Annotated in this window: 47 protein-coding genes and 1 pseudogene (1 of these 48 only partly in view); 17 read left to right on the forward strand and 31 right to left on the reverse strand. The window is 55.4% G+C overall.

The window, feature by feature from the left end; genetic code table 11:
* The 3 genes in view from urtC to urtA are tightly spaced (at most 25 nt apart) and all read right to left on the reverse strand, a layout consistent with a single transcriptional unit that may run on beyond the window.
* Nucleotides 1-889, reverse strand: the 5' portion of a protein-coding gene (gene urtC / locus QWY30_RS09345) for an urea ABC transporter permease subunit UrtC (RefSeq protein WP_290240384.1). 224 nt of this gene lie to the left of the window's left edge; the window shows 889 of its 1,113 coding nt (coding positions 1-889); it begins with the start codon at nt 887-889; the stop codon falls past the left edge of the window.
* A complete protein-coding gene (gene urtB, locus QWY30_RS09350) occupies nt 886-2,511 on the reverse strand; it encodes an urea ABC transporter permease subunit UrtB (protein WP_290240386.1) in 1,626 nt (541 codons plus the stop codon). The genes urtC and urtB overlap by 4 nt, the downstream gene beginning before the upstream one ends.
* A gap of 25 nt (nt 2,512-2,536) precedes the next feature.
* Nucleotides 2,537-3,787: an urea ABC transporter substrate-binding protein gene (gene urtA, locus QWY30_RS09355; RefSeq protein WP_290240387.1), complete on the reverse strand. Its 1,251-nt coding sequence runs from the start codon at nt 3,785-3,787 to the stop codon at nt 2,537-2,539.
* 476 nt (nt 3,788-4,263) lie between these two features.
* Here urtA and QWY30_RS09360 point away from each other — a divergent pair, with 476 nt between their 5' ends.
* The gene (locus tag QWY30_RS09360; protein ID WP_290240388.1) at nt 4,264-5,010 is read left to right on the forward strand and encodes a YggS family pyridoxal phosphate-dependent enzyme; all 747 of its coding nucleotides are present in this window, start codon (nt 4,264-4,266) and stop codon (nt 5,008-5,010) included.
* A gap of 21 nt (nt 5,011-5,031) precedes the next feature.
* Here the strand turns inward: QWY30_RS09360 and azu are convergent, their stop codons facing one another.
* Together azu and dprA are read right to left on the reverse strand one after the other, a co-directional pair.
* Nucleotides 5,032-5,505, reverse strand: coding sequence for an azurin (gene azu / locus QWY30_RS09365; protein WP_290240389.1), 474 nt, complete (start codon nt 5,503-5,505; stop codon nt 5,032-5,034).
* A gap of 28 nt (nt 5,506-5,533) precedes the next feature.
* A complete protein-coding gene (dprA, locus tag QWY30_RS09370) occupies nt 5,534-6,700 on the reverse strand; it encodes a DNA-processing protein DprA (protein WP_290240390.1) in 1,167 nt (388 codons plus the stop codon).
* A gap of 163 nt (nt 6,701-6,863) precedes the next feature.
* On the opposite strand from dprA, the gene def reads away from it, so the two are divergent.
* On the forward strand, nt 6,864-7,376 hold the full coding sequence (gene def / locus QWY30_RS09375; protein ID WP_290240391.1) for a peptide deformylase: 513 nt from the start codon (nt 6,864-6,866) through the stop codon (nt 7,374-7,376).
* 9 nt (nt 7,377-7,385) lie between these two features.
* Nucleotides 7,386-7,655, forward strand: a complete 270-nt coding sequence (locus tag QWY30_RS09380; RefSeq protein ID WP_290240392.1) for a SemiSWEET transporter — start codon at nt 7,386-7,388, stop codon at nt 7,653-7,655.
* Here the strand turns inward: QWY30_RS09380 and fmt are convergent.
* The gene (gene fmt, locus QWY30_RS09385) at nt 7,624-8,589 is read right to left on the reverse strand and encodes a methionyl-tRNA formyltransferase (RefSeq protein WP_290240474.1); all 966 of its coding nucleotides are present in this window, start codon (nt 8,587-8,589) and stop codon (nt 7,624-7,626) included. The two genes, QWY30_RS09380 and fmt, sit on opposite strands and share 32 nt — an antisense overlap.
* A 4-nt stretch (nt 8,590-8,593) precedes the next feature.
* Nucleotides 8,594-9,916 (reverse strand): 30S ribosomal protein S12 methylthiotransferase RimO, encoded by a 1,323-nt coding sequence (rimO, locus tag QWY30_RS09390; protein WP_290240393.1) that lies wholly within the window; start codon nt 9,914-9,916, stop codon nt 8,594-8,596.
* 137 nt (nt 9,917-10,053) lie between these two features.
* Between rimO and rsmB the strand changes: the two genes are divergently transcribed.
* The 4 genes from rsmB to QWY30_RS09410 are packed head-to-tail and all read left to right on the forward strand — an operon-like array spanning nt 10,054 to nt 15,010.
* On the forward strand, nt 10,054-11,382 hold the full coding sequence (rsmB, locus tag QWY30_RS09395) for a 16S rRNA (cytosine(967)-C(5))-methyltransferase RsmB (protein ID WP_290240394.1): 1,329 nt from the start codon (nt 10,054-10,056) through the stop codon (nt 11,380-11,382).
* 12 nt (nt 11,383-11,394) lie between these two features.
* Nucleotides 11,395-11,994 carry a DUF4390 domain-containing protein gene (locus QWY30_RS09400; protein WP_290240396.1) on the forward strand — a complete coding sequence of 200 codons (600 nt, stop codon included), beginning with the start codon at nt 11,395-11,397 and terminating at the stop codon, nt 11,992-11,994.
* On the forward strand, nt 11,991-14,303 hold the full coding sequence (locus QWY30_RS09405) for a sensor histidine kinase (RefSeq protein ID WP_290240398.1): 2,313 nt from the start codon (nt 11,991-11,993) through the stop codon (nt 14,301-14,303). Before QWY30_RS09400 ends, QWY30_RS09405 begins: the two co-directional genes overlap by 4 nt.
* Before the next feature lie 17 nt (nt 14,304-14,320).
* On the forward strand, nt 14,321-15,010 hold the full coding sequence (locus tag QWY30_RS09410; protein ID WP_290240400.1) for a response regulator: 690 nt from the start codon (nt 14,321-14,323) through the stop codon (nt 15,008-15,010).
* Nucleotides 15,011-15,018: 8 nt separating this feature from the next.
* Here the strand turns inward: QWY30_RS09410 and QWY30_RS09415 are convergent, their stop codons facing one another.
* Nucleotides 15,019-16,005 (reverse strand): XdhC family protein, encoded by a 987-nt coding sequence (locus QWY30_RS09415; RefSeq protein WP_290240402.1) that lies wholly within the window; start codon nt 16,003-16,005, stop codon nt 15,019-15,021.
* Nucleotides 16,006-16,101: 96 nt separating this feature from the next.
* Between QWY30_RS09415 and QWY30_RS09420 the strand changes: the two genes are divergently transcribed.
* Entirely contained in the window at nt 16,102-16,920 is an 819-nt protein-coding gene (locus QWY30_RS09420; protein ID WP_290240404.1) for a sulfite exporter TauE/SafE family protein, read from the forward strand.
* On the opposite strand, the gene QWY30_RS09425 is transcribed toward QWY30_RS09420, so the two are convergent.
* On the reverse strand, nt 16,906-17,838 hold the full coding sequence (locus QWY30_RS09425) for a methyltransferase domain-containing protein (RefSeq protein WP_290240406.1): 933 nt from the start codon (nt 17,836-17,838) through the stop codon (nt 16,906-16,908). The two genes, QWY30_RS09420 and QWY30_RS09425, sit on opposite strands and share 15 nt — an antisense overlap.
* 117 nt (nt 17,839-17,955) lie before the next feature.
* Here QWY30_RS09425 and QWY30_RS09430 point away from each other — a divergent pair, with 117 nt between their 5' ends.
* On the forward strand, nt 17,956-18,663 hold the full coding sequence (locus tag QWY30_RS09430) for a ComF family protein (protein ID WP_290240408.1): 708 nt from the start codon (nt 17,956-17,958) through the stop codon (nt 18,661-18,663).
* Nucleotides 18,664-18,668: 5 nt separating this feature from the next.
* Nucleotides 18,669-19,139: a tRNA (cytidine(34)-2'-O)-methyltransferase gene (locus QWY30_RS09435; RefSeq protein WP_290240410.1), complete on the forward strand. Its 471-nt coding sequence runs from the start codon at nt 18,669-18,671 to the stop codon at nt 19,137-19,139.
* A 17-nt stretch (nt 19,140-19,156) separates the two neighbouring features.
* On the opposite strand, the gene QWY30_RS09440 is transcribed toward QWY30_RS09435, so the two are convergent.
* From QWY30_RS09440 to QWY30_RS09460, 5 genes are all read right to left on the reverse strand, one after another.
* Complete coding sequence (locus QWY30_RS09440; protein WP_435433382.1) at nt 19,157-20,191, reverse strand: Bug family tripartite tricarboxylate transporter substrate binding protein; 1,035 nt, start codon at nt 20,189-20,191, stop codon at nt 19,157-19,159.
* A 21-nt stretch (nt 20,192-20,212) separates the two neighbouring features.
* On the reverse strand, nt 20,213-21,292 hold the full coding sequence (locus QWY30_RS09445; RefSeq protein WP_290240412.1) for an NAD(P)H-dependent glycerol-3-phosphate dehydrogenase: 1,080 nt from the start codon (nt 21,290-21,292) through the stop codon (nt 20,213-20,215).
* 39 nt (nt 21,293-21,331) lie between these two features.
* Complete coding sequence (secB, locus tag QWY30_RS09450) at nt 21,332-21,841, reverse strand: protein-export chaperone SecB (protein ID WP_290240414.1); 510 nt, start codon at nt 21,839-21,841, stop codon at nt 21,332-21,334.
* Between the two features lie 99 nt (nt 21,842-21,940).
* Entirely contained in the window at nt 21,941-22,198 is a 258-nt protein-coding gene (gene grxC, locus QWY30_RS09455) for a glutaredoxin 3 (RefSeq protein WP_290240415.1), read from the reverse strand.
* A gap of 21 nt (nt 22,199-22,219) precedes the next feature.
* The gene (locus QWY30_RS09460) at nt 22,220-22,630 is read right to left on the reverse strand and encodes a rhodanese-like domain-containing protein (RefSeq protein WP_290240417.1); all 411 of its coding nucleotides are present in this window, start codon (nt 22,628-22,630) and stop codon (nt 22,220-22,222) included.
* Nucleotides 22,631-22,736: 106 nt separating this feature from the next.
* Between QWY30_RS09460 and gpmA the strand changes: the two genes are divergently transcribed.
* From gpmA to QWY30_RS09480, 4 genes are all read left to right on the forward strand, one after another.
* The gene (gene gpmA, locus QWY30_RS09465; protein ID WP_290240419.1) at nt 22,737-23,489 is read left to right on the forward strand and encodes a 2,3-diphosphoglycerate-dependent phosphoglycerate mutase; all 753 of its coding nucleotides are present in this window, start codon (nt 22,737-22,739) and stop codon (nt 23,487-23,489) included.
* Between the two features lie 4 nt (nt 23,490-23,493).
* On the forward strand, nt 23,494-24,930 hold the full coding sequence (locus QWY30_RS09470; protein WP_290240421.1) for a murein hydrolase activator EnvC family protein: 1,437 nt from the start codon (nt 23,494-23,496) through the stop codon (nt 24,928-24,930).
* Between the two features lie 95 nt (nt 24,931-25,025).
* Nucleotides 25,026-26,441: a S41 family peptidase gene (locus tag QWY30_RS09475; RefSeq protein WP_290240423.1), complete on the forward strand. Its 1,416-nt coding sequence runs from the start codon at nt 25,026-25,028 to the stop codon at nt 26,439-26,441.
* Nucleotides 26,438-27,190, forward strand: a complete 753-nt coding sequence (locus QWY30_RS09480) for a HesA/MoeB/ThiF family protein (RefSeq protein WP_290240425.1) — start codon at nt 26,438-26,440, stop codon at nt 27,188-27,190. Before QWY30_RS09475 ends, QWY30_RS09480 begins: the two co-directional genes overlap by 4 nt.
* On the opposite strand, the gene slmA is transcribed toward QWY30_RS09480, so the two are convergent.
* The 7 genes from slmA to QWY30_RS09515 all read right to left on the reverse strand — a co-directional run bounded on the left by slmA (nt 27,187) and on the right by QWY30_RS09515 (nt 32,108).
* Entirely contained in the window at nt 27,187-27,771 is a 585-nt protein-coding gene (gene slmA / locus QWY30_RS09485) for a nucleoid occlusion factor SlmA (protein WP_290240428.1), read from the reverse strand. The two genes, QWY30_RS09480 and slmA, sit on opposite strands and share 4 nt — an antisense overlap.
* Before the next feature lie 56 nt (nt 27,772-27,827).
* Nucleotides 27,828-28,544 carry a pyrimidine 5'-nucleotidase gene (locus tag QWY30_RS09490; protein WP_290240430.1) on the reverse strand — a complete coding sequence of 239 codons (717 nt, stop codon included), beginning with the start codon at nt 28,542-28,544 and terminating at the stop codon, nt 27,828-27,830.
* Nucleotides 28,545-28,594: 50 nt separating this feature from the next.
* Nucleotides 28,595-29,494 (reverse strand): acetylglutamate kinase, encoded by a 900-nt coding sequence (gene argB / locus QWY30_RS09495; RefSeq protein ID WP_290240431.1) that lies wholly within the window; start codon nt 29,492-29,494, stop codon nt 28,595-28,597.
* 70 nt (nt 29,495-29,564) lie between these two features.
* The gene (locus QWY30_RS09500; protein WP_290240433.1) at nt 29,565-30,056 is read right to left on the reverse strand and encodes a peroxiredoxin family protein; all 492 of its coding nucleotides are present in this window, start codon (nt 30,054-30,056) and stop codon (nt 29,565-29,567) included.
* The gene (locus QWY30_RS09505) at nt 30,053-30,805 is read right to left on the reverse strand and encodes a BON domain-containing protein (RefSeq protein ID WP_290240435.1); all 753 of its coding nucleotides are present in this window, start codon (nt 30,803-30,805) and stop codon (nt 30,053-30,055) included. Before QWY30_RS09505 ends, QWY30_RS09500 begins: the two co-directional genes overlap by 4 nt.
* A complete protein-coding gene (locus QWY30_RS09510) occupies nt 30,802-31,395 on the reverse strand; it encodes a phosphoheptose isomerase (RefSeq protein WP_290240437.1) in 594 nt (197 codons plus the stop codon). Before QWY30_RS09510 ends, QWY30_RS09505 begins: the two co-directional genes overlap by 4 nt.
* A gap of 32 nt (nt 31,396-31,427) precedes the next feature.
* Nucleotides 31,428-32,108 carry a YraN family protein gene (locus tag QWY30_RS09515; protein WP_290240439.1) on the reverse strand — a complete coding sequence of 227 codons (681 nt, stop codon included), beginning with the start codon at nt 32,106-32,108 and terminating at the stop codon, nt 31,428-31,430.
* Between QWY30_RS09515 and rsmI the strand changes: the two genes are divergently transcribed.
* Nucleotides 32,022-32,972 (forward strand): 16S rRNA (cytidine(1402)-2'-O)-methyltransferase, encoded by a 951-nt coding sequence (gene rsmI, locus QWY30_RS09520; RefSeq protein ID WP_290240478.1) that lies wholly within the window; start codon nt 32,022-32,024, stop codon nt 32,970-32,972. The genes QWY30_RS09515 and rsmI overlap by 87 nt on opposite strands.
* Before the next feature lie 78 nt (nt 32,973-33,050).
* Here rsmI and QWY30_RS09525 read toward each other — a convergent pair whose 3' ends face one another.
* The 10 genes from QWY30_RS09525 to QWY30_RS09570 all read right to left on the reverse strand — a co-directional run bounded on the left by QWY30_RS09525 (nt 33,051) and on the right by QWY30_RS09570 (nt 40,632).
* Nucleotides 33,051-33,944, reverse strand: coding sequence for a septal ring lytic transglycosylase RlpA family protein (locus QWY30_RS09525; protein ID WP_290240441.1), 894 nt, complete (start codon nt 33,942-33,944; stop codon nt 33,051-33,053).
* 2 nt (nt 33,945-33,946) lie between these two features.
* Nucleotides 33,947-34,822, reverse strand: a complete 876-nt coding sequence (gene rapZ / locus QWY30_RS09530) for an RNase adapter RapZ (RefSeq protein ID WP_290240443.1) — start codon at nt 34,820-34,822, stop codon at nt 33,947-33,949.
* Between the two features lies 1 nt (nt 34,823).
* Nucleotides 34,824-35,750 (reverse strand): HPr(Ser) kinase/phosphatase, encoded by a 927-nt coding sequence (gene hprK / locus QWY30_RS09535; protein ID WP_290240445.1) that lies wholly within the window; start codon nt 35,748-35,750, stop codon nt 34,824-34,826.
* Nucleotides 35,751-35,792: 42 nt separating this feature from the next.
* Entirely contained in the window at nt 35,793-36,248 is a 456-nt protein-coding gene (locus tag QWY30_RS09540) for a PTS sugar transporter subunit IIA (RefSeq protein WP_290240447.1), read from the reverse strand.
* 123 nt (nt 36,249-36,371) lie between these two features.
* Nucleotides 36,372-36,698, reverse strand: coding sequence for a ribosome hibernation-promoting factor, HPF/YfiA family (gene hpf / locus QWY30_RS09545; RefSeq protein WP_290240449.1), 327 nt, complete (start codon nt 36,696-36,698; stop codon nt 36,372-36,374).
* A gap of 215 nt (nt 36,699-36,913) precedes the next feature.
* Nucleotides 36,914-37,705, reverse strand: a complete 792-nt coding sequence (gene lptB, locus QWY30_RS09550) for an LPS export ABC transporter ATP-binding protein (RefSeq protein WP_290240451.1) — start codon at nt 37,703-37,705, stop codon at nt 36,914-36,916.
* A gap of 16 nt (nt 37,706-37,721) precedes the next feature.
* Nucleotides 37,722-38,387 (reverse strand): lipopolysaccharide transport periplasmic protein LptA, encoded by a 666-nt coding sequence (gene lptA, locus QWY30_RS09555; RefSeq protein WP_290240453.1) that lies wholly within the window; start codon nt 38,385-38,387, stop codon nt 37,722-37,724.
* Entirely contained in the window at nt 38,384-39,001 is a 618-nt protein-coding gene (gene lptC, locus QWY30_RS09560) for an LPS export ABC transporter periplasmic protein LptC (protein WP_290240455.1), read from the reverse strand. Before lptC ends, lptA begins: the two co-directional genes overlap by 4 nt.
* Before the next feature lie 10 nt (nt 39,002-39,011).
* Nucleotides 39,012-39,611 (reverse strand): KdsC family phosphatase, encoded by a 600-nt coding sequence (locus QWY30_RS09565; protein WP_290240457.1) that lies wholly within the window; start codon nt 39,609-39,611, stop codon nt 39,012-39,014.
* A gap of 10 nt (nt 39,612-39,621) precedes the next feature.
* Nucleotides 39,622-40,632: a KpsF/GutQ family sugar-phosphate isomerase gene (locus QWY30_RS09570; RefSeq protein ID WP_290240459.1), complete on the reverse strand. Its 1,011-nt coding sequence runs from the start codon at nt 40,630-40,632 to the stop codon at nt 39,622-39,624.
* A 145-nt stretch (nt 40,633-40,777) separates the two neighbouring features.
* On the opposite strand from QWY30_RS09570, the gene purT reads away from it, so the two are divergent.
* Together purT and QWY30_RS09580 are read left to right on the forward strand one after the other, a co-directional pair.
* On the forward strand, nt 40,778-42,022 hold the full coding sequence (gene purT / locus QWY30_RS09575) for a formate-dependent phosphoribosylglycinamide formyltransferase (protein WP_290240480.1): 1,245 nt from the start codon (nt 40,778-40,780) through the stop codon (nt 42,020-42,022).
* Nucleotides 42,023-42,104: 82 nt separating this feature from the next.
* A pseudogene (locus tag QWY30_RS09580) lies at nt 42,105-42,273 on the forward strand (adenine phosphoribosyltransferase); the annotation flags it as partial.

Below are 42,273 nucleotides of genomic sequence, written 5' to 3' on the forward strand. Positions count from 1 at the left end.
TAGAGTTTTCGGTCGACATTTCGCTCGGATTGATAATGCCGACTTGAGGGACGTATAAAGCGCCCGCGATCGAGCAGAGGATCGCGGATACAGTCCAGATGAAGAGCTTAAAACCCAGCGGTTCATAGCCTAAAAATCGCAGCCGATTTTCGGAGTCACGAATCGCGGTCAGCACTCTGCCTAGTTTGGATTGCGTGATCGCCCGCGCGAGAATGAGTGCACCTAAAAGAGTTGCAAGACTGACCCAGTACAACACCGCACGTGTATCCGCGGAGGTAATGTCAAAGCCAAGGATTTTTTTGAAATCTGTGAAGCCGTTGTTACCACCAAATCCTGTTTCATTTCGGAAAAATAACAACATCGCCGCAAAAGTCAGCGCCTGAGTAATGATTGAAAAATAGACACCCTTGATGCGCGAACGAAAGGCGAAGTATCCAAATAGAAATGCCAGGAGGCCGGGCACCAGGACTACCAGTAACATGGCATACCAAAAGTGTTCTGTGAACGACCAGAACCATGGAAAAGCTTTCCAGCTTAAAAAGCCCATGAAATCAGGCAGGATCTCTGGAGAGGGTTTTGCTGCACGCATCAGATACATGCCGTGTGCATAGCCACCCAATGCAAAAAACAAACCATGACCGAGCGACAAAATTCCGGTGTAACCCCAAACGAGATCAAGCGCGAGAGCGGCGAGGGCGTAACATAAAAACTTGCCGATCAACGAGATCGCAAAAGAAGAAATATGCAAAGCATGACCTGCCGGGAACAGCAAGTTCAATGCTGGCAAGCTTGCAAGAAGGATCGTCACAAAGGCGATGCCCACCCATGCGTTGGGTGAGTACAGGCCGACAGTTTGAGACAGTGAAGGGTTCATAGTTGATGCGTTCATTCAGCGCTCCTGCCTTTCGGAGCAAAGAGCCCTTGCGGACGCTTTTGTACAAACAAAACGATGAAAAGGAGAATGGCGATTTTGGCGATCACGGCACCCCAGAAGGGCTCAATGATCTTATTGAGAACGCCCAAACCCAAGGCGGCGACGACCGTGCCGGCCAGTTGACCCACACCACCCAGCACAACCACCATAAAAGAGTCAACGATGTAGCCGCGTCCGAGATCGGGGCCTACGTTGCTGAGCTGTGACAGCGCAACGCCCGCTAACCCGGCGATACCCGAACCCAGGCCAAAGGCCAGCATGTCGATGCGGCCGGTGGGCACGCCGACACAGTCCGCCATGCGACGATTCTGTGTAATCGCACGCACGAATAGGCCCAGACGTGTGAAGTTCAATACAAGCCATACGGCGATCACGATACAGAGCGCAAATCCAATGATGACAAGCCGGTTGTAGCTTAAGGTCAGATCACCCAAAATACGGATGCCACTACTCATCCAGCTGGGGTTGGCGACTTCGACGTTTTGAGCGCCAAAGATGCTGCGTACTGCTTGCATCAATATCAGGCTGATCCCCCACGTGGCAAGCAAGGTTTCCAGCGGGCGGCCATAGAGCCACCGAATGACGGTGCGCTCAAGAGCCATGCCTACGATTGCGGTGATTAAAAAAGCGACAGGTAAAGCGGCCAGGACATACCAGTCGAGCCATTCAGGGAACCATTGTTTAAATACCCCCTGCACGATATAGGTGGCATATGCACCGATCATGAGCAGTTCGCCATGCGCCATATTGATCACGCCCATCAAGCCAAATGTGATGGCCAGGCCGAGTGCTGCGAGCAGCAAAACACTCCCCAGGCTGATCCCAAAGAAAATATTGCCAATCCAGCTCACGAGTGTTTGGTGTTGTTCGATTTTTGACAGAGCGGCTTTTGCTGCTGTGCGAACAGTTTCATCGGGTTCGATATATTGACCAGTACCATCGGCCGTGATTAAACCAAGCAGTGCCGGTTTGAACGCGGAATTTTTGCTTTCTCCCAAAGCAATGACAGCTTGGCGTCTCACTGAGGCATCAGGGCTTTTCAACGCAGCGCTGGCCATCGCGACTTCAAGCGCGCGACGAATGGACGGATCTTTTTCTGCGCTGAGCGCGCGCTCGATGATGGGAACCCGAGCAGGATCCGCTTCTTTTTGGAGTCTTTGCGCGGCAGCAAGGCGGACACTGGGCTGGGAGGAGAACAGCTCCGAACTGGCGAGCGCGGATTGCAACGCGCGACGCAAACGATTGTTGAGCGTTAAAGATTGGGCATCACCAGGGATGCTGACGATTTGACCCGTGACGGGGTCGAGTGCTTGCTCGCGAGTGCGAGCAAGCAACACTGTCGCATTAGAGGTAATCAGAACGTTGCCGTCCCCCAGAGCAGCCAACACTTCGGCTGCGCCAGGAGTCGAGAGAAGTCCCAGTGCTGTGATGGCTTTGGCCCGCTCTTCGTTGCTGTCCCCAGCCAGACCGCTCAGTACGTTGCGATCGACCAAGTCGGCGGCAACACTGAATTGCAGCGGTAAAGCGAGCAAAACAGCCAGCAACCATCTTTTCCAAGAGGGATAAGTCAAAGACATAGTGAGACATTCTCATGTTGTGAAATTAAAGGCCTTGTTTGCCTTCATTGCCTGCGATGTAAGGGCTCCAAGGTTGAGCACGGATCGGCCCTTTGCTTTTCCATACGACGTTGAACTGACCATTTGCCTGGATTTCGCCGATGTAGACAGGCTTATGCAGGTGATGATTGGTTTTGTCCATTTCGATTGTGTAGCCATCAGGAGCGGCGAACTTTTGCCCCGCCATGGCTGCGATCACCTTGTCTGTATCGACAGATTTCGCTTGTTCGACCGCTTGCTTCCACATGTGGATGCCAATATAGGTGGCCTCCATGGGGTCGTTGGTCACAGCAGTCGCATTGTTTGGCAGATTCTTGGCTTTTGCATAAGCCTTCCACTTGGCAACAAAATCTGCATTGACTGGATTTTTGAGCGACTCAAAATAATTCCAGGCAGCAAGGTGTCCGACAAGAGGCTTGGTATCTACGCCACGAAGTTCTTCTTCACCGACAGAAAACGCAACAACAGGCACATCGGTTGCTTTCAGTCCTGCATTACCCAGCTCTTTGTAGAACGGAACGTTAGAGTCACCATTGATTGTGGAGACAACCGCAGTCTTTCCGCCGGCAGAAAACTTTTTGATGTTGGCGACGATCGTTTGATAATCAGAGTGACCGAAGGGCGTGTAAATTTCCTCGATGTCGCTGTCTTTGACGCCTTTGGACTTGAGGAAAGCACGCAAAATTTTGTTGGTCGTGCGTGGATACACATAATCCGTTCCAAGCAAAACAAAACGCTTGGCACCACCACCATCTTCGCTCATCAGATATTCGACAGCGGGAATCGCCTGCTGGTTGGGTGCAGCACCTGTGTAAAACACATTTTTCTCAAGTTCTTCGCCTTCGTACTGAACGGGATAAAACAAGAGGCTATTGAGCTCTTTGAAGACAGGCAGTACAGATTTACGTGACACCGATGTCCAGCAGCCAAAGACGACAGATACTTTGTTCTGAGCAATCAACTCCCTTGCCTTTTCCGCAAACAGTGGCCAGTTTGATGCAGGGTCGACGATGACGGGCTCGAGTTTTTTGCCCATGACGCCGCCTTTTGCATTGATTTCATCGATCGTCATCAATGCGACATCTTTAAGCGATGTTTCCGAAATCGCCATCGTTCCGGACAAGGAATGCAAAATTCCGACTTTGATCGTGTCTTGTGCAAAAGCGGTCGGCATCCAACCGGTCATGGCCAAGAGGCTGGCGGCGGTAAGCTGTTTAAGTGCGAGTCTGCGTTGCATCTTTAACTCCTGGTTCTGTTCATGCTGGGATCGCCAGCGAAATGGAAAGACCGCATATCAACCGAAGAGGCAGGCAGCTATGCTTAAACCTATCAAAGCAAGACTCGTGCCAAGCGTGAATCATTGTGTATAAATTGGCTATCTGCTTGGGCGGGAGTGCCCGTGGGTAGGGGCTCAGGACGAGCCGAATAAAACACAGTGCGCGCGCAAATCGGCTCCGTCTGTCTGAGACCCGCGAGGGTCGAGTTCGGAGCCGGTGCACACGCACTGTGTTTTATGAGGGAAGTGGGCAAAGCCCACCCGTCCTCAAGCTCCTACCCACGGGCACTCCCGCCCAAGCAGACCCCCATTCAACATCCACGCAAGAAAATGAGGCATCCATGCCCCCCTTTGGCGCATAGGCACACACCACAAGCCACCAATTCGATGGCGTAACATAAGAACTTGATGATTCATCACCTAGATAGCCCAAAAGCATGAACACAGAACTCACACAAACACCAAACTTGAACGATGCGGTGACAATCGCCATGTCTGAGCGTATCGTTCGCATCAAAGATCGGATGGCCCAAGCTTGCGCACGCGTTGGACGTGATCCGAGTGAAGTCACGCTGCTACCTGTCAGTAAAACCTTTGATGACCAGGCAATCAGACGCGCGGTGAGCCTGGGTTACAAGCGCTTTGGAGAAAACCGCACACAGGAAATCGCTCAAAAAACACCTCTCTTGGCAGATTGCGATATCCAGTGGGTTGTCATCGGTCAGCTTCAAACCAATAAAGCGAAAGATGTCGCCCGGTTGGCCCATGAGCTCCAGTCACTGGATCGACTGGAGCTTGCCGAGGCGCTCGACCGCAGATTGCAGCTTGAAGGCCGCGCAATTGACGTTTTGGTTCAGGTTAAAACCTCACCCGAGGAAACCAAAGCAGGCCTTGAACCGACAGGGCTCATTCCGTTTTTGAAACAGATCAGTGGTTTTCAGACCTTGCGTGTAAAAGGTCTGATGACGATGGCGATTTTGTCTGAGGATGAAAGTGCAGTGCGCCGTTGTTTTGCACAATTGCGCCAGTTACGCGATCAGGCCAGACAAGAAGCGATATCCGGCATTGAACTCGATCGTTTGTCGATGGGTATGAGCGGCGATTTTGAGCTAGCGATCGAAGAGGGTTCGACAGAAATTCGTGTGGGCTCGGCGATTTTTGGCGCGAGAGACTATTCGGCCTGAGATGTTCATCGCGGACTTTGTTTACTTTAAGACAATCGTGCCGCGCATGATGGGCGAATGACCTGCGAAGGTGCAGACAAAGCCGTAGCGTTCGCCCGGCACAAGTTTGTTCACATCAAACGTCACCGAAGTCGACTCTGCGCCACCCACAACGCCAGTATGCGCGAGCACGCGGGTATCCTTGGGATCGACATATTGATGATCTGCCCCCGCGAGCATGCCGGTACGCGCGACACCGTCCAGATCGCTCAGCTTGGCCAATACCCAGTTGTGTCCCATGGCGAGTTTAGGCAGCCTTCCCGAATGCTTCAGCGTCACGGTATAGGACTGGCACGCGAGAGGGATCTCGATTTTGTCGGGCACATAACGTAATGCGTCGTCACTTTCAATGGTGGTTGCACAATGTTGAGCAAAAGCCACTTGATGCATCACGCTCAAAGCACTCGCGATCAGGAGAGTCCGACACGCTTTGATTAGACAGGGTAAGGTTTGCATAAGGTGAATCGTTTATTCAAAGTCGTTTTTAAGTGCGTTTCCGCGCGCGAACAATCGAACCGTTGGGCCGACGTTCGATATCGCCGTTTAGCTCAAGCGTCAAAAGTTCGCACTGCAGAATCGCGGGCAACATATTCGTGCGTTGCTGCAGGGTGTCTTCACTAATCGGATCGTAGCCGATTGCGTTCCAGATCGGTGAATGAGGTTCAGATCTGGACGCCGCATTTGATGCCGATGCACACACGGTGGCAGACTTCTCCGATATATAGGGGATTGTTGAATCAGGAAAGTTGAACATGCTGAGTTCGTTAAGAATGTCTTCGGCTGTCTCGACCAGTTTTGCGCCATCCTGAATCAGCGCGTGTGGGCCGCGCGACAGCGGAGAATGAATCGAGCCCGGGATGGCGAATACTTCCCTGTCCATCTCGACCGCGAGTCTGGCGGTCAGCAGTGAACCGCTTTTGAGCGCGGCCTCCACCACCAGAACGCCATGGGAAAGCCCGGTCACAATGCGATTGCGGCGAGGAAAGTGTTGCGGTCGTGCCGGTGTGCCCAGATTGAACTCAGAGATGATCAAGCCTCCCGAGTCCAGAATGTTTCGAGAAAGATCAGTGTGATTACGTGGATAGATGACGTCTGCACCCGTACCCAGTACTGCGATGGTGCCTGCGCCATGCTCGCCTGCACGAAGGGCGCCGCGGTGTGCGGCAGCGTCAATGCCTTGTGCCAGCCCGCTTACGACGCACCAGCCTCGTCTGGCAAGCGCGCAGGCAAAGTCCTTGGCATTTTCAAGTCCGTCAGGCGTGGCGTTGCGTGCGCCAACGATGGCCAGCGCGGGCTGTGCGAGCCGACTGAGATTGCCTTTGGCGTACAGGACCATCGGCGCATCGGCTGTCTGTCGCAACAGTCCCGGATAAAGCGGATGTTCGGGTGTCAGGATGGTCTGATCGGGACCTTCTGCCCATTTCAATGCGAGCGCGATTTGTCGGTTGACGCTTTCCCCTCGTGCGAACAATAGACCCTCGAACAGCGCTTTGGGCACGAGCGCACGGAGCTGCTCGGGTGCGGATCGCTCTGCCGCTAGGGCATTTGGAAAGTGGCTTAGTAGGCGTTGGCTCAGAATGGGGCCGAGTCCAGGGGTCATGCTCAGGCGCAGCCAGGCAGTGAGTACTTCATTCGAAAGGGTATGAGGCATGAACTAGTCTGCCATATGTTGTGAGCGGAAACGGGACAAAACTGTCCTGAAAATCCCTCCTAAATCATGCGGAATGCATCGAATTTCGGATGTTATTAATTTAAAATTGGTTTGAATTCGTACAAATACTCAGTTTTCGCTCGGTTCAGACCCATTTTTTGTTATGTCTTTGCTCAAAATTTTGCATTACCCCGACAAGCGCTTGCACACAGTTGCGAAACCTGTGCGGGTGGTGGACGATCGCATCCGCCAACTTGTCGCCGATATGACTGAAACCATGTACGACGCGCCGGGTGTTGGTTTGGCCGCTACTCAAGTCGATGTTCATGAGCGCGTTGTCGTGATTGATGTCAGTGAAGACAAAAGCGATTTGCGGGTGTTGATTAACCCAGAAATTTTGCACTACAGCGACGATAAGAAGACCTACGAAGAGGGTTGTTTGTCTGTGCCAGGCGTGTATGACGAGGTGGATCGTCCCGCGAGTATTCGCGTCCGCGCACTGAACTTGCAGGGTGAACCTTACGAGTTTGATGCCGACGGGCTTTTGGCTGTTTGCGTGCAGCATGAGCTGGATCATTTGAACGGCAAAGTGTTTGTCCAGCACCTCTCGATGCTCAAGCAAACGCGTCTCAAGGCTAAGTTACGCAAAGAACAGCGTGAATTGGAGCGGGTTTGACCCTTCCACATGCATATTGAAACTTTAGGTTACATCGCCGCTTTTTTGACCACTGCGGCCTTTTTCCCGCAAACGATCAAAACCATCAAATCACGCGATACCGCGTCGATTTCTTTGGCGATGTATGTGATGTTTACAACGGGTATCGCTTTTTGGCTTGGTTATGCCTTTTTGATCGAGTCCATGCCAATGATTATCGCCAACATCATTACTTTTGTTTTGTCGGCCACCATTTTGGTCCTCAAGCTCAGCGAGAAAAAGTCGACCACCCGGCAATAAATGCCGAAGCAGGTTGACGCTTACCGCCTGGACGTTGCAACTCTAGCAAGCGTAATACCCCTTTACCGGTCGCCACATCAATTCCATCAGGGCTGGCGTTTATCACGTGAGCCACGTCCTCGGTTTGTCCGATCTTCACCGACGTGTCATCAGAGATTGCAACGGCGTTCCATATTTTGACTGGTTCGGGAATGCCGGGCAGTCTGATGGTTGCACCGGGTACGGGATTAAAGGCGCGAATGCGACGTGCTAGAAGCTCCGCGGGCGCGTGTAGCTGTAAAGCCGCTTCGGCTTTATCGAGTTTGGCGGCGTAGGTGGCGCCTGTTTCAGGTTGTGGTGTCGCAATAAGCGAGCCTGAAGGGAGCGCCTGCAAGGCCTGGACAATCAGGCGCGCGCCTTGTTCAGCGAGTTTGTCATGCAAGCTTGATGCGTTGTCATCCGGTTCGATATTGAGAGGCTCGACCATCAGCATCGGACCCGTATCCAGACCCTCGTCCATTTGCATGATGGTCACGCCAGTTTGCGTGTCACCCGCTTCGATCGCGCGCTGGATGGGGGCAGCGCCGCGCCAGCGGGGCAATAAACTGGCATGGATATTCAGACAGCCATGACGAGGCGTTTGCAGGACCCAAGCGGGCAAGATCAGACCGTAAGCCGCGACCACCAACACATCAAGCTGTGCTTGTTGGAGTGAAAGTTGCGCAGCGAGCGCGTCCTCCGGGTATTTGCCGTCGAGTCGTAAACTGCGCGGCTGGATGACTGGTAACGCGTGCTCGAGCGCGAGTTGTTTGACTGCGCTGGGCGTCAGCTTGAGACCTCGACCCGAGGGGCGGTCTGGTTGCGTCAGCACTAATGGGACCTCAAATCCCGCCCGCAGGATGGCTTGTAATGCGAGTTTGGAAAACTCTGGTGTGCCGGCAAACCCTACGCGCATCACATCAGGACCCAATCTTTTCAGCCCAGAGGTCGTATTCGTCTGACTCTGTCACGCGAGCACGGATGAGATCGCCGGGTTTGAGAGGCGTATCGCTATCCACATACACGCAGCCGTCGATTTCAGGTGCATCGGCGCTGGAGCGGCCAATGGCACCGTCCTCGTCAACCTCGTCGATCAGGACATCGATTTCGCGCCCGACACGTTTAGCCAGTCTCGCGGTCGAGATGGCTTGCTGATGCGCCATGAAGCGATCCCAGCGTTCTTGTTTGACCTCGTCGGGGACTGCACCCTCGAGTGCGTTGGCAGGCGCCCCTTCGACGGGCGAGTACTGAAAACAGCCCACGCGGTCGAGTTGAGCCTCTGACATCCAGTCCAGCAGATATTGAAAATCGCTTTCTGTTTCGCCGGGGAAGCCCACAATAAAGGTCGAACGCAAGGTGATGTCGGGGCACTGTTCACGCCAGCGATGAATACGCGCCATGGTTTTGTCCTCGAACGCGGGGCGCTTCATGGCCTTGAGGATACGCGGACTGGCATGCTGAAATGGAATGTCCAGATAAGGCAGGATTTTGCCCTCGGCCATCAGGGGGATCACTTCGTCCACGTGCGGGTAGGGATAAACATAATGCAGACGTACCCAGATCCCGAGCTCGGACAACGCGGAGCATAGTTCGGTCATGCGCGTCTTGACGGGACGACCATTCCAGAAACCGCTGCGATATTTGACATCGACGCCATAGGCGCTAGTGTCCTGTGAAATCACGAGCAGTTCTTTGACGCCAGCTTTGGCCAGGCGCTGGGCCTCGTCCAGCACATCACCGATCGGCCGGCTGACCAGGTCGCCGCGCATCGAGGGGATGATACAAAAGCTGCAACGGTGGTTACAGCCTTCGGAGATTTTCAAATATGCGTAATGGCGCGGTGTGAGCTTGATGCCTTGGGGGGGCACGAGATCCAGAAAGGGATCGTGGGAGGCATTGGGCGGCGCGGCTTCGTGCACCGCGCGCACGACTTGTTCGTATTGCTGAGGTCCTGTGACGGCAAGAACGCTTGGGTGAACAGCCCGAATCACAGATTCTTCGACACCCATGCAACCCGTCACAATGACCCGACCGTTTTCCGCAATGGCCTCGCCAATCGCATCGAGAGATTCGGCTTTTGCGCTGTCTATGAAGCCACAGGTATTGACCACGACAACATCGGCATTGTCATAATCGGGGACGATCTGATAGCCCTCGGTACGTAATTGTGTAAGGATGCGTTCGGAGTCCACAAGCGCTTTGGGACAACCGAGACTGACGAAACCGACTTTTGGCGAAGACATGATGAGTGACCTGGCGGATCGCAATCCGCATTAAACAGGGTGTGATTTTACCTTGCAAGAAGGATAAAACCGACTTTGCACGATATTGTTGGGGCACCCCTGCGGGACTGGCCCGCCAAAGCCCCTACAATTGAGGCATGAATCCAGTCACACCTGCCTTATCCCATTCTTTGCTGGCCGCTGCCAGTTCCGTGGCCGCGGTCGAGTCCGGCCAGTCTCTGACCGAGGCACTTGCCGATGTTCATCCTGATGTGCGACCTGCCGCGCAAGCGCTTGCTTTCTATGCCATGCGACATTGGGGATGGGCTAAAGCCGTTCGTCGCACACTCGTCGAGCGCGAGCCAGCCAGCGCAACGATGTATGCCCTGATCGGTTTAAGTCTGTTGTTGCTCGACGCATCGATACGCGCCCGGGAAGAGTCACCTGCCGCAGGTACCCCGGTTTACAGTGCGCACACACTGGTTGACCAGGCAGTGCAAGCGACCCAGTGGCATCGTTCGACTGCGTCGTTCAAAGGGTTGGTCAACGCAGTGCTCAGGCGGTTTCAGCGCGAACGTGCCGTCATACTGTCTCGGATCGAAAATGATCTTGAAGCAACGTGGAACCACCCGCGCTGGTGGATCGAGAGTCTGCAAAAAAACTATCCTCAGAATTGGCAGGCGCTTTTAGCCGCTGCGAACGCGCACCCACCGCTCACTTTACGCGTGAATATTCGCGCCACGACACGTGAAACAGTTGAGCGCGCTTTTGCCGAGCAAGGCATCGAGACTACGCCATTTGGCGTGGCTGGACTGGTGTTGCGGGTGCCCCGCCCCATCACGTCCTTACCAGGTTATGCGCAGGGCTGGTGGTCGGTGCAGGACGCTGGCGCTCAACTTGCCGCACCGATGCTGGATGTCAAGGATGGCATGCAAGTGCTGGACGCGTGTGCGGCACCTGGAGGCAAAACCGCCCATCTGCTCGAGTTGGCGAAGGTCGATTTAACGGCGCTTGATGTCGACGCCACCCGTCTTGAGCGTGTGCATCAAAACCTCAAGCGCCTGGGATTGATGCGACGTGGTGTCCGTCTGGTCGCAGAAAGTGCGATCAAGACCCACATCTGGTGGGATGGCAAACCATTTGACGCTGTATTGGCAGACTTGCCCTGTACCGCGTCGGGTATCGTCAGCCGCCATCCCGATATCCGATGGTTGCGTCGCGCACAGGACGTGCAGCAGACGGCCAAACTGGCCAGGGAAATTTTGGATTCCCTCTGGAGTGTGGTCGCGCCTGGTGGCAAACTACTCATGGTGACCTGTTCAATTTTTCCGGAGGAGGGCGAACAACAGGCTCAGGCCTTTGCCGCCCAGCACGCCCAAGCTGAAAGACTTAGCGCGCCCGGGCAGTTATTGCCTCATCTGCCGGATGCTGAGCATCCCGCTGGCTATGATGGATTCTTTTACGCATTGTTTACTCGCAGGACCTAAGTGCTGAATTGGATGATCGCTGAGCTGAGAGGCTGGACTTTTCTGAGGTGCGCGCTTGCAGCGTTCGCCTTGGTGGGTTGCGCGCTTTTTCAACATGCCAGCGCAGCCACGGAGGCCCAGATCAAACAGATTGAGCCTTTGATCGGTGAAGGTCATCTCACGATGGATCTAGATGTTGCGCTCAAACTCAGTCCGATTGTGATCGAGGCGGCGGAGCGCGGAGTACCTCTTTATTTCACGCTGGATGTCAAAATCACCGCGCCGCGCTGGTGGTGGTGGGACAAAACGATTGTTGAAACATCGCTGACACGGCGGATGTCCTACAACACGTTGACGCAGCAGTGGCGCGTAGCATCTGGGGATTTGTTTTTGCCAGTCTCGTCTTTGCAGGAAGCGTTGTCGGTATTGGAAAAGGTCCGTGGTTGGCCCGTGGCGCCGCTTGACCGTTTTGAACCGAATGTGCGCTATGACGGCCTGGTGCGCATACGACTGGATACCTCGCATCTGGCGAGACCTTTGCAACTCGATGCCCGTAATCGCGGAGCGTGGTCACTGACAAGCCCCTGGACGCCTTTTGATTTTTCAGTTCGTAAAGGCGAAGACTCAAAATGAATCCGCTCATGCGCCTCGTCACAGCGATCGGCATCGTGAGCGCCGCCGTTTTGTTCCTTTTGCTGGCGTGGTCGACGGGTAATGCTTCTCTGTTGGCGCAGTACCAGACCTTGTTGCTCTGGCTCAATGGAGGATTGGCGCTGACTTTGTGCGTGTGGGTGGTGTGGCTCACGTATCGCCTGGCCAGGCAGTTTTTGGTGGGACAGTTTGGTGCGCGGCTGACCGCTCGTTTTGCTCTGGCCTTCGCGTTGATTGGCGTGTTGCCCGGAGCCCTCATCTACACAGTGTCGTTGCAGTTCATGTCCAGGTCGATTGAGTCATGGTTTAACGTGCGCGTCGATACAGCGCTGGAGTCAGGTTTGGCGCTTGGCCGCGCCGCACTTGATTCTCAACTTGCGCAGCTCGATGCCCGTGCGCGTTCGATGACGCCTGATTTGAGCAATACACCCGATCCGGAAATCGCCAGTGCGTTGACCCGTTTGCGAGAGTCGAGTGGCGCGATCGATGCGATGGTGTTTACAACGAGTGGTCGCCTGATTGCTTTTTCCACGGATAATCTCGGTACGCTCTTGCCACCCTTGCCGCCTGCTGCCGTGCTGAATCAATTGAGAACGGCGCGCGGGTATTCGGCGGCAGACTCGGACGATCCTACCGCGAATTTGGGTGATGCCGGACTGCAGCTGCGTGTGATTGTGCCCTTAGGTTCGCCCGAGCGTTCGGATACCGCGCTGGGTGTGACATCTGAGTCGCGTTGGTTGCAGTTGACGCAGCCTGTCTCGGACAAAATTGCTCAAAATGCCGGAGAGGTTCAAAAGGGCTATCTTGATTATCAGGAGCTGGCGCTGTCGAGGCAAAGTCTGCGCAATTTGTTTGCGGTGACGCTGACTCTTGCACTATTGCTGGCGGTATTTGCCGCGATCGCCGTGGCGCTTTATCTGTCTAAAAAATTGGTGCGGCCTTTGCTGACCCTCGCAGCGGGAACACAGGCTGTCAGTATCGGCGACTTTCGACCGCTTCCCGAACCGCCTACCAGGGACGAAGTCGGTCAGCTCACCAGATCGTTTAACGACATGACGCGTCAGCTCGAAGAGGCGCGCCGGATGGTTGAGACCAATCGCGCGCAGTTAGAGCGCTCCAATGTCTATCTCGAAAGCGTATTGTCGAACCTGTCGGCTGGCGTACTTGTTTTTGACCAACAGTTTCGCTTGACGACCTTTAATCATGGCGCGCAAGCGATTCTGAGCGTGGATTTACGCGCCGCTCCCGGACGACCCCTGGAGACGATTGACGGCATGATTGATTTTGCCGGAATGATTCGGCAAGCCTTTTCTCAGCATGCGGCTGTAGGATCCGAACGTACGCACTGGCAGGAGCAGTTTGAGCTCAAACTGCCTGATTTGAGTGACGACAAGAAGTTTTATACGCTGACACTCCTGGCGCGTGGTACGCAATTACTCGTGGATGGGCGCGATAATGGCTATATGGTTGTGTTTGATGATATTACCGAAGTGATGTCCGCGAACCGAAGCGTGGCTTGGGGGGAAGTTGCCCGCAGACTGGCGCACGAGATTAAAAACCCGCTGACGCCGATTCAGTTGTCAGCTGAACGTTTGGCGATGAAACTCGCCCACAAGCTCGAGCCTGCCGATGCGGCGCTTCTTGAAAGGGCGACCAATACTATCGTCAATCAAGTCAGTTCTCTCAAGCATATGGTGGACGATTTTAAGGAATATGCGCGTAAGCCCGCAGTCACCATGGTGCCTGTTGACTTCAATGCCTTGGTCGATGAGGTCCTCGGACTTTATGGTTGGGATCCATTAGATGGTATGGTGAGAGATGAGCGGCATGCATGGCACCTCGAGGTTTCACTTGACCCGGCGTTGCCGCCTGTATTGGGCGATCCCACTCAGTTGCGCCAGGTGATTCATAATCTCCTCGCGAATGCGCGTGACGCGCTGGTCGAAATGCCTGAGGGGGGTGTGATTGAAGTCACAACCAAGCTGATTCAGGCAGGCAGCCGGGAAAATACGGAAAGTCCCGATCGGCCCGCCTTGAGGTTTACGGTCTCGGACAATGGTCCCGGATTTGGTACGCAGGTGTTGCAACGTGCTTTTGAGCCTTACATTACAACTAAAGCTCAAGGCACGGGTCTCGGTTTGGCGATTGTTCGCAAGATTATTGATGAGCATCAGGGGCGTATTGATCTGTCCAACCGGCGCGAAGGTGGTGCCAAAGTTTCAATTTTGTTGACGCAGCTGGCGGGACCGCTGGACGCGTCGCCGCAAGGCAACGATAATGCTCATGTGTAAGGGGTGGTGAAAGATATATGGCCAGAATTTTGGTTGTCGACGATGAAGTCGGGATTCGCGAGTTGCTCTCCGAAATCCTATATGACGAGGGACATACGATCGAGCTTGCTGAAAACGCTGCTCAGGCGCGTGCGGCACGTTTGCGTGGACGTCCCGATCTTGTCTTGCTCGATATCTGGATGCCCGATACCGATGGTGTGACGCTGCTCAAAGAGTGGGGCTCCCAAGGCCTGCTGGATATGCCGGTGATCATGATGAGCGGCCACGCCACCATTGATACTGCTGTCGAGGCCACCCGTATTGGTGCGATTGATTTTTTGGAAAAACCGATCACCTTGCAGCGTTTGCTCAAGACGATTTCAGCCGGACTGGCGCGCGGTCGCTTACCTGTGGCCAAGTCCGCTAACGGCACGTTTGTTCCCGTGCCCCCTCCTAGTAGCGCGGCTCCCCAGATTGCGGAACCCGTTGTGCAGGTCCAAACCCAAGTGCCTCCAGAGCCTGTCGATCACAGCTTGTTGGGTGACATTACGCTGGATCAGCCTTTGCGTGAGGCGCGCGACGCATTTGAGCGTGTGTATTTCGAGTACCACCTTGCCCGCGAAAACAACAGTATGACCAGGGTCTCGGAAAAGACCGGCCTCGAGCGCACGCATCTTTACCGCAAGCTCAAGCAGCTCGGTATCGAATCCCGCAAACGAGGCGGCTGAGCGGAGGTTTAAACTTTTGACGCGGGCGGCTGTGTCAGTCCACCCACGCGCTCATCCTCAAGCGCTCGCCTGACCTGGACGAGCTCAGCACCGACTGCGACAGCAATCTCTGCGGGGGTGCGACTACCGATTTGTAAACCAACGGGGCCATGTAGCCGATCGACCTCTTCTTCGCTTAAATCAAAACTTAGCAGGCGTTCGCGACGCTTACTTTGATTGCGTACCGAACCTAACGCGCCGACGTAAAAGGCTTTGGATTTCAAGGCCTCAAGCAAGGCCATATCGTCAAGTTTTGGATCATGGGTGATCGCGACGATCGCAGTACGTGAATCCGTCTGAATGGCGAGTACCGCGTCGTCAGGCATGCCTGGCTGCAATGTCACGCCCGGCATATCCCAATCGGCTGTGAATTCCTCGCGGGGATCGCAGATGATGACTTGAAATTCAAGCATCGTGGCGATTTGCGCCAAGGCGCGGGCAGTTTGGTTCGCCCCGATGATCAATAGTCGCCAGTGCGGTCCATAGACAAAATGGCAGCCATCCTCTTTGACCTCGGTCAGCTGGCCAGGACGCGCATTGGTGAGCGTCGAGATACCGGTCGACATATCGAGCCAGCGACCAATAAGCTGCTGCGCCTCTGTTGAGGCGACCACTTGTTCAAGCCAGTCGCTTTTGGCGAGAGGTTCGATCACGAGTCGTAAGGTCCCTCCGCAAGGCAGTCCAAATCGCGCTGCTTCGTCTTGTGAAACACCGTAGCGTGCCCATTCGGGCTTGTCTGGCAGACGTCCCTCTTGTGCGCGTGCGATCAGATCGTCCTCGATACAGCCCCCCGAAACTGAACCAATCACCCGACCGTCTTTGCGTACGGCCAGCATGGCACCGGCCTGTCGTGGCGCCGAACCCCAGGTTTTGACAACCGTTGCCAAGTGGACAATATGGCCGGCAAGTACCCATTCGCGGGCTTGTTTCAACACTTCGGTATCAAGAGAGTCCATGCTGCTTTTTTTCAGAAATTAAGTTGGGGCGGGCACAGTAGATGTTCAATCAGTATACTGAGCGCCTTTACCAGCGTCGAGATCGAGTTGAACCTCATGGATCCATTATTTATCCTGGCTCTTGCCATTCTAGGCTGTGTCACCGGTTTTGCAGCCGGTTTGTTGGGCATTGGCGGCGGCATGCTGTTGGTCCCGTTCCTGACATTGCTCCTGACCTGGCAAGGATTGCCCCTCGAGTTGATTGTCCATGCCGCAATCGCGACCTCGATGGCTTCGATTTTGTTTACTTCGGTCTCAAGTGTTCGGGCGCACAACAAAAAGGGGGCGGTGCGTTGGGATCTGGTTGCGGCCCTGACCCCCGGCATCGTCGTGGGTGGCCTGATCGCGGGGGGGGCGATTTTTTCTTTCCTCAAAACAGGCTGGTTGGCACTGTTTTTCGCTGTATTCGTAGGCTATTCCGCCTATCAGATGTTGCGCGACAAAAAGCCCAAGGCTTCGCGCCAGATGCCAGGCAAGGTGGGTACAGTTGGCGCGGGTGGCACGATTGGTTTTGTTTCGGGCTTGGTCGGTGCGGGTGGCGGCTTTATCTCCGTGCCTTTCATGCTGTGGTGCAATGTCCCGCTGCACCAGGCTGTGGGTACTTCAGCGGCCTTGGGATTTCCGATCGCGCTGGCTAACACGATTGGTTATGTGTGGTCCGGCTGGCACAAAGAAGGGCTGCCTTTTGAAATGGTCGGCTACATCTACTGGCCGGCTTTGATTATTTTGGCGGCTTGCAGTGTGGTGCTTGCCCCTGTGGGAGCCCGCGCGGCGCACAACCTTCCGGTCAAGACGCTCAAGCGCATCTTCGCTTATCTGCTCTTTGGCTTGTCAGCCTACATGGCTTATAAAGCCTACTATTCATTTTTCGGTTGATTTTCGCTGAATCGCGCTCACACTGATGCGCGTTTCACCTGACTGACCGCGCCGGATAGCGCTGCGCCAGGCATGGCCATAGGCAACCTCGATCGTGAGGTGGATGCGGCCATCGGGCTGACGTTGCAAAGCAAGCGCATCAAGCAAGCGTTGCCGCCATTGGCGAGTGGCGAGACCTGCGCGTCGACCGAGCGCGGGATTGCCACCAAGATTTTTCACATCCTGCAGAAGTTTTTCTGCAGAGGGATAAGTCAAGGTCAGGACCTCCTGATCCATGACTGGATCGGCAAAACCCTTTTCAATCAGCAGATCTCCAAAGTCATGCATGTCGACAAAGTTTGGCGTTGCGGTGGTGAGTCCCGCGGTCGTCAACGCCTCGCGAAGCTCCTGCATCGTGGCGGGACCAAAGCAAGAAAAAAAGACCAGTCCGTTGGGTCGGATGATGCGTCCCCATTCCTGTAAAACTTCGTGAGGAGCAGGATGCCAGTGCAGCGCGAGATTGGACCAGACTAGATCGATGGATTCGGGTTGTAGACCTGAGTGCGCCAGGTCTGTTTGGATCCATGCGGTGGCGGGAGGGTGTCCACGCAAGCGGCTGAGCCATTCGCGCCAGCCGTGAGGAAAAATCTTTTTTGCGCGTTGTTGCGCGAGTTTGAGTAAGCCTGGGTTGTGATCTTGTCCCAGGATACGCGCAAGAGGGTAACGTGCATGCAAGAGCGACAATTGAGTGCCCGCCCCACATCCGGCATCTAGGATTTGGTCTGGAGTCAAGCGCACAAGCCTTAGGCGCTCGTCCATGCGACGCGCGACCTCTCCATATAAAAACTGGGCGTCACTGAGATCGCCTCTGCGGCTGAATTGACGCCGTACGTGTTCAGCGTTCAGTGGAAGACGACTGGGCGTGGATGAAGTTGTCATAGCTTTGAAAAAGGCATGCTACCCCAAGGCAAAATGGCCGCTGGAGGTGTGAAAATGTACTCTATCCGAGAAAAAATTCGACAAATACTCCGTTCTCCTTGCCCCCTATGCGGGCTGATGGCTGTTGGCGGCGACCTGTGTCTGGCCTGTGAAAACAAAGTCAGATTCGATTTTGACGTACGTCATCATTGTCCGCGTTGTTTGTATCAAGCGCCGGTTGCCCCATCGGTTGCAGACACGATTCAAGCAAGTGCGACGGACACTTCCAGTGGTGGTCTTTGCGCCACGTGCACACAGCGGGCGGGGACAGACACGCCGGCTTACTCCCGCGCTGTTGCGGGTATTTATTTCGCACCACCGGGCGATCAGTTGATGCGTTGCTTCAAGGCTCAGGGTCGCTTGACCGATGCGGGTCTCTTCGCGAGGCTCCTGTGGCGAAATATGCGGACGGTTAAACCTCCGCTGCCCAGGCTGGAGGCATTGGTGCCCATTCCTTCCAGTCGTGATGCCATCTTGAAGCGCGGCATGAATCCGGCCGGGGAAATCGCACGCGAATTGGCCGGGTTGAGTGGCATCCCATTGCGCGGCGAGTGGCTGCGACGCACCCGTGAAACGACGAGTCAGAAATCCCTGGATCTGCGCTCTCGTCAGGAGAGCGTGCGCGGCTTGTATGCGGTGCCTGTCAGGCTTGGTTCCAGATGGGTCGGTTTGGTGGATGATGTCCTGACAACGGGAAGCACGCTTGAGCAGGCTTCGGGTGAGTTGCTGCGTGCAGGCGCGAGTGGCGTTGTCGCTCTTGTGGCGGCGCGTACTCTGGCAAAATAGAGGCTATGTTTGATGTCATCCTCGTTCAGCCTGAAATTCCACCCAATACGGGTAATGTGATTCGTTTGTGCGCCAATACTGGTGCGCGTTTGCATTTAGTGCGTCCGCTTGGTTTTGAAATCGATGACACGCGCCTCAAGCGCGCAGGTCTGGATTATCACGAGTGGCAGCCTGTCAAAGTCCATGACAGTCTGTCGCTTGCGATCGCTGCGACGAGCGCGCCGCCTGAACGGGTTTTTGCGATGACGACCAAAGCCACGCAGCTGGTCAGCGCAGTCCCATTGCGAGAAGGGGATGTCTTTGTATTTGGTCGCGAGACAGCGGGACTTTCCGCAGAGCAAATGGCTTTGTTTGCGCCGTCTCAGCGTGTGCGGTTACCGATGCTCGCCGGGCAGCGAAGCCTGAATCTCTCGAACGCTGTGGCGGTCGTTGTGTTCGAGGCCTGGCGCCAACAAGGCTATTTAGGCGCCGTTTAGCATTCAGTTTGGCCGTATTAGTCCAGTGAGAGTTGCAAGGACTCGATCACGCTATCCCACCGTTTTCTCTCTTGCTGCATCAGTTTGGTGAGGTCGGCAGGCGTTGAGCCAACGGTGGAAAAATACTGAGCCGAAAATTTTTCTTTCATTTCGTCGCTCTTTAAAAGCTCGGCCAGCTCTGCATGCAACCGGGCGACAATCGCTTGAGGCGTGCCCGCGGGAGCCAGTATCGCATTCCACGAAATCGCTTCAAAGTCTTTGTAGCCCTGCATGGCAAGTGGACTGATTCCGGGAAGAGATGCGACGGGGCTCAGACTTGTGATGCCCAGCGCTTTGACCTTGCCACTTTTGATTTGTGTCATGGCAATGGCCGGGACCATGAATGAGGCTTGAATATCCTGAGCAAGCAAGCCCGTGATCACCTGAGGGAAGCCGTTGTAGGGAATGTGTGCGAGTTCAATACCGGCCTGTTTTTTAAAAAGCTCCATGGCCAAATGAGAGGCGCTACCGGGTCCGACCGAACCATAGTTCCAGCGACCATTCTGTTCTTTGGCTTGTTTCACAAAGTCTGCAATGTGATCGCCGTTGAAGCTTGCATTGACGACCAGGATGTTTGGACTTGTTGCGACCAGCGTAATGGGAGCAAGATCTTTGAGGGGGTCGTAGCCGAGGGTTTTTTGGTAGAGAGTTGGCGCAGTGACGAGCGGGCCATTGATTGTGTAGAGCAGTGTGTAACCATCTGCAGGCGCGCGCGCGACAAAACGCGTGCCGATATTGCCTCCTGCCCCTGGTTTATTTTCAACGACGATATTTTGTCCGAGCCTTTTGCTAAGAGGGGTAGCGAGTGTGCGCGCCAAAATATCCGGTGAAGAGCCTGCCGGAAACGGGACGATCAGATAAATCGGGCGCTCAAGCGGCCATGCAGGTTGAGCGTTCGAGACGTTAGTCATCCCTGCAGCCATTGCCACAGCCAGTGCGGCCAGCTTGAGTGCGGAGTAAAGGCGCACACACCTCGAAGCAAGGGCAGCGAGGATGCGATCAGTAAAAAGCATAGAGTGACCTGTTGGATTGTGCTATTCGGTTGTGGCCACGCGTGAGAGGAGTCTGGTGACCGCTTCAAAAGGTGCGACGCCTTCAAACAGCACTTCACACACTGCATGGGTAATGGGTAGCTCGACACCGAGTTGCGTGGCGCGCTTTAAAACAGCTTGCGCGCAGCGCGCACCCTCGGCAGTCAGTCCAGTCGCCAGGACTTCGTTCAGGGTTTTGCCGCGTCCGATTTCCAGGCCAACTTGCCGGTTGCGCGAGAGATCACCTGTTGCAGTGAGAACCAAATCGCCAAGCCCTGTCAGTCCTGAAAAAGTCGAGCTTTGCGCACCGAGTGCCTCACCGAAGCGCGTCATTTCAGCTAAGCCACGCGTGATGAGCGCCGCGCGGGCATTCGTCCCGAGTCCGAGTCCTTCACCAATGCCACAAGCGATGGCCATGACATTTTTAAGGGCGCCACCCACTTCGACGCCGATCACGTCCTGGTTGGCATAGACGCGCATCGATCCACCATGAAGCGCAGCAATCGTGGCCCGTCTTAAAGCAGCATCTTGACTGGCAATCGTGAGCGCAACCGGTAAACCTTGAGCCACTTCACGCGCGAAGGAGGGGCCCGAAAGAACGCCAGTTGGAATGTCAGGAACGGCGCTGAGTGCCTCGGCCGCGATTTCACTGGGTAGTTTGCCCGTCTCTGCTTCGAGCCCTTTGCAGGTCCACACAATCCCCGCGACAATTTGTTGTTTCGGGGAAAGTTGGGCGGCCAGCTGATGGGAAAGTTTCTCTCCGAGTTCGCTGCACAGCGCACGAAGTCCGGCGAGAGGTACGCCTAGAATCAATAAACCTGCTGCCTCCGTTGATCGTGCACAGACATGTGTCAGTGCGCGATCAAGGCTTGAGGTAAAAAGCATATTGTCAGGAAGTTGGATGCCTGGCAGGTATCGCGTGTTTTCTCTCTGTCGGGCGAGTTGCTCGGCGAAAGCCTCATCGCGCGCCCACAGCATGGTCGGCGCGTGTTTGTTCGCGGCGCAGGCGAGCGCCGTCCCCCAGGCGCCCGCACCCAGCACAGCGACAGGTCGCGGCGGGTGTTCGGGTTTTTGATTGGGCATGATGGGTCAGTGCCGCGAATAGCCGGTCCGTATCAGGCTTTACTGGCGTGTGACGCCTGGTGGCAGGATCAGGCCTGAATCTTCGGTCGCCGCACCGGCCTCTTGAGCGGCCTGAGCGATGCGCTGTTCGTAGAGTGCCTGGAAGTTGACTTCTGCCAAGTGCAAAGGCGGCAGCGAGGTGCGTGTAATCGCGTCGGCAATGTTGGAGCGCAGGTAAGGGTAAAGCATGGTCGGACAGACGATGCCCATCAAAGGATCGATTTGTTCGGCAGGAATATTGACCATTTCGAAAATCGCAGCCTGCGTGGCTTCGACCAGATACAGCACCTTGTCCTTGATTCGTGTCGTGACTGTGACCGTGACCGTGGATTCGAAAACTGTTTCGGCCAAGGCCTGACCGCCGATATTGATGGAAACCTCGACGGCGGGCGCTTCTTGTTCGAGAAAAATGCTGGGTGCGTTGGGCATCTCAAGTGAAAGATCCTTCAGGTACACGCGCTGCATGTTGAAGGAGGGAGCGTTATCAGCTTGAGTATTTTGGTCGGCCATGAAAATTTCCAGTAGAGGCTTAAAAATGCGATTCTTTCAGGTTGTGCGAAATCGACAGAAAAAATCGCCAGTGAACAGCAAAAAAGGATCGGAGGGTGCTTAACCGTTCAGGAGGGGTATGAGCTTGCCTTCGCGATCAAGCGCGGACAAGTCGTCAAAACCGCCTACGTGCGTCTCGCCGATATAGATTTGGGGGACGGTGCGACGTCCGGTGCGCTCCATCATGATCGCGCGCTGCGCCGTGTCTTCGTCGATGCGGATTTTCTCGATCTGCGTCACGCCGCGTTGGGTCAATAGCATTTCCGCCCGTGTGCAAAAGGGGCAATAACCAGTGGTGTACATCACGACTTTATTCATGTGCGAAGCTCCAGTCGAACATTATTTCGTTGTCAGGGGTAAGCCAGCCGTGGACCAGGCGCGCATGCCGCCGCCCAGGACGCTGACTTCGGTAAAACCGAGTGCGCGAAGGCGTACAGCGGCGCTGCCGGCCGCACGTCCAAAATCGCACACCAGAATCAAAGGCTTGTTTTTAGGCAAGTGTGCGGCTTTTTTCTCGATTTCGGTCGCCGGAATGCTGCGTGCCTGAGGGATGTGCCCCGCATTGAACGTATCGCTTGGTCGAATATCGATCAGAATCGCATGTTGATGGTTCATCATTTGCACGGCCTGGGTGCAGGAAATACTGGCGCCGGCGCGCTTGCTTTGAATCATGGGCCAGGCGAGCGCAAGACCGGAGACGAGCGCCACGCCAATTAGGAGCAGGTTATTTTGACTTAAAAAGAAATCCACGGTGTATCCAGAAAGGCAGTTACACCCCAAAATCGGGGCGGGTTATGAGATATGACTCAGACAATTATAAAATGATGCTTTATCCACACTTTAACCTGTGTCTGCCATGTATAAACTTGTATTGATGCGTCACGGCGAAAGCCAATGGAATCTGGAAAATCGTTTTACGGGCTGGACCGACGTGGATCTGACCGATCTGGGTCGGGAGCAGGCGCGTCAGGCGGGCCAGCTTCTGAAAGAACAGGGCTACGAGTTCGATGTCGCCTTTACTTCGGTTCTGAAACGGGCGATCCGCACGCTCTGGATCGCGTTGGACGCCATGGACGCGATGTATTTGCCGATCCATAACAACTGGCGCTTGAATGAGCGCCATTATGGCGCCCTTCAGGGCCTGAACAAGGCCGAAACGGCCGCTCAGTATGGTGACGAGCAGGTGCTGATCTGGCGTCGGGCTTATGCGATCGCGCCCAACCCTCTCGAGAAAGACGACCCACGTCATCCCAAGTTTGATCCTCGCTACGCGCGTCTTTCGCCGGAGCAGCTCCCTGCGACCGAGTGTCTGAAGGATACCGTCGCACGTGTCTTGCCCTTTTGGAATGAAACGATCGCCCCGTCCATTCGAGCCGGAAGACGCGTCCTGGTGGCTGCGCATGGCAATAGCTTGCGTGCGTTAATCAAGCATCTGGACAATGTCTCTGAAGAAGATATCGTTCATTTGAATATCCCGACTGGCCAACCTCTGGTGTATGAGCTCGATCAGGATTTGCGTCCGATTCGTCATTATTACCTAGGTGATCCAGCCGAAATCGAGGCGGCGATGGCCGCAGTCGCGGCACAAGGCAAGGCCAAAAAGGGATAGCGGTATGCGTCTGGCGTTGAGCAAGTGGTGCGTGACCATAGCTTGTATGGTTGTGATGGGCGCACCCTTGGCTGCGCCGGATCCTGCGGAACTCGCCAGCCAACGCAGCACAGCCGAGCGACAGCGTGCGGATTTGCGCAATCGCATCCAGTCCCTTCAAAAAGAGCTCGACGCCCGTGAGGCCGTCCGCAAAGAGGCGGCCGACGCTCTGAAAGCCTCAGAGGTTGGGATTTCCCACACGACCCGTCGCCTCGACGAGCTGGCGACACAGCTTAAAAAGGCGCGCGCCGAGCTTGAAGAACTTAAAAAACAGATTCAGCGCCAACAATCGACGCTTGCGCTTCGTCGCGAAGAGCTTTCAGACCAGCTGCGGCGGCAATATGCCAGCGGACTTTCGCCTTGGGCGGCCCTGCTTTCCGGTGACGACCCTCAAGAATTGAGCCGGAATCTGGCTTACCTCGATTATGTCTCCCAGGCACGCGCCAAGGCTGTTGCCGAGCTCAAGGTCGAAATAGAGCGTCTGGCGCAACTCGAAGCCCGTTTGGATGCCCGTCAGAAAGAGGTCGCCCAGCTTGTTGAGGAAACCTCTCAGCAGCGAGCTTTGCTTGAGACGCAGAAAAAAGAGCGTGCGACTGTACTTGCACGGATCGAGGGGCAAATCCAGGCCCAGCGCTCAGAAGCTGTCCGTCTTGGGCAGGATGATCAGCGGTTGAGTGGACTGATCGACAATCTCGGCAGTCAGATCCAGGCAGCAAAAAAAGCCGAGGAGGCGCGACGGGCCCAGGAGGCGCGCAAGGCCGAGGAAGCCAGGCGCGCGGAGCAGGCGCGACAAGCTGAGATTGCAAAGCGCGCCGAGGAGGCCAGACGCGCTGAAATTGCGCGCCAGGCAGAACAAGCCCAGCAAGCACGGATCAGCCAGGACGAGCAGCGTGCCTCACAGGCAATCCAGGCCCAAGAAGAGCAACAAATCGAAAAAGCCAAGCGTGCGGCTCAGGAGCGTGAGCGGGCGCAGACGGCTCGGGCGTCGGAGTCCGCCGCCGCCCCCCAGTCTGGAGAGGGGCTGAAAAAAGGCTTGCGCTGGCCGCTCAGGGGGACTGTGATGGCGCGCTTTGGTACGGATCGGCCCGAAGGGGGGATGTGGCGGGGCGTCCTGATCAAGGCGCCAGACGGAGCGCCTGTCCACGCCGTGGGCGGAGGCACGGTCGTATATGCCAACTGGCTGAGAGGTTTCGGAAACTTGCTGATCGTCGATCATGGCGAACAGTATTTGAGCGTATACGCCTATAACCAGAGCCTGCTCAAACAGGTCGGCGACACAATTCGGCCGGGAGATACCGTCGCGCTCGCAGGGAGTACCGGTGGACAGGTGGATTCGGCCCTATACTTCGAGATCAGGCATCGCGGCGCCGCCGTCGATCCTCTGGCGTTTTTGTCTCGCTGATTATTTGTAGGGGTGGGATTGCCATTCTCCCCACAGACCATTACGCTTTCTTTAGTTCTGTTTTAGTTTGATCGGCATTCAACTCGGGAATGTGCATGAGCACTCGCAAAATACGTAGTTTAGGTTTGGTTTCCGTCGGCGTGATTGCAGGCGTGTTGTTAAGCGTGGGCTTGAGCGCTGTCGCCCAGCGCGGTTCGCCTTTGCCGCTCGACGAACTCAGACAGTTCTCCAGCGTATTCTCCGCCATCAAAAACAATTATGTCGAGCCCGTCCCGGACAAAAAACTGATCAGCGGCGCGATTTCTGGCATGTTGTCAGACCTGGATCCGCATTCTGCATACCTTGATGCTGATGCATTCAAGGAAATGCAAAGCGCCACCCAGGGAGAGTTTGGCGGTCTGGGTATCGAGGTCGGAACTGAAGATGGCATGGTCAAGGTGATCTCCCCGATTGAGGACACGCCCGCTGCACGCGCCGGTATTCGCGCAGGCGATGTGATCACGAAAATCAACGACACTTCGACGAAGGGTTTGTCGCTCAATGACGCGGTCAAGATGATGCGCGGACCGGTCAAGACGCCGATCACGCTGACGATTTCTCGCCAGGGTCAGGCTCAGCCGATTGTTGTGAAAATTGTGCGCGATACGATCCGCGTGCGCAGCGTGCGCAGCAAAATGCTTCAGGACAACATCGGCTATGTGCGTATCGCCCAGTTTCAGGAAAAGACAGGTGTCGACCTGGTCCGTCACCTGAAGGAACTGGGAGAAAAGGGTGCGCCCCGTGGTTTGATCCTCGATCTGCGTAATGATCCGGGTGGTCTCCTGACGAGCGCGATTGGTGTTTCCGCGGCATTTCTCAAGCCTGACACGCTGGTCGTTTCCACGGATGGACGCGCGCCGGACTCCAAGCAGAAGTATCTTTCCAACCCCGCCGACTATGCGCGTGGCGAGCGGGACTATCTGGCGGGCTTGCCTGCCTGGGTCAAAACAGTCCCGATGGTGGTCCTCGTGAACGTTGGTTCGGCCTCCGCTTCGGAAATTGTCGCGGGCGCTTTGCAAGATCACAAGCGCGCCACGATTATGGGTAATCGTACGTTCGGCAAGGGCTCCGTACAGGTCATCTTGCCAATTTCTGAAACCACCGCGATCAAACTCACAACGTCGCGTTATTTCACGCCCAAGGGACGATCGATTCAAGCGACAGGAATCATGCCAGATATCGTTGTCGCCGATACAGCCGAAGGTGATTTGTTCCGGATGTCCCGCGAGGCGGATCTCAAGCGTCACCTCAGCAATAATCGTAATGGTCAACCCGAGAGTGATCTCAAGACAAAAGAAGAAGACGAACCTCCACTGGCGGACACCAACAAGATTTTCCAGTTTGGTACGCCTGAGGACTTTCAGCTGAACCAGGCTTTGAACTTCCTTGAGGGTAAGCCTATCCAGAAGGCTGTGCCGCGACCCAAGACCGCTAGCACGGAGCCTGCTGGAGGCGCTGCAAAAGGTAAATGAAAGATAACCAACTGCTGCGTTATGCCAGACACATCTTGCTCGATGAGTTTGGCATAGAGAGCCAGGAGAAACTGCTGGCCGCACGCGTGTTGGTGATTGGTGCGGGGGGGCTTGGCTCGCCCGCAGCGTTATACCTCGCCTCTGCCGGTGTCGGACAGATTATTCTGGCGGATCACGATACGATCGAACTGAGTAATTTGCAGCGTCAAATTTTGCATACCGACGCGCGCGTGGGTTGGCTCAAGGCTGAGTCCGGACGTCAGACGATGCTGGCTTTAAATCCGGACATCACGGTCGAAGTGCGCACGACCAGACTCGAGTCCGAAGATTTGCGTTCAGAGATCGCGCAGGTTGATGTGGTCTTGGATTGCACAGACAATTTTGCAACTCGGCACGCTGTCAACAGAGCGTGTGTCGAACATCAAAAGCCGCTTGTTTCTGGCGCGGCTATTCGTTTTGAGGGACAAATCAGCGTTTTTGATCCGCGCGATCCCGAGGCGCCCTGCTATCACTGCCTGTTTCCCGAGGCCGATGATGTCGAAGCGTTGAGTTGCGCCACTACAGGTGTTTTCGCACCCTTGGTGGGTATCATAGGCAGTATGCAGGCGGCAGAAGCGATCAAGGTGATTGTTTCTGTTGGAAAAACGCTTAAAGGTCGTTTGCTGATGCTGGATGCCTTTGATATGCAGTGGCACAGCGTGCGTGTCAAACGTGATCCGGCTTGCCCAGTCTGTTCCAAACGTTCCTAGTGTCGCTGATCCAGCAAAAGTTTGAGTTGCGCATGAATGTGCAGCGTGGGTGAAACTTGCCAGCCACTTTGAGCAAAGCGTAACCAGCTTCCGAGCACTATATGTGTCAGCGCCGCGGCCAGTGGCGTGACTTCAACGGCGGGATTCAGTGCACCATTCATCACGGCGTGTCGCAAAGCCTGTTTAAAGACGGCCTCGATACGATCAGTGATTTGGGTGACGCGACCCTGAAGTCTCTCATCTTCCGTCACAAGGGCATCGCCCGACAATACGCGGGTCATTCCCTTGTTGCGCTCGGCAAATGTCACGAGCATGACAGCGATTTTGCGGGCCTGTTCGACGCCATCAGGCTCGGTCGAGACGATCTGATTGACCAAGGTAAATATGGTTGATTCGATGAACTCAAACAAACCCTCGAACATCTGGGCTTTGCTGGCGAAGTGCCTGTATAGCGCGGCTTCCGAGAGCTGCATCTTTGCAGCAAGAGCTGCGGTCGTGATGCGCGCGGCACGCGGCTGCTCGAGCATTTCGGCAAGTGTTTGAAGAATCTGGTGTTTGCGTTCGCCCGTTTTGACCGACATACATTCAAGTCCAGAATTAGCCGTTAGTGAGGAGGAAACGTTTGTGACGCACGGGCTTAGAAAGCCTGAAGTGTGCGCTTTTGCAGCAATAAATCACCTACGCAGTTTACCCGCAAGTCTACGTAGTTGGGTCGGCCTCTCTTGCCTTTGGCAAAAGGTGTGCCCGGGTGAAACACATGCACGGTACGCAAGCCAGCGTGTCTCGCTCCGCGCAGATTCGCCGTGGTGTCTTCAACCAGAACCGCTCGTCTGGGGTGAATGCCTTCGTGAGCCAGAATGTGACGCATCAAGGAGACGGATGGTTTGGGACGAAAATGTCCATGCAGTCGCATTTGTTCGATGCCCCAACAGGCATCAAAGCAATGCAGGATGTTCAAGTGTTTCATGACGGCGCGCGCGTAGCGCAGGGGTGCGTTGGTCACGAGGATTTTTCTTCCCGGGAGACGCCGCAGTTTTTGTGCGAGGCCGCGTTCTGCACGAACCAGCGGGGCGACGTCAAAGTCATGACTGCGATGAAGGAACTGATGAGGATCGACACCGTGATGGCGCACCAAACCGATCAGGGTTGCACCGTATCGTTTCCAGTAAGACGTTCTGAGCTGATTGGCTGTTTCCTCATCGACTGCAAGGCTTTCCATGACGGCAGCGGTCATTCCTAGATTGATCTCGCGGAAAATCTTATGAGACGTGTCGTGCAGGGTGTTATCGAGATCGAACAGCCAGACGCGTTCCCGTGCGCTAGAGACCGGCGAGGTGCGAGCGGGATTGTGCACGCGGGCGCGCCGCGTGCGGATAGGTGAATGGGGTGCGAACCGTTGGTGAATCACTCTGAAGTGATCATCGTGCCGACGCCTCGGTCCGTCAGGATCTCGAGCAGCAAACAATGTGGAACGCGTCCATCGACAACGTGTACCGATTTCACGCCATTACGTGCGGCATCAAGCGCTGAGGAGATCTTTGGCAGCATGCCACCGGAGATTGTTCCGTCTGCAAAGAGATCGTCAATCGTTTGAGCCGACAGGCTGCGCAATAATTGACCGTCTTTGTTCAGCACGCCAGGCGTATTGGTCATCATCAGTAGTTTTTCCGCCCCCAGCACTTCGGCCATCTTGCCCGCCACAACATCGGCGTTGATGTTGTAAGCCAAACCATCTTCGCCATAGCCGATGGGAGAAATTACAGGAATGAACTGATCATCCTGCAGGGCTTTCACCACAGCGGGTTCGACACGCTCGATGTCGCCAACAAATCCGATATCCAGAGGATTGGCAGGATCGTCCTTGTTGGGCATCATTTTTTTGCGGGCCTGAATCAGGCAGCCATCTTTGCCTGTCAAACCGACTGCTTTGCCGCCAGCCTCGTTGATCATCAGGACGATGTCCTGTTGAACTTGTCCGCCCAGTACCCACTCGACAACTTCCATGGTTTCGGCGTCAGTGACCCGCATCCCTTGAACGAAGGTGCCTTGTTTACCAATCCGGCGCAGCGCTTCGTCGATTTGCGGACCGCCGCCATGCACCACGATCGGATTCAAGCCGATCAGTTTGAGCAGCACGACATCATGCGCGAAACTGCGCTGAAGCACCTCCTCCGTCATCGCGTTACCACCGTATTTGATCACGATGGTTTTTCCGTGGAAGCGCTTGATATAAGGCAAGCTCTCTGAGAGAACTTTGGCGACGACTTCAGGTGGCATGGATGCAGAAGGTGGCTGGCTGGTCATTTGGTTGAGGCAACGAGTGTGAGCAAGCGGTGAATGGAAGGGGTGTTGAGTGCTGGGCGGGCAGGTTGGATTAACCGGCCAATGCTTTTTCTATCGACTTTCGAAATTCAGTTTTGTCATACAAGCCCAAATATCGCTTGATGATATTGCCATTTTTGTCGATCAGGAATGCGGTAGGGGTTAATTTGACGTCACCGAAAGCTTTTGCGACCTTGCCCTGTGTATCTAGCGCAACAGTAAAGGGTAGTTTGCGTGTTTCAACGAAATTGATGACGTAATTAGCCGGGTCGTACTGCATCGCCACGGCGATGATGTCAAAGCCCTTGTCATGATACTTGTCGTAATTTTCGATGTTGTCGGGCATCTGGGCAACACAGCTGACACAGCTCGTTGCCCAGAATTTAACTAAAACCACTTTTCCACGCAGCTCTGAGAGTGCGACTGGCTGACCAGACAATGTAGAAAACGTGACCTCGGGCGCGGGCGTCGCCCGGCTGCTGACAAACCAAGCGGTGAGGCCGCCCACAGCGGCAAGAAGGACAAAGGCGACTAATTTTTTCATTGGATCGGAATAGCTTGTACGCCGGCAGGGGGCGTGTCACCGCCCATCGCACCTGAAGTGCCCGTTGAATTTTCACCGAGCGGTGTTGTCGCGGGTTTGGCGCCACTGCTGCCACCTCCGCGCGCGGCATCATCGAGTCGTTTGGCTTGTTCGGGCGTAATAATCTGGAAAAGTTTTTCCACTCGCTTGACGCCACTGACCTGAGCGGCAGCCGCGGCGGCAAGATCACCTTCGCGCTGCGTCACCAGGCCCATCAGATAGACGACACTGCGATCCGTTGTCACGACAATCGTGCGTGAAGGAATGTCCTTGGTCGTGGCCAGTGTTGTCATGACTTTCGAAGTGATCCAGATGTCATTACTGACAACACTGAAAGAGGCCATTTGCTTAACGACATCAATCTTGTTGGAAACCGACTTGACGTTTTCGACCTTGCGAGCGACCTCGGTTGTTTTTGCTTTGAACTCTGTGCCAATCGTGTCGCCTGTCAAGAGAACAACGCCATCGTAAACAGTGACTGTGGCTCTGACTGCATCACCGAAGTCCGCACGAAACTGGCCGCCGATCTTGAGTTCGATTGACTTGTCTTCGACCTGTTCACCAACGGTGCGGCGATCGACGACCACGACGCCGGTTGTGGCCGCTGCGCCGCCGATCAGCAATGGCACGCAGGCTGTCAGTGTGGAGCCAGCACCCAGCAGAGCCGCGCATATGATCAGGGGACGAATGAATGGTCGTTTCAGAGTCATGCGGGATCTCCAAGTAACAAGATGTCGATGCCATCGCACAAAATGTGCAAAAGCAGGATGTGAACCTCCTGGATGCGCATGGTTCGATCATGCGGGACACACAGGTGGATGTCGTTGTCGAGCAGCATATCTTTGATCTGGCCGCCGCCCTTGCCAGTGAGGGCGATCACACGCATTTCGCGTTCGTGCGCGGCCTCAATGGCGAGCATCACGTTGGCGGAGTTGCCGCTTGTTGAAATCGCGACGAGCACATCGCTCGGCTGACCTAGCGCGCTGACCTGACGTGAAAAAATCTGTTCAAACCCGTAGTCGTTGCCGACCGCGGTCATGATGGAGGTGTCTGTATTGAGCGCGACTCCCGCTAAAGGCAGGCGATCCCGCTCGAAACGGCCGACAAGCTCGGCGATAAAGTGCTGCGCATCGGCAGCTGAACCACCATTGCCGCACGCCAGGATTTTTGCATTATTTGTTACGCAGCCAAAACAGAGTTCGATTGCTTGCGAGAGTGGCTCGGCAAGTGCTTCCATGCTGCTTCGTGTGGCAACGATATTGTCTTCGAAATGGCTGGCAAGGTGGTTGGACAGATCCATGGCAATTTAGAAGTTCTAAAATCACTATTATCTCACTTATCTTGGCTCAGGCGCAGGGCGTCGCGGTGCCAGGTCAGGTTGTTTTGCTCGAAGATGGCAAGATCGATTCGACACATGGGCATCTGACCGCCAAAGACCTCCCGCACAAGTTTGGGCAGCCACCAGTCGATTGTTTTGAGCATGCGCTGCTGCTTCACGCGTGTAATACTGGCGGCCGCACCGCCAAACCGGATGCTTCTGCGATATCTCACCTCGACAAACACCAGGGTTTGACCATCCTGTACGACCAGATCGAGTTCGCCCAGTGGGCAGCGAAGCTGTTGACCGATCAGGCGGCAGCCAGCTTGCCTCAGATGCTCCAGCGCGAGCGCCTCATAATGATCTCCGAGTCGCTGTTTCTGGCTTCTGGACGGCTGTTTGTCTGGCAATGGTGATTGTTTGTTTGTTTGATCCCGGCGATTTCGTTTGCGCCTTCTGGCTTGAATGGCGCGCTTTTGAGCGGTCTGGGCGAGATGGAAAACGGTGAGGTCTGTGAGATGTGGCAAGGGCATCAGGTGTTTTTTAGCGTAGCGTAGCGTGACAGGGCGGTCTACACTGACAGGATGAATGACACTCGCCAATCCGTAATATCCGAAAAAACGCTGTCGGAGTCGAAACCAGAAGCCTGGGATCGATTGAGCGAGCGCATGGAAGGTCAGCAATGGCCGACCCATGCGCTATATGTCGTGGCAACTCCGATCGGTAACTTGGGTGATTTAAGTCTGCGCGCCTGGCACGCCTTGAACAGGGCGGATGTCATCGCGGCTGAAGACACGCGCGCGAGTAGAAACTTGTTGGAGGCATGGGGGATTGATACTCCGCTGATCGCGGCGCACCGCCACAATGAAACGCTTGCGGCCGCCGATATTGTCGCGCGCATCCAGTCCGGACAGCGCGTGGCGCTTGTATCAGATGCGGGGTCTCCGGCGGTGAGTGATCCGGGTGGGCTTGTGGTGCAAGCAGTCCGGGCTGCCGGCTTACGGGTGATTCCCTTGCCAGGTGCGAGCGCCTTGATCACCGCTTTGATGGCCACCGGTGTGACGACAGACGCCTTGCCTGGTTTTGTATTTGCGGGATTTGCGCCCAACAAGTCCGCGGCGAGGCAGCGCTGGTTCAGACAGTGGACACAACTACCTGCCGCCACGATCTTTTATGAGGCGCCTCACAGAATTGTCGGCAGTGTTGCTGATGCATTATCGGTACTCGGACCCTCTCGGAAAGTCACCTTTGCGCGAGAACTCACAAAGCGCTTTGAAGAAATTGCGTCGATGTCACTTGCGCAGGCCTCGACCTGGCTCGCGGAGGATGCACACCGCGGGCAAGGTGAGTATGTTGTCATTCTTCACCCGCCTGTGATCGCGCCGCCAGAGAAGCTAGAGGTCGAGGAAAGCGCATCGGTCGATGCCTGGCTCGAAGCCTTGCTGGAGTCGCTGTCTGTGCGAGACGTGGCGCGTATTGCGGCAAAGGCGACCGGTCAGCCGCGCGATGCGCTCTATGCAAGGGCTCTGGCGCGCAAAGCAAGCCGCGAGGAAGGTTAAAGAAAAGAGGGCTATACACACCGGGCTCAAGACACCGAGCTCAAGACGAAGAGGGTTTAAGACGAACAGGGCTTACGCCTAGGGTGTTGTCAGACTGGTTGGCAAGCCTGAGGTGTCTCGAAGTCTTTCACCCGCTTGCGAGGCGGCCTCACGACTGGCAAAGGGGCCGATTCGCACTCTGTAAAGACTCCCGGCGCTTTGTTCGATTTTGACACCTGCGTTCAGGTCCGCAGGGACCTTGCCTGTGAGCTCAGAAGCCAGGGATTGCGCGCGTGCGGGATCACTGAAGGCGCCAGCTTGAAGATAGAACGTGCCAGGAGCGGATGCGTTGACTTGCGCGCTTGTTGAGGTCATTGCCACGGATGTCTGTGGAGGTGCGGGCGCGGGTGCAGGTGCGGGTGCGGGTGTCGGCGCGTTCGCGCGCCATGTGCGAATTTCATCCGGCATGATGCGCTCGACAATGACCTCGGCGCTGCCCGGAGCGATCACGCCAAGCTTGTGTGCCGCCACATATGACAAATCAATGACTCGGCCAGCAAGAAAGGGTCCGCGGTCGTTCACGCGCAATACTACGGTCTTGCCAGTGGAGACTCGGGTCACGCGCACGTAACTCGGAATGGGAAGCGTTGGGTGAGCGGCGGTCATGGCATACATGTCGTAACGTTCGCCGTTTGACGTGGGTTTGCCGTGAAACTTTCGGCCGTACCAGGAGGCTCGACCTTGTACGCGATAAGGTTGACCACTCACGTCGGGGGTGAAGCTTTTGCCAAGCGCGGTGTAGGGCTTGTTTGGACCGCGCGCAAGGGGTTCGATTTTCGGAACGGCATCCGGGACACGATCCAGGTCGGCGGGTGTGTAATCACCCGGTCCGTCGTCTTTGTAATAGCCGCCACCCTTGCGTGAACCACAGGCTGCGATCAGTCCGCAGAGTATGCAAATACTCAAAAGACGCAAGAGCCTGTGCATGTCCATGGTTATCCGGAAAGTTCGGGTTGATGGCGATGACGCACGAGAAGTTGTTGTTGGGTCGCAAAGCGTTTCGCGAGGGCCTCGACGATATAGACTGAGCGATGCTTGCCACCCGTGCAACCAATTGCCACAGTCAGATAACTGCGCGTGTCTTCAGTGTAGCGCGGCAGCCATTTGCGGATAAAGCCCTCAATGTCATGAATCATTTGCTCCACATCGGCAAAGCTTTTGAGCCAGTCTGCGACAGGTTGGTCTTTGCCGGTCAGGGGGCGCAGCGTGGGATCGTAGTGTGGGTTAGGCAGACAACGCACATCGAAGACCAAATCCGCATCGCGTGGCACGCCCTCTTTGAAGGCGAAAGACTCGAAGGTCAGGAGCAGAGGCTTGCGATCGGCCTGGATGAGATCGCGGATCCAGGCACGTAATTGTCCCGGCATCAAACCCGATGTGTCAATGACATGTCCCAGATTGCGCAGGTCGCTTAGCTGATCGCGCTCTTGCTGAATGCAGTCCTCCAACGAGGCATTCAATCCCTTTTGGGTCAGGCGTTCAGCCAGAGGGTGACGCCTGCGGGACTCTGAGTAGCGATGTACCAGTGTTTCGTTATCCGCATCCAGAAAAATCAAACGGAACTCTGTATGCGCAGCTTTGAGCGAGCTGATAACAGCGGGCATCTCGGCGAGCTCGCCGGGAGAGCGCACATCGATCGCGACAGCGATTCTGCTGGCTGCGTCATCACGCATCGACGTGATGAAATCATGTAAAAACTTCAGTGGCAGATTATCCACACAGACATAGCCAGCATCCTCGAGCATGCGCAGTGCGACAGACTTACCAGAGCCGGATATTCCTGTCAGCAGAACGACTTTGAGCTGTGGCATGTCAGTCCTGACCTTGCGCAATCGCTGCAGACTGACGCTCCATAAACTCGGCGAGCGTATCGATGCCGCGTAATTTGAGAATCGTATTGCGAACGGCAGCCTCAACGAGCACCGCCAGGTTGCGGCCCGCCGCGACCTGGAGCATGACCTTGCGGATGGGGCATCCCAGCATGTCCTGGGTCATGTCTTGAAGAGGAAGTCGTTCAAATTTATCTTGCGCAGTCGCACGGACGAGATGAACGATCAGCTTGAGCTTCATTTTCCGTCGCACTGAGGTTTCACCGAAAATCGTACGGATGTTGAGCAAACCCAAGCCGCGCACTTCAAGCATGTTACGCAACAGCTCAGGGCAATGGCCCTCGATCGCGTGCGGTGCGGTGCGTGAGAGTTCGACCGCGTCATCGGCGACAAGTCCGTGTCCGCGGGAGATCAGTTCGAGTGCCAGCTCGCTTTTGCCAAGCCCCGACTCGCCAGTGATCAGAACGCCGAGTCCAAGCACGTCCATAAATACGCCATGCACGGTGGTTGTCGGCGCGAGTCTTCGTCCGAGGTAAATACGCAATAAATCGATGAGTTCGGCGGCGGGTACTGATGTGGACAAAAGAGGAACGTGACTGTTCTCGCAGTTTTCAATCAAGTCGTCGGTGGCGGACAGATTGTCCGCGAGCAAAATCGCCGGCACGCCACCGGCGAGCAATTCTTCGAGATGGTGTGTTCGCCTGCGCGTATCGAAACGGGTGTAGTAATCCATCTCTTCGCGACCAAATACTTGAATGCGAGAGGGGTGGATGAGATTCAGGTGACCGATCAAGTCGGCTGCGGCCATACCGTTATCAGGAATCAAGCGATCCGCGGCAGATTGACCTGCGATCCATTTGAAACAAATGTCTTCGACATTGTCATTCACGAGGTCCTGCACCGTCAGCATAGCGGCTCCATAGTTGGGTAAAGAGGCCGACCGGATGTGAGTTTAGGCCTGGCCCGTTGTCAACAGTTGATGCACAACACCCGGATCGACTTCGGTCGCCAGCCGCTCCCGCAGGGATGCGTCAGAAAGCCGTTGTGCAACTTCCGCAAGTATATCGAGATGTTGTTGAGTCTCGGCTTCCGGGGCGATCAGAAAAAGCAATTGACTCACGGGTTCGCGATCGGGCGCCTCAAAGGCGATCGGGCGCGATAGCCTAAAAAAAGCAGCCGCTGCGTGTTTGATGCCTTTGACTCTGCCATGCGGTACGGCAATGCCACCACCGAGGCCAGTCGATCCGAGTCGCTCGCGGTTGAACAGGCTTTCATAAACGGCCGCACGCTCGATCCCGTCGTTATTTTCAAATAAAAGACTTGCTTGTTCAAAAGCACGCTTTTTACTGGTGACAGTGAGGTCAAGCACGATATTGCTGATAGGCAAAATGCGTGACAAAAGTTTCATGCAAAGAATTATATGCTGCAGTGCAGCTGGAAGATACGTGGCTATTTTTAGTTTAGGGAAACAAAAATGCCCGCCATCTTGGCAGGCATCTTGGATGACCTTAAGGCGGTTGGCGCCTAAGGATTATGCAGTTTCGAAGATTTGTCGCTTGACTGCAAGGTGATGATGATTTTGAGTGCGCGACTTGTGTTGCAGCACTTTGCGGTCAACCTTGTCGATCAGCAAGTCGATCGCGGCGTAGAGGTTGTCTTCGGAGGCTTCGCAGTGAATATCTTTACCACGGATATGGAGCGTCAGTTCCGCTCGGTGCTTCAATGGTTCGAGTGACAGGATCACCTGCGTGTCGATGACATGATCAAAGTGTCGCAGGACGCGCGTCATCTTTGTGTGGATGTATTCCCGGATAGCTGGGGTGACGTCAAGATGGTGACCAGTAATGTTCAGGTTCATTGCGTACTCTCCATAAAAGGGATAGATCGATGTGCAAACACATACGACAGTTTTGGCGTGAGGAACTCCTTTAAATAAGTTTTGATAGTTTCAGTTTAGTGACTTGGGCACAGAAATCAAGGGTAAAAATCCATATTTCTTGCGTTTAGACAAGACTTTTAACGGTGCGTTGCAACAGAAAACATTGAAGAAAGGCCAATCGTTATCTTTTTGGCCTACATCTTGAAGTGTTCGCCCAGATAGACGCGACGCACGGAGGCATCATTGATGATGTCGTCAGGTTGACCTGTCGTGAGAACCTTACCTTCGCTGATAATGTAGGCACGATCGCAAATACCGAGCGTTTCACGAACGTTGTGATCCGTGATGAGCACGCCAATGCCGCGACTTTTGAGGAAACGCACGATACGCTGAATTTCGATCACGGCGATCGGGTCTACGCCCGCGAAGGGTTCATCCAGCAAAATAAACCGGGGACGCGTGGCCAGGGCGCGAGAAATCTCAACGCGACGACGCTCGCCACCTGATAAAGACAACGCGCCATTGCGGCGGATGTGCGTGATCTGTAACTCTTCGAGCAAGGCATTGAGTTGCTCTTCGATTTTCTTTGGAGAAAATTTTTTCCCGTCATTGTCGATCTGAAGCTCGAGTACCGCTCGAATATTTTCTTCGACGGTCAGTCGTCGAAATACCGATGCATCTTGTGGAAGATAAGACAGGCCGAGCCGTGCGCGCTTGTGTATGGGCATGCTGCTGATGACGGTATCGTCGATTTCAATTCGACCCGCATCGGCTGCGACCAGTCCGACAATCATATAGAAACTGGTGGTTTTACCCGCGCCGTTCGGTCCCAGTAGGCCCACGACTTCCCCGCTCTTGACGGAGATCGAGACATCTTGCACCACCATGCGGCCGCCGTAAGACTTGCGCAGACCAGTAGCAGTAAGTTGCCCGGGGGTTGCAAGGGCCTGTAAATCTGTACTGGAAGAAGTGTGCGATGTTTGCATGGAGAAGATTCGGGATTTAACGGCCAGGTAGGGCGCTAGGCGTTGATGTCGGGGTCAGCGAGGGCGCTGGGTTGGTGGTAGCCTGCGAAACCCGGCAGGCGGCGATGGCAGCTTCGGTGCGCGCTTTAGGCTGCGCAACAGAACGCACACGACCATCGGGATTGAAGGAGTCTGGGCCGGAAAAGGCCTGATAGACATCTGTTTTTTGGTTGTAGCGGACCTGCTGACCGCTGACGGTATCGAAGTGTTTGCCACAGATGTATCGAGTGACAACTGCCTGTCCAATCAGATCGAAGGTTTCATTTTTACCGTCATAGTCCGCTTTGAGTCCAACGCCTTCGAGGACTTCGAAATTTTCGGGACGCACCTGGCGGATGAAAACACGTTTGCCTGCATCGGCCGTTGCCACACCATACTGGTAACCCTCGGCATCTTCGCGCATGGAGAGCACATCGGAACTCAGTGTCAACAAACCACGCGTCATCACGACCTTGCCAGTGAATGTGCTTTCACGCTTGGTGTCGTCGTAGCGCAAGGTATCCGAGAGAATGGTCGTGCTGGGCTCTTCGGCCGGGTTGGCGGGCGTTGCAGGGGGGGTTTGCGCATGGGTCGCATAGGCGAGTCCCAGCAAACTGAGTCCGATCAGCCGACGTAAGGATATGTAAATATTATTGAAAATCATGGATTAGCTCGCTGTGCAGGAGGTTCTGTACTCTCTCGCTGGTCTTTGGGTGCGATATCGACATCGGTCGATTTGAACACGTCCAACTGTTGGGTCGCGTTGTTAAAACGCATGCCAATGCCGGTCATTCTGGAACGACCACTGGTCGCGACTGCAGGAAGGTCCGTGAACGCCAGGTCTTTATCGATCAGTATCGTGATTTCATCGCTTTGAAAATTAAGTGGTTGACGTTCAGCGTCTCCCAGGCGAAGTAGCACTGCGTCGCCTCGCATCACAATTCTGTCACCTTCGTCGTAGATGAAAGCGACTTTGGAGGTGGCGACCGTGAGTGGATTTTCTTCCTTGAGAGTATAGGCGCGCGGTGCCTGAAGCTCGTAGGACTTATCGTCAGGAAAGTGCTCTAACAGATCACCCTCAAGACGATGGATGACAATCCCTTTAGAATCAGTGCGGACAAGTATGACATCTTTAGCCCAGGTGTCGCGCTCATGGGTGAGGCGGCTGGGTGGATCGATTTGAACGGCGCGTTGTGAGTAGTCGGCGGCCCACCACGTTCCCATCACCAGCAGAGTAAGGATGAAAATCGAGACGACGATGGAGGCGCGCTCTTTCATAGGATGGACGTCATTGAATGGCGCCTGGGCCTAGGCGTCCAGGCAGAAAGAAGTTGCCTAGCCGGCCCTGAGAAGCCAAGATCAAATCGCAGCATTCGCGAACAGCTCCCTTGCCTCCTGATTTAGTCGCGACCCAGTGGGCGGCTTGCGTGACATAGGCGGGAGCGTCAGGCACACTGGCTGCAAAGCCTGCGCGTTGCATGGCGGGCAGGTCAATCAGATCGTCACCCATGAAGCCCGATTCCTCGAGTGTCAGGTGATGGCGCGCGACAAGCTCTGCCAACACTGCGCCCTTGTCACGCACATTTTGAATGACATCACCCAGGCCGAGCTCGGCGGCACGCCGGTCGACAATCGGTCCCTCGCGACCTGTGACGAGTGCCACTTTGATGCCGCTCGTTGTCAGCATTTTTAAACCATGACCATCGAGCGCATTGAAACGCTTGAACATTTCGCCATGTTCGCCGTACCAGAGGCTGCCATCGGTCAGCACGCCATCCACATCAAACACCATCAGTTTGATGTGCGTCAGGCGCTCGCGCAACGCGACGGGTGTGCGGGCCAGCACCAGGGCTTCAGCAGGGTGGGGGATTAAATTCGGTCTATTCATTCAATTTGTCTCAAACAACCTTGGCGGCCATCAGGTCATGCATGTGCAGGGCGCCAATAAGCTTGCCGTGCGCATCGGCGACCAGCATTTGATTCAGTCTGTGGCGATCCATGAGGGCTGCCGCATCCACGGCCAAGGCTTCTGCCGCAATATGGCGGGGGTTTCGCGTCATGCCTTCTGCAACGCTTAGATTGCGGACATCGCCTTTTCGTTCAATCAAACGACGCAGGTCACCGTCGGTGAAGATACCCACGGCACAGCCGCCAGCATCCAGAACGGCGGTCATGCCCATGCCTTTGCGTGAGATTTCCTCCAGGGCCTGAAAGACTGAAGCATCGGCTGAAACCGTTGGAACCGCATTGCCATTGCGCATGACGTCAGACACGCGCAGTAACAAGCGTCTGCCAAGCGCGCCGCCTGGGTGTGAGCGCGCGAAATCCTCATGTCCGAAACCTCGCGCCTCCAGGCATGCGACGGCCAACGCATCACCCAGTGCCAAGGCGGTCGTGGTGCTCGCTGTCGGTGCCAGGTTGAGCGGGCAAGCCTCTTGAGACACGCTGATGTCGAGGTGGGTGTCTGCGAGCCTGGCGAGCTCGGACTGTGGGTTGCCTGTGATGGCGATCACTTTGACACCCAGTCGGTGAGCGGCGGGCAGGATGGTGAGCAGTTCTTGCCCGGTGCCGGAGTAGGAGAGCGCGATCAGGAGATCTTGTCCGCCCACCATGCCAATATCCCCATGAATGGCCTCTGCCGCATGGAGGAAAAACGAGGGCGTACCGGTCGAGGCAAAGGTGGCTGCGATTTTGCGCGCGATGTGGCCTGTTTTTCCCAGGCCGCAGACAACAATGCGTCCTGAACAACCCAAAATCAAGGAGACGGCTTCGGCGAACTGTTCATTGAGCCGGTTTTTAAGCTCGAGAATCGCTTGCGCTTCAAGTGAGAGTGTTCTCTCGGCCGAGGCGAGCGCAGCCGCGCCAGGGCTGACGGCTTGGGTCGGATTCGGGCGCACTTGTTTTGCCATAGAGGTAAAGGTTGTTGCAGATATCCACCAAGTTTAATCGTTTCAGCTCTGACATGCGGATTTTGGGTTCGGTTGCATCGGGTCACGCCCTGTGGCACTCTGGCGCCTCTTTGTTTCCAAATCAGGATTCCCGATGACCTCGCCCATGAATGTGCCTTCTACATCCCCTGCCGCGGCCCTCGCACCTTATGAGGCTAATTTCGGGACACCTCTCTCTGGCGCCGCGCTCAGGGTGATGCTGTTGGGCGCAGGCGAACTGGGCAAAGAGGTGATTTTGGCTCTGCAGCGTTTGGGGGTTGAGGTGATCGCGGTGGATCGTTATGCGGATGCGCCCGGGCAGCAAGTGGCGCACCGGGGGCATGTGGTGGCGATGACCGACAAGGTCGCCCTTCGGGCCCTGATCGAAAAGGAGCGGCCCCATCTGATCGTGCCAGAAATCGAAGCAATCGCAACGGATTTGCTGGTTGAGCTTGAGGCCACCGGTATGGTTCGTGTCACCCCGACGGCCCGTGCGGCCCAGCTCACGATGAATCGTGAGGGGATCCGCCGGTTGGCAGCCGAAACCCTCGGATTGCCCACATCGCCTTACCGGTTTGCGGACTCGCTCGCGTCCCTGACTGAGGCAACCAAAGAAGTGGGTTTCCCCTGTCTGGTCAAGCCCGTCATGTCCTCTTCGGGTAAAGGCCAGTCGGTTTTACGCGGTCCGCAGGATATCGAATCGGCCTGGAGTATCGCCAGAGAAGGTGCGCGCGTTGGCGGCGATCGCATCATTGTGGAAGGATTTATCGATTTCGAATACGAAATCACACTCTTGACTGTGCGTGCAAAAGGCGTGAATGGTCAGATTGAAACGCACTTTTGCGCGCCCATCGGACACTTGCAGCAAGGTGGCGATTATGTGGAAAGCTGGCAGCCGCAGCCCATGTCGAGCCGCGCACTTGAACGCGCGAAACAGATCGCCCGGGATGTCACCGAAAATCTGGGAGGACAAGGATTATTTGGTGTCGAGCTTTTTGTGTCGGGGGATCAGGTATGGTTCTCCGAAGTCAGTCCACGCCCCCATGACACGGGCCTGGTGACGCTGGTGTCGCAATTGCAGAGCGAATTCGAATTGCATGCGCGCGCGCTGTTAGGACTTCCCGTCGACACATCGTTGCGAGCTCCGGCCGCAAGCAGTGTGATTTATGGCGGAATCGAGGCCAAAGCGGTCCGTTACGAAGGCGTTGCCCAGGCGTTGGCCGAGCCCGGCACGGATCTGCGGCTGTTCGGAAAGCCCGAGTCTTTTGTGAAGCGTCGTATGGGCGTGGGCCTGGCAACGGATGTCTCGGTCGAGGCTGCGCGCGCCAAGGCGTTGCGAGTTTCCAGAGCGGTACGAGTGAAAGCCGCTTAAACTAGTCTGCGCAGTATGCGAATGACCCTTCTCGGAGTGCTATCTCATGATCATGCCCATCATCCCTTCACATCAGGATCCGATGGAAATCGTACGCGGGCTGATCAGAACGATTCCGGACTGACCCAAGCCGGGGGTGATGTTTCGTGACATCACGCCACTCTTGCAGGACCCAAGAGCATTCAGGGCCTTGATTGATATTTTCGTCTACCGTCACATGCGTCAGCGCATTGATTTGGTTGTGGGTATCG

The organism is Zwartia panacis (assembly GCF_030410395.1).
GTDB classification, from domain to species: Bacteria; Pseudomonadota; Gammaproteobacteria; order Burkholderiales; family Burkholderiaceae_B; genus Zwartia; species Zwartia panacis.

Excerpts from the sequence above, each read along its gene's own strand:
- urtB (WP_290240386.1), bottom strand. The coding sequence starts at position 2,511 with ATGTCTTTGACTTATCCCTCTTGGAAAAGATGGTTGCTGGCTGTTTTG.
- urtA (WP_290240387.1), bottom strand. The coding sequence starts at position 3,787 with ATGCAACGCAGACTCGCACTTAAACAGCTTACCGCCGCCAGCCTCTTG.
- QWY30_RS09360 (WP_290240388.1), top strand. The coding sequence starts at position 4,264 with ATGAACACAGAACTCACACAAACACCAAACTTGAACGATGCGGTGACA.
- azu (WP_290240389.1), bottom strand. The coding sequence starts at position 5,505 with ATGCAAACCTTACCCTGTCTAATCAAAGCGTGTCGGACTCTCCTGATC.
- dprA (WP_290240390.1), bottom strand. The coding sequence starts at position 6,700 with ATGCCTCATACCCTTTCGAATGAAGTACTCACTGCCTGGCTGCGCCTG.
- def (WP_290240391.1), top strand. The coding sequence starts at position 6,864 with ATGTCTTTGCTCAAAATTTTGCATTACCCCGACAAGCGCTTGCACACA.
- QWY30_RS09380 (WP_290240392.1), top strand. The coding sequence starts at position 7,386 with ATGCATATTGAAACTTTAGGTTACATCGCCGCTTTTTTGACCACTGCG.
- fmt (WP_290240474.1), bottom strand. The coding sequence starts at position 8,589 with ATGCGCGTAGGGTTTGCCGGCACACCAGAGTTTTCCAAACTCGCATTA.
- rimO (WP_290240393.1), bottom strand. The coding sequence starts at position 9,916 with ATGTCTTCGCCAAAAGTCGGTTTCGTCAGTCTCGGTTGTCCCAAAGCG.
- rsmB (WP_290240394.1), top strand. The coding sequence starts at position 10,054 with ATGAATCCAGTCACACCTGCCTTATCCCATTCTTTGCTGGCCGCTGCC.
- QWY30_RS09400 (WP_290240396.1), top strand. The coding sequence starts at position 11,395 with ATGATCGCTGAGCTGAGAGGCTGGACTTTTCTGAGGTGCGCGCTTGCA.
- QWY30_RS09405 (WP_290240398.1), top strand. The coding sequence starts at position 11,991 with ATGAATCCGCTCATGCGCCTCGTCACAGCGATCGGCATCGTGAGCGCC.
- QWY30_RS09410 (WP_290240400.1), top strand. The coding sequence starts at position 14,321 with ATGGCCAGAATTTTGGTTGTCGACGATGAAGTCGGGATTCGCGAGTTG.
- QWY30_RS09415 (WP_290240402.1), bottom strand. The coding sequence starts at position 16,005 with ATGGACTCTCTTGATACCGAAGTGTTGAAACAAGCCCGCGAATGGGTA.
- QWY30_RS09420 (WP_290240404.1), top strand. The coding sequence starts at position 16,102 with ATGGATCCATTATTTATCCTGGCTCTTGCCATTCTAGGCTGTGTCACC.
- QWY30_RS09425 (WP_290240406.1), bottom strand. The coding sequence starts at position 17,838 with ATGACAACTTCATCCACGCCCAGTCGTCTTCCACTGAACGCTGAACAC.
- QWY30_RS09430 (WP_290240408.1), top strand. The coding sequence starts at position 17,956 with ATGGCTGTTGGCGGCGACCTGTGTCTGGCCTGTGAAAACAAAGTCAGA.
- QWY30_RS09435 (WP_290240410.1), top strand. The coding sequence starts at position 18,669 with ATGTTTGATGTCATCCTCGTTCAGCCTGAAATTCCACCCAATACGGGT.
- QWY30_RS09440 (WP_435433382.1), bottom strand. The coding sequence starts at position 20,191 with ATGCTTTTTACTGATCGCATCCTCGCTGCCCTTGCTTCGAGGTGTGTG.
- QWY30_RS09445 (WP_290240412.1), bottom strand. The coding sequence starts at position 21,292 with ATGCCCAATCAAAAACCCGAACACCCGCCGCGACCTGTCGCTGTGCTG.
- secB (WP_290240414.1), bottom strand. The coding sequence starts at position 21,841 with ATGGCCGACCAAAATACTCAAGCTGATAACGCTCCCTCCTTCAACATG.
- grxC (WP_290240415.1), bottom strand. The coding sequence starts at position 22,198 with ATGAATAAAGTCGTGATGTACACCACTGGTTATTGCCCCTTTTGCACA.
- gpmA (WP_290240419.1), top strand. The coding sequence starts at position 22,737 with ATGTATAAACTTGTATTGATGCGTCACGGCGAAAGCCAATGGAATCTG.
- QWY30_RS09470 (WP_290240421.1), top strand. The coding sequence starts at position 23,494 with ATGCGTCTGGCGTTGAGCAAGTGGTGCGTGACCATAGCTTGTATGGTT.
- QWY30_RS09475 (WP_290240423.1), top strand. The coding sequence starts at position 25,026 with ATGAGCACTCGCAAAATACGTAGTTTAGGTTTGGTTTCCGTCGGCGTG.
- QWY30_RS09480 (WP_290240425.1), top strand. The coding sequence starts at position 26,438 with ATGAAAGATAACCAACTGCTGCGTTATGCCAGACACATCTTGCTCGAT.
- slmA (WP_290240428.1), bottom strand. The coding sequence starts at position 27,771 with ATGTCGGTCAAAACGGGCGAACGCAAACACCAGATTCTTCAAACACTT.
- argB (WP_290240431.1), bottom strand. The coding sequence starts at position 29,494 with ATGACCAGCCAGCCACCTTCTGCATCCATGCCACCTGAAGTCGTCGCC.
- QWY30_RS09500 (WP_290240433.1), bottom strand. The coding sequence starts at position 30,056 with ATGAAAAAATTAGTCGCCTTTGTCCTTCTTGCCGCTGTGGGCGGCCTC.
- QWY30_RS09505 (WP_290240435.1), bottom strand. The coding sequence starts at position 30,805 with ATGACTCTGAAACGACCATTCATTCGTCCCCTGATCATATGCGCGGCT.
- QWY30_RS09510 (WP_290240437.1), bottom strand. The coding sequence starts at position 31,395 with ATGGATCTGTCCAACCACCTTGCCAGCCATTTCGAAGACAATATCGTT.
- QWY30_RS09515 (WP_290240439.1), bottom strand. The coding sequence starts at position 32,108 with ATGGGTCGGCCATTGCTGACCTTCCATGCGCTCGCTCAATCGATCCCA.
- QWY30_RS09525 (WP_290240441.1), bottom strand. The coding sequence starts at position 33,944 with ATGGACATGCACAGGCTCTTGCGTCTTTTGAGTATTTGCATACTCTGC.
- rapZ (WP_290240443.1), bottom strand. The coding sequence starts at position 34,822 with ATGCCACAGCTCAAAGTCGTTCTGCTGACAGGAATATCCGGCTCTGGT.
- hprK (WP_290240445.1), bottom strand. The coding sequence starts at position 35,750 with ATGCTGACGGTGCAGGACCTCGTGAATGACAATGTCGAAGACATTTGT.
- QWY30_RS09540 (WP_290240447.1), bottom strand. The coding sequence starts at position 36,248 with ATGAAACTTTTGTCACGCATTTTGCCTATCAGCAATATCGTGCTTGAC.
- hpf (WP_290240449.1), bottom strand. The coding sequence starts at position 36,698 with ATGAACCTGAACATTACTGGTCACCATCTTGACGTCACCCCAGCTATC.
- lptB (WP_290240451.1), bottom strand. The coding sequence starts at position 37,705 with ATGCAAACATCGCACACTTCTTCCAGTACAGATTTACAGGCCCTTGCA.
- lptA (WP_290240453.1), bottom strand. The coding sequence starts at position 38,387 with ATGATTTTCAATAATATTTACATATCCTTACGTCGGCTGATCGGACTC.
- lptC (WP_290240455.1), bottom strand. The coding sequence starts at position 39,001 with ATGAAAGAGCGCGCCTCCATCGTCGTCTCGATTTTCATCCTTACTCTG.
- QWY30_RS09565 (WP_290240457.1), bottom strand. The coding sequence starts at position 39,611 with ATGAATAGACCGAATTTAATCCCCCACCCTGCTGAAGCCCTGGTGCTG.
- QWY30_RS09570 (WP_290240459.1), bottom strand. The coding sequence starts at position 40,632 with ATGGCAAAACAAGTGCGCCCGAATCCGACCCAAGCCGTCAGCCCTGGC.
- purT (WP_290240480.1), top strand. The coding sequence starts at position 40,778 with ATGAATGTGCCTTCTACATCCCCTGCCGCGGCCCTCGCACCTTATGAG.